The 57,671-nt window shown below is 36.4% G+C and carries 56 protein-coding genes, 2 pseudogenes and 1 riboswitch (2 of these 59 cut by a window edge); of the genes and pseudogenes, 43 read left to right on the plus strand and 15 right to left on the minus strand.

The window, feature by feature from the left end:
* The 5 genes from BkAM31D_RS10740 to BkAM31D_RS10760 form a co-directional block, all read left to right on the plus strand.
* On the plus strand, positions 1 to 718 hold the 3' portion of the coding sequence (locus tag BkAM31D_RS10740; RefSeq protein ID WP_066151298.1) for an ABC transporter ATP-binding protein. 59 nt of this gene lie to the left of the window's left edge; only the last 718 of its 777 coding nucleotides appear in the window; its start codon lies beyond the left edge, outside the window; it ends in the stop codon at positions 716 to 718.
* Positions 715 to 1,467: an ABC transporter permease gene (locus BkAM31D_RS10745; RefSeq protein WP_174521898.1), complete on the plus strand. Its 753-nt coding sequence runs from the start codon at positions 715 to 717 to the stop codon at positions 1,465 to 1,467. Before BkAM31D_RS10740 ends, BkAM31D_RS10745 begins: the two co-directional genes overlap by 4 nt.
* On the plus strand, positions 1,464 to 2,489 hold the full coding sequence (locus BkAM31D_RS10750; RefSeq protein ID WP_066151296.1) for an ABC transporter substrate-binding protein: 1,026 nt from the start codon (positions 1,464 to 1,466) through the stop codon (positions 2,487 to 2,489). The genes BkAM31D_RS10745 and BkAM31D_RS10750 overlap by 4 nt, the downstream gene beginning before the upstream one ends.
* A gap of 208 nt (positions 2,490 to 2,697) precedes the next feature.
* Positions 2,698 to 3,372, plus strand: coding sequence for a phosphatase PAP2 family protein (locus tag BkAM31D_RS10755; RefSeq protein ID WP_066151294.1), 675 nt, complete (start codon positions 2,698 to 2,700; stop codon positions 3,370 to 3,372).
* A gap of 2 nt (positions 3,373 to 3,374) precedes the next feature.
* Complete coding sequence (locus BkAM31D_RS10760) at positions 3,375 to 3,593, plus strand: YdbC family protein (protein ID WP_066151291.1); 219 nt, start codon at positions 3,375 to 3,377, stop codon at positions 3,591 to 3,593.
* A gap of 100 nt (positions 3,594 to 3,693) precedes the next feature.
* On the opposite strand, the gene BkAM31D_RS24280 is transcribed toward BkAM31D_RS10760, so the two are convergent.
* Both BkAM31D_RS24280 and BkAM31D_RS23540 read right to left on the minus strand, forming a co-directional pair.
* Positions 3,694 to 3,822 carry a hypothetical protein gene (locus BkAM31D_RS24280; protein ID WP_257391656.1) on the minus strand — a complete coding sequence of 43 codons (129 nt, stop codon included), beginning with the start codon at positions 3,820 to 3,822 and terminating at the stop codon, positions 3,694 to 3,696.
* Between the two features lie 202 nt (positions 3,823 to 4,024).
* Positions 4,025 to 4,114 carry a YjcZ family sporulation protein gene (locus BkAM31D_RS23540; RefSeq protein ID WP_066151289.1) on the minus strand — a complete coding sequence of 30 codons (90 nt, stop codon included), beginning with the start codon at positions 4,112 to 4,114 and terminating at the stop codon, positions 4,025 to 4,027.
* A 336-nt stretch (positions 4,115 to 4,450) separates the two neighbouring features.
* On the opposite strand from BkAM31D_RS23540, the gene BkAM31D_RS10770 reads away from it, so the two are divergent.
* From BkAM31D_RS10770 to BkAM31D_RS10805, 8 genes are all read left to right on the plus strand, one after another.
* Complete coding sequence (locus BkAM31D_RS10770) at positions 4,451 to 5,329, plus strand: LysR family transcriptional regulator (RefSeq protein ID WP_066151286.1); 879 nt, start codon at positions 4,451 to 4,453, stop codon at positions 5,327 to 5,329.
* A 189-nt stretch (positions 5,330 to 5,518) separates the two neighbouring features.
* Positions 5,519 to 7,225 (plus strand): sigma 54-interacting transcriptional regulator, encoded by a 1,707-nt coding sequence (locus BkAM31D_RS10775; protein ID WP_084372024.1) that lies wholly within the window; start codon positions 5,519 to 5,521, stop codon positions 7,223 to 7,225.
* A 319-nt stretch (positions 7,226 to 7,544) separates the two neighbouring features.
* The gene (locus BkAM31D_RS10780; protein ID WP_174521897.1) at positions 7,545 to 9,119 is read left to right on the plus strand and encodes an acyl CoA:acetate/3-ketoacid CoA transferase; all 1,575 of its coding nucleotides are present in this window, start codon (positions 7,545 to 7,547) and stop codon (positions 9,117 to 9,119) included.
* Positions 9,120 to 9,143: 24 nt separating this feature from the next.
* Complete coding sequence (locus BkAM31D_RS10785; protein ID WP_066151284.1) at positions 9,144 to 10,430, plus strand: GntP family permease; 1,287 nt, start codon at positions 9,144 to 9,146, stop codon at positions 10,428 to 10,430.
* Positions 10,431 to 10,450: 20 nt separating this feature from the next.
* The gene (gene fabG / locus BkAM31D_RS10790) at positions 10,451 to 11,191 is read left to right on the plus strand and encodes a 3-oxoacyl-[acyl-carrier-protein] reductase (protein WP_066151281.1); all 741 of its coding nucleotides are present in this window, start codon (positions 10,451 to 10,453) and stop codon (positions 11,189 to 11,191) included.
* A gap of 236 nt (positions 11,192 to 11,427) precedes the next feature.
* Positions 11,428 to 12,198: a 2,4-dienoyl-CoA reductase gene (gene fadH / locus BkAM31D_RS10795; protein WP_066151280.1), complete on the plus strand. Its 771-nt coding sequence runs from the start codon at positions 11,428 to 11,430 to the stop codon at positions 12,196 to 12,198.
* Between the two features lie 190 nt (positions 12,199 to 12,388).
* Positions 12,389 to 12,715: a bacillithiol system redox-active protein YtxJ gene (ytxJ, locus tag BkAM31D_RS10800; protein WP_066151278.1), complete on the plus strand. Its 327-nt coding sequence runs from the start codon at positions 12,389 to 12,391 to the stop codon at positions 12,713 to 12,715.
* A complete protein-coding gene (locus BkAM31D_RS10805) occupies positions 12,712 to 12,951 on the plus strand; it encodes a glutaredoxin family protein (RefSeq protein ID WP_066151276.1) in 240 nt (79 codons plus the stop codon). The genes ytxJ and BkAM31D_RS10805 overlap by 4 nt, the downstream gene beginning before the upstream one ends.
* A 129-nt stretch (positions 12,952 to 13,080) precedes the next feature.
* Here BkAM31D_RS10805 and BkAM31D_RS10810 read toward each other — a convergent pair whose 3' ends face one another.
* On the minus strand, positions 13,081 to 13,623 hold the full coding sequence (locus BkAM31D_RS10810; protein WP_066151274.1) for a helix-turn-helix domain-containing protein: 543 nt from the start codon (positions 13,621 to 13,623) through the stop codon (positions 13,081 to 13,083).
* A 166-nt stretch (positions 13,624 to 13,789) separates the two neighbouring features.
* Between BkAM31D_RS10810 and BkAM31D_RS10815 the strand changes: the two genes are divergently transcribed.
* The 3 genes from BkAM31D_RS10815 to BkAM31D_RS10825 all read left to right on the plus strand — a co-directional run bounded on the left by BkAM31D_RS10815 (position 13,790) and on the right by BkAM31D_RS10825 (position 16,160).
* Complete coding sequence (locus BkAM31D_RS10815; protein WP_066151272.1) at positions 13,790 to 14,530, plus strand: GTP cyclohydrolase II; 741 nt, start codon at positions 13,790 to 13,792, stop codon at positions 14,528 to 14,530.
* A gap of 20 nt (positions 14,531 to 14,550) precedes the next feature.
* Positions 14,551 to 15,651: an FAD-dependent monooxygenase gene (locus BkAM31D_RS10820; RefSeq protein WP_066151270.1), complete on the plus strand. Its 1,101-nt coding sequence runs from the start codon at positions 14,551 to 14,553 to the stop codon at positions 15,649 to 15,651.
* Positions 15,652 to 15,740: 89 nt separating this feature from the next.
* The gene (locus BkAM31D_RS10825) at positions 15,741 to 16,160 is read left to right on the plus strand and encodes a GNAT family N-acetyltransferase (RefSeq protein ID WP_066151268.1); all 420 of its coding nucleotides are present in this window, start codon (positions 15,741 to 15,743) and stop codon (positions 16,158 to 16,160) included.
* A gap of 61 nt (positions 16,161 to 16,221) precedes the next feature.
* Here BkAM31D_RS10825 and BkAM31D_RS10830 read toward each other — a convergent pair whose 3' ends face one another.
* The gene (locus BkAM31D_RS10830; protein WP_066151266.1) at positions 16,222 to 17,532 is read right to left on the minus strand and encodes a DUF2254 domain-containing protein; all 1,311 of its coding nucleotides are present in this window, start codon (positions 17,530 to 17,532) and stop codon (positions 16,222 to 16,224) included.
* A 138-nt stretch (positions 17,533 to 17,670) separates the two neighbouring features.
* Between BkAM31D_RS10830 and BkAM31D_RS10835 the strand changes: the two genes are divergently transcribed.
* The 5 genes from BkAM31D_RS10835 to pfkA all read left to right on the plus strand — a co-directional run bounded on the left by BkAM31D_RS10835 (position 17,671) and on the right by pfkA (position 24,317).
* A complete protein-coding gene (locus tag BkAM31D_RS10835) occupies positions 17,671 to 18,084 on the plus strand; it encodes a CoA-binding protein (protein ID WP_066151264.1) in 414 nt (137 codons plus the stop codon).
* Positions 18,085 to 18,278: 194 nt separating this feature from the next.
* Complete coding sequence (parE, locus tag BkAM31D_RS10840) at positions 18,279 to 20,249, plus strand: DNA topoisomerase IV subunit B (protein ID WP_066151259.1); 1,971 nt, start codon at positions 18,279 to 18,281, stop codon at positions 20,247 to 20,249.
* Positions 20,250 to 20,251: 2 nt separating this feature from the next.
* Positions 20,252 to 22,705, plus strand: a complete 2,454-nt coding sequence (parC, locus tag BkAM31D_RS10845; protein ID WP_066151257.1) for a DNA topoisomerase IV subunit A — start codon at positions 20,252 to 20,254, stop codon at positions 22,703 to 22,705.
* 77 nt (positions 22,706 to 22,782) lie between these two features.
* Positions 22,783 to 23,265: a metal-dependent hydrolase gene (locus BkAM31D_RS10850; RefSeq protein ID WP_066151255.1), complete on the plus strand. Its 483-nt coding sequence runs from the start codon at positions 22,783 to 22,785 to the stop codon at positions 23,263 to 23,265.
* Positions 23,266 to 23,357: 92 nt separating this feature from the next.
* Positions 23,358 to 24,317 carry a 6-phosphofructokinase gene (gene pfkA / locus BkAM31D_RS10855; protein WP_066151253.1) on the plus strand — a complete coding sequence of 320 codons (960 nt, stop codon included), beginning with the start codon at positions 23,358 to 23,360 and terminating at the stop codon, positions 24,315 to 24,317.
* 50 nt (positions 24,318 to 24,367) lie between these two features.
* Here the strand turns inward: pfkA and BkAM31D_RS10860 are convergent, their stop codons facing one another.
* Complete coding sequence (locus tag BkAM31D_RS10860; RefSeq protein ID WP_066151248.1) at positions 24,368 to 24,709, minus strand: GerW family sporulation protein; 342 nt, start codon at positions 24,707 to 24,709, stop codon at positions 24,368 to 24,370.
* Between the two features lie 173 nt (positions 24,710 to 24,882).
* On the opposite strand from BkAM31D_RS10860, the gene BkAM31D_RS10865 reads away from it, so the two are divergent.
* Positions 24,883 to 25,431, plus strand: a complete 549-nt coding sequence (locus tag BkAM31D_RS10865; RefSeq protein ID WP_066151244.1) for a hypothetical protein — start codon at positions 24,883 to 24,885, stop codon at positions 25,429 to 25,431.
* 32 nt (positions 25,432 to 25,463) lie between these two features.
* On the opposite strand, the gene BkAM31D_RS10870 is transcribed toward BkAM31D_RS10865, so the two are convergent.
* Together BkAM31D_RS10870 and BkAM31D_RS10875 are read right to left on the minus strand one after the other, a co-directional pair.
* Entirely contained in the window at positions 25,464 to 25,661 is a 198-nt protein-coding gene (locus tag BkAM31D_RS10870; RefSeq protein ID WP_066151242.1) for a hypothetical protein, read from the minus strand.
* Positions 25,662 to 25,684: 23 nt separating this feature from the next.
* The gene (locus BkAM31D_RS10875; protein WP_066151239.1) at positions 25,685 to 25,939 is read right to left on the minus strand and encodes a DUF1292 domain-containing protein; all 255 of its coding nucleotides are present in this window, start codon (positions 25,937 to 25,939) and stop codon (positions 25,685 to 25,687) included.
* A 96-nt stretch (positions 25,940 to 26,035) separates the two neighbouring features.
* Between BkAM31D_RS10875 and dacB the strand changes: the two genes are divergently transcribed.
* The 3 genes from dacB (at position 26,036) to BkAM31D_RS10890 (ending at position 28,939) form a co-directional block, all read left to right on the plus strand.
* Entirely contained in the window at positions 26,036 to 27,478 is a 1,443-nt protein-coding gene (gene dacB, locus BkAM31D_RS10880; RefSeq protein WP_066151236.1) for a D-alanyl-D-alanine carboxypeptidase/D-alanyl-D-alanine endopeptidase, read from the plus strand.
* 71 nt (positions 27,479 to 27,549) lie between these two features.
* Positions 27,550 to 27,804, plus strand: a complete 255-nt coding sequence (locus tag BkAM31D_RS10885) for a hypothetical protein (protein ID WP_066151233.1) — start codon at positions 27,550 to 27,552, stop codon at positions 27,802 to 27,804.
* A gap of 28 nt (positions 27,805 to 27,832) precedes the next feature.
* Positions 27,833 to 28,939 (plus strand): hypothetical protein, encoded by a 1,107-nt coding sequence (locus BkAM31D_RS10890; protein ID WP_066151230.1) that lies wholly within the window; start codon positions 27,833 to 27,835, stop codon positions 28,937 to 28,939.
* 229 nt (positions 28,940 to 29,168) lie between these two features.
* Here the strand turns inward: BkAM31D_RS10890 and BkAM31D_RS10895 are convergent, their stop codons facing one another.
* Complete coding sequence (locus BkAM31D_RS10895) at positions 29,169 to 30,086, minus strand: VanW family protein (protein WP_066151228.1); 918 nt, start codon at positions 30,084 to 30,086, stop codon at positions 29,169 to 29,171.
* Positions 30,087 to 30,259: 173 nt separating this feature from the next.
* Positions 30,260 to 30,742, minus strand: coding sequence for a YqeG family HAD IIIA-type phosphatase (locus BkAM31D_RS10900; protein WP_066151226.1), 483 nt, complete (start codon positions 30,740 to 30,742; stop codon positions 30,260 to 30,262).
* Positions 30,743 to 30,961: 219 nt separating this feature from the next.
* Between BkAM31D_RS10900 and BkAM31D_RS10905 the strand changes: the two genes are divergently transcribed.
* The gene (locus BkAM31D_RS10905) at positions 30,962 to 31,993 is read left to right on the plus strand and encodes an AbrB family transcriptional regulator (RefSeq protein WP_084372022.1); all 1,032 of its coding nucleotides are present in this window, start codon (positions 30,962 to 30,964) and stop codon (positions 31,991 to 31,993) included.
* Between the two features lie 97 nt (positions 31,994 to 32,090).
* On the opposite strand, the gene sinI is transcribed toward BkAM31D_RS10905, so the two are convergent.
* On the minus strand, positions 32,091 to 32,225 hold the full coding sequence (gene sinI, locus BkAM31D_RS24850) for a DNA-binding anti-repressor SinI (RefSeq protein ID WP_084372020.1): 135 nt from the start codon (positions 32,223 to 32,225) through the stop codon (positions 32,091 to 32,093).
* 17 nt (positions 32,226 to 32,242) lie between these two features.
* Positions 32,243 to 32,331: riboswitch (cyclic di-GMP riboswitch) on the minus strand.
* A 310-nt stretch (positions 32,332 to 32,641) separates the two neighbouring features.
* Between sinI and BkAM31D_RS10915 the strand changes: the two genes are divergently transcribed.
* The 3 genes from BkAM31D_RS10915 to BkAM31D_RS10925 all read left to right on the plus strand — a co-directional run bounded on the left by BkAM31D_RS10915 (position 32,642) and on the right by BkAM31D_RS10925 (position 39,124).
* The gene (locus BkAM31D_RS10915) at positions 32,642 to 33,175 is read left to right on the plus strand and encodes an NADPH-dependent FMN reductase (protein ID WP_066151224.1); all 534 of its coding nucleotides are present in this window, start codon (positions 32,642 to 32,644) and stop codon (positions 33,173 to 33,175) included.
* A gap of 149 nt (positions 33,176 to 33,324) precedes the next feature.
* Positions 33,325 to 33,768, plus strand: a complete 444-nt coding sequence (locus tag BkAM31D_RS10920; protein WP_276565208.1) for a MarR family winged helix-turn-helix transcriptional regulator — start codon at positions 33,325 to 33,327, stop codon at positions 33,766 to 33,768.
* Between the two features lie 541 nt (positions 33,769 to 34,309).
* Entirely contained in the window at positions 34,310 to 39,124 is a 4,815-nt protein-coding gene (locus BkAM31D_RS10925; protein WP_066151219.1) for a right-handed parallel beta-helix repeat-containing protein, read from the plus strand.
* A 56-nt stretch (positions 39,125 to 39,180) separates the two neighbouring features.
* On the opposite strand, the gene BkAM31D_RS23545 is transcribed toward BkAM31D_RS10925, so the two are convergent.
* Positions 39,181 to 39,342: a hypothetical protein gene (locus BkAM31D_RS23545; RefSeq protein WP_157076761.1), complete on the minus strand. Its 162-nt coding sequence runs from the start codon at positions 39,340 to 39,342 to the stop codon at positions 39,181 to 39,183.
* 168 nt (positions 39,343 to 39,510) lie between these two features.
* Between BkAM31D_RS23545 and BkAM31D_RS10930 the strand changes: the two genes are divergently transcribed.
* Positions 39,511 to 40,422, plus strand: a complete 912-nt coding sequence (locus BkAM31D_RS10930; RefSeq protein WP_066151216.1) for a CBASS cGAMP-activated phospholipase — start codon at positions 39,511 to 39,513, stop codon at positions 40,420 to 40,422.
* A gap of 12 nt (positions 40,423 to 40,434) precedes the next feature.
* A complete protein-coding gene (locus tag BkAM31D_RS10935; RefSeq protein ID WP_066151214.1) occupies positions 40,435 to 40,725 on the plus strand; it encodes a DUF3219 family protein in 291 nt (96 codons plus the stop codon).
* A gap of 62 nt (positions 40,726 to 40,787) precedes the next feature.
* Here the strand turns inward: BkAM31D_RS10935 and BkAM31D_RS10940 are convergent, their stop codons facing one another.
* On the minus strand, positions 40,788 to 41,117 hold the full coding sequence (locus tag BkAM31D_RS10940; RefSeq protein WP_085449791.1) for a hypothetical protein: 330 nt from the start codon (positions 41,115 to 41,117) through the stop codon (positions 40,788 to 40,790).
* A gap of 215 nt (positions 41,118 to 41,332) precedes the next feature.
* Positions 41,333 to 42,466 carry a zinc-dependent alcohol dehydrogenase gene (locus BkAM31D_RS10945; protein ID WP_066151775.1) on the minus strand — a complete coding sequence of 378 codons (1,134 nt, stop codon included), beginning with the start codon at positions 42,464 to 42,466 and terminating at the stop codon, positions 41,333 to 41,335.
* Positions 42,467 to 42,647: 181 nt separating this feature from the next.
* Here BkAM31D_RS10945 and speD point away from each other — a divergent pair, with 181 nt between their 5' ends.
* The 6 genes and pseudogenes from speD (at position 42,648) to BkAM31D_RS10970 (ending at position 47,243) form a co-directional block, all read left to right on the plus strand.
* On the plus strand, positions 42,648 to 43,451 hold the full coding sequence (speD, locus tag BkAM31D_RS10950) for an adenosylmethionine decarboxylase (protein ID WP_066151208.1): 804 nt from the start codon (positions 42,648 to 42,650) through the stop codon (positions 43,449 to 43,451).
* Positions 43,452 to 43,575: 124 nt separating this feature from the next.
* Positions 43,576 to 43,845, plus strand: a pseudogene (locus BkAM31D_RS10955) (alpha/beta-type small acid-soluble spore protein).
* Between the two features lie 12 nt (positions 43,846 to 43,857).
* A complete protein-coding gene (locus tag BkAM31D_RS23550) occupies positions 43,858 to 44,010 on the plus strand; it encodes a hypothetical protein (protein ID WP_157076760.1) in 153 nt (50 codons plus the stop codon).
* A 41-nt stretch (positions 44,011 to 44,051) separates the two neighbouring features.
* The gene (locus tag BkAM31D_RS10960; RefSeq protein ID WP_066151205.1) at positions 44,052 to 44,591 is read left to right on the plus strand and encodes a DUF3231 family protein; all 540 of its coding nucleotides are present in this window, start codon (positions 44,052 to 44,054) and stop codon (positions 44,589 to 44,591) included.
* A 414-nt stretch (positions 44,592 to 45,005) separates the two neighbouring features.
* Complete coding sequence (locus BkAM31D_RS10965) at positions 45,006 to 45,830, plus strand: DUF368 domain-containing protein (protein ID WP_371807200.1); 825 nt, start codon at positions 45,006 to 45,008, stop codon at positions 45,828 to 45,830.
* A 294-nt stretch (positions 45,831 to 46,124) separates the two neighbouring features.
* Positions 46,125 to 47,243 (plus strand): CPBP family glutamic-type intramembrane protease, encoded by a 1,119-nt coding sequence (locus BkAM31D_RS10970; RefSeq protein WP_066151201.1) that lies wholly within the window; start codon positions 46,125 to 46,127, stop codon positions 47,241 to 47,243.
* A gap of 85 nt (positions 47,244 to 47,328) precedes the next feature.
* Here the strand turns inward: BkAM31D_RS10970 and rraA are convergent, their stop codons facing one another.
* The gene (rraA, locus tag BkAM31D_RS10975; protein WP_371807201.1) at positions 47,329 to 47,802 is read right to left on the minus strand and encodes a ribonuclease E activity regulator RraA; all 474 of its coding nucleotides are present in this window, start codon (positions 47,800 to 47,802) and stop codon (positions 47,329 to 47,331) included.
* Positions 47,803 to 48,033: 231 nt separating this feature from the next.
* Between rraA and BkAM31D_RS10980 the strand changes: the two genes are divergently transcribed.
* From BkAM31D_RS10980 to BkAM31D_RS10990, 3 genes are all read left to right on the plus strand, one after another.
* Positions 48,034 to 48,978 carry a beta-ketoacyl-ACP synthase III gene (locus tag BkAM31D_RS10980; RefSeq protein WP_066151196.1) on the plus strand — a complete coding sequence of 315 codons (945 nt, stop codon included), beginning with the start codon at positions 48,034 to 48,036 and terminating at the stop codon, positions 48,976 to 48,978.
* A 29-nt stretch (positions 48,979 to 49,007) separates the two neighbouring features.
* A complete protein-coding gene (fabF, locus tag BkAM31D_RS10985; protein WP_066151193.1) occupies positions 49,008 to 50,243 on the plus strand; it encodes a beta-ketoacyl-ACP synthase II in 1,236 nt (411 codons plus the stop codon).
* A gap of 265 nt (positions 50,244 to 50,508) precedes the next feature.
* A complete protein-coding gene (locus BkAM31D_RS10990) occupies positions 50,509 to 51,057 on the plus strand; it encodes a peptide-methionine (S)-S-oxide reductase MsrA (RefSeq protein WP_218017022.1) in 549 nt (182 codons plus the stop codon).
* 63 nt (positions 51,058 to 51,120) lie between these two features.
* On the opposite strand, the gene BkAM31D_RS10995 is transcribed toward BkAM31D_RS10990, so the two are convergent.
* Positions 51,121 to 52,440, minus strand: a complete 1,320-nt coding sequence (locus BkAM31D_RS10995) for a NarK family nitrate/nitrite MFS transporter (protein WP_066151190.1) — start codon at positions 52,438 to 52,440, stop codon at positions 51,121 to 51,123.
* Positions 52,441 to 52,747: 307 nt separating this feature from the next.
* On the opposite strand from BkAM31D_RS10995, the pseudogene nirB reads away from it, so the two are divergent.
* The 3 genes and pseudogenes from nirB to pflB form a co-directional block, all read left to right on the plus strand.
* Positions 52,748 to 55,167, plus strand: a pseudogene (gene nirB, locus BkAM31D_RS11000) (nitrite reductase large subunit NirB).
* A gap of 17 nt (positions 55,168 to 55,184) precedes the next feature.
* On the plus strand, positions 55,185 to 55,505 hold the full coding sequence (nirD, locus tag BkAM31D_RS11005) for a nitrite reductase small subunit NirD (RefSeq protein WP_066151186.1): 321 nt from the start codon (positions 55,185 to 55,187) through the stop codon (positions 55,503 to 55,505).
* 208 nt (positions 55,506 to 55,713) lie between these two features.
* Positions 55,714 to 57,671 carry the 5' portion of a formate C-acetyltransferase gene (gene pflB / locus BkAM31D_RS11010; RefSeq protein WP_066151184.1) on the plus strand. The gene runs 271 nt beyond the window's last position, so the window shows 1,958 of its 2,229 coding nt (coding positions 1-1,958); its start codon is at positions 55,714 to 55,716; the stop codon falls past the right edge of the window.

The following is a 57,671-nucleotide window of genomic DNA, read 5'->3' on the forward strand; positions in this document are numbered from 1 at the left end:
TTCAGATTCGGATAAAATTCTTGATAAACTCAGTTTTGATGTGAACCAAGGAGAATTTATAAGTATTATTGGACCAAGTGGTTCAGGTAAAAGCACGCTGTTTAGATTAATTACAGGGTTAGAACAGCCACTCGATGGTGATATTCTGATTAATGATCAATCGTTCCCAAACCGCTTTGGAAAAGTAGGATACATGCCTCAAAAAGATTTATTAATGCCTTGGCGTACAATCCTAGCGAATGCAGCTTTACCGTTAGAGTTAAGAGGTGTAAATAAGGAAGAGGCCTATAAACAAGTTAAGAGTCTCCTAGATGATTTCGGTTTAAAAGGGGTTGAACAAAAGTATCCAGGAGATTTATCTGGTGGAATGAGACAGCGTGTCTCATTCTTAAGAAGTGTATTAAGTGGATCGAATGTTTTATTGCTTGATGAACCATTTAGTGCCCTTGATGCAATCACTCGACTGATAATGCAAGAGTGGCTAATAGAACAATGGAGTAGATGGGAGAAAACAATTCTATTTATTACACATGATGTAGATGAAGCTCTGTTTTTATCGGATCGGATTTTTGTCTTTACAGAAACACCTGTGTGCCAGTTAAATGAAGTGATTGTTCCATTAAAGAGACCTAGAGATATTCGAGACATTCATGTTCCGGAAGTGCTCTCAGTTAAAGAACAATTAATTAACCAACTTCGTAAACAGGTGAAGAGATGAATCTAGTGAAAAATTACTATACATCAATTCTCGTTGTGTTCGTTTTGTTTATTAGTTGGGAATTAATCGCTAGACTAATAGGAATGGCCTTTATTTTACCTTCACCTATTCAGGTAATGGTAAAGCTATGGGATATTAGAGAATTATTATTTTGGGTTCATCTGCCATCCACTTTAGCTATTATTATTATTGGGTTAGCACTATCTATCTTATTTGGAGTAGGATTGGCGGTTTGGATGAGCTTAAGCAAAGCAGTTGAAAAGGCATTTTATCCTATCATTATTTCATCGCAAACGATCCCTATCATCGCACTTGCACCAATTTTTGTTCTTTGGTTTGGTTACTCTATTTGGAGCAAAGTTGTAGTGACGGTACTTATTACGTTTTTTCCGATTACGGTTAATACGTTTGATGGTTTGAAGTCAGGTAGTAAGGAATTAAAAGAGCTATTACAAACAATGGGGGCAAATAAAAGAGATATTTTCTTTAAATTAAGTGTTCCATCAGCTCTACCACATTTTTTCTCTGGTTTAAAAGTTGCGGTTACATTTAGTGTAATTGGAGCGGCGATAGGAGAGTGGCTTGGTGCACAATCGGGACTAGGTTATTTTAGCAGACGAATGATGACTCAGTTTGACGGAGCAGGAGTATTTGCACCAATTGTTTTGTTATCATCAGTTGGGATTGTTTTATTTCTACTCGTTCTTATATTAGAAAAAGTGACATTAAAGTGGAGGAGAACAGAATGAAGAAATGGGTAAGGTTTGCAAGTGCAAGTGTCATTTTAGCAAGTTTGGTAGCTTGTGGAGACGGTGAACAACAAGAAGAAGCAGAAGGAATGGAACAACCTATAGTTGAGGAAGAATTGGCACAAGTTGATATCATGCTGGATTGGTATCCTAATGCTGTACATAGTTATTTATATGTAGCACAAGAAAAAGGTTATTTTGAAGAAGAAGGTGTTGAAGTAACGATTCAATTTCCAGCTAATCCAACTGACCCAATTAATTTAGCAGCAGCAGGGCAGGTTACGTTAGGGATTTCTTATCAGCCGGATGTTGTAATTGCCAGAGCAACACAAGATGTTCCTGTTAAATCAATTGGCGCCATTGTTCGTTCCCCATTAAACCATGTTGTTTTTATGGAAGATAGCGAAATACAAACTCCGAAAGATTTAGAAGGTAAGAAAGTTGGCTTTCCAGGTATCCCTTTAAATGAATCCATTTTAAAAACAATGGTTCAAAATGATAATGGCGATCCGGAAAATGTACAAATGATTGATGTTGGTTTTGAATTAGGTACTTCTGTCGTCAGTGAGCGCGTTGATGCTGTAATTGGAGCTTATATTAACCATGAAGTTCCCGTATTAAAGTATAATGGACATAATACGCGCTTTTTTAATCCAGTTGAATATGGTGTTCCAAGCTACTATGAACTTGTTGTCGTAACGAGTGATTCTACATGGGAATCAGAGGAAGAAAGTATTCGAGCTTTTTGGCGTGGAGCAACAAAAGGCTATCAGTTCATGAAAGAGAATCCTGAAGAAGCCTTAGCTATTCTGTTATCAAATCAGGATGAAGCGAATTTCCCATTAATTGAGGATGTAGAGCAAGAAAGTTTAGAAATTCTTCTCCCTAAGATGGAATCGGAGAATGGATTTGGAAATCAAGAAGACGTCTCTTGGCAAGAAACAATTGACTGGATGCTCGATTATGAATTAATTGAAGAAGCACCATTGTTAGAAGATATTTTTGTGAACATAGTTGAATAATAAGCAAAAATGATCAATAAATGGTGAAATCAAGTCTTTAAATCATAATGTATTAATTGTCTCTAGGTTCATTCATGGATTTTTTTACTCTATGAATGAACCTCCTTTATTGTAAAGGAAAGTGTACCTCGTTGTTTTATTTGTATATAAAGCCTGCATCGAGAAGAAACTAACTTCTAGGTTTTGATTACAATAGAGGTGCGTATTTATGAAGCATAGATTATGGTGGGTTTTTTTTGTATTTTGTATTCTACCGTTAGCAGGATTTATTGCTATTTCTTTTTTTGTTTCGAATGGTCAAGTTTCAACTATAGATCAATTTGTTATTGATTTTGTGAAGCGGATAGAGTCTCCTAGCTTGACGAATGCAATGGTCTTTGTTAGCCATTTAGGTTCAACAGGACCTGTTATTGTTCTATCTTGTATTGTATTGGCGATGATTTATCTTAATTACCGAAAAAAAGATGAAGTTATCTTGTTTATTATTGTCTCATTAGGATCTACAGGAATAAATCAAGCCCTTAAAATTTTATTTAAGAGAGATCGCCCATTAGAACAAATAATTATGGAAACAGGTTTTAGTTATCCCAGCGGGCATACAATGGCAGCAGTTTCCCTTTACGGAATTGTGACTTTCTTATTTTGGAGGCACATTCCGTCTAAAATAGGAAGAACGGTGCTAATTTGTGTTAGTAGTTTTATGATTTTAGTGATTGCTTTCAGTCGAGTGTATTTAAGAGTTCATTACGCTAGTGATATCATAGGAGCCGTTCTTTTAAGCGGAATCTGGCTTTACCTTTCTATTTGGGTGTACCAGTATAGTAAGGAGAAGCATCATGATAAAGAGGTATTAAAAAAAGAATCTAATCCAAAAAGGAGTTAAACATGGCAGAAATTAAATATGAAATTGTTCAAACAATAGGAGTCATATCTGAGAATGTGAAAGGTTGGAGGAAGGAATTAAACTTGATTAGTTGGAATGGGAGAGAGCCCAAGTATGACCTAAGAGATTGGGCACCCAATCATGAGAAAATGGGTAAGGGGATCACATTGTCAAAAGAAGAAGTGGATACGCTTAAAGAAATTTTAATAAGAGGAATCTAGAATCTTATTTTTATACAATTTTTCATAAACAATCGTATTTTTCTGGCAATCATTTTCTTGCATAAATATGAGCTCCTTTACTGAGGAGCTCATATTTATGTTATTCCTCTTTTTGTTTTTCATCGGCCTTTTTGAAATTAAAAATATTCTTAATGGGTGTTTGATTTACTTTCTCATTTTCTGCTTTTTTGTCTTTTTCCTTATGAGCATACCAAGAAATGATCTTCATCGTAAGCACCACCATTCTTAGATTCAAGTTTTGATACTTTGTCCAAATATATGTACGAGGTTACCTTATTATGCTAAATGATTCATAGAGCTTAAGAGATCGTTCTAATGATAAAAAGGGCAAGGATTTACGAAAGCCACTGAAGAAGGCATATATTTCACCTTGTCAGTGGCTCGATTTACCTATGCTCTTTTAAATTTCATTATTTAATATAAGCAGCTCCTACAATTACTAGTAGGATAAACAATACTACGATTAGCGCAAATCCACTACCTGCACCGTAAAAACCCATAATGGAATACCTCCTTTTTGAGTTATAATACATAGATATGTCATTTTGTCTGAGACGGGTGGGCAGGTGTGGAATGATTTTCAGATTAATTGAAATGCCTAAAACTAATAAGTTGAAGACAATTGAAGGCCCTAGCATTGAAGGATTACAAAACCATAAATGGGACAATAATGGCCTCGCAAGTAGCTGTTACAGAAGCAGTTTTAAATTAAAAGTTGTGTAGGTAATGTTTAGAAGAGATAACCTCTATAATAAGTTAAATGCATATAGTTAATCTAAATTATTTAAATTATTTATGATAAGATAAAGGTAGATTGTATAGTTAGGAGAAAACAGATGATTATTGACCCACTTAAGATTTTTGTAACAGTTGTGGAGCAAAGGCATTTTTCTAGAGCTGCCAAACTGTTGAATTTATCCCAACCGAATGTGAGTTTGCATATTCGTAACCTTGAAACAGAATTGGATACGACATTATTTATTCGTTCGCCAAAACAGGTTAAAGTAACAGAAGCAGGGGAAATGTTATACATCAGAGCGAAGAAAATTCTTTCCCTTTATGAAGAAGCTAAACAAGAAATTGCTGATCAAAAACATATTGTTCAAGGAACAATAAAAATAGGAGCGAGTTTTACAATAGGAGAATATATATTACCAAGAACATTAGCACAATACGCAAACGAACATCCATTAGTTCATGTAGAAGTAACAATAGGAAATACTGAAGAAGTGATTGAAAAAGTAAGAAGTAACCAGCTTGATATAGGTTTAATAGAGGGAGAACGGCATGACTATGATGCTGTACCTTTTATGGAAGATGAGATGATTATTATTGCACCTGCTGACCATCCGATAGCACAACTACGTATTGTGAAACCAGATATGCTTGAAGGTCAAACATGGATTTGGCGTGAGAAAGGATCGGGAACACGTGCTTATAGTGATCAATTAATTCAAAAATTAGATATTAATGTGAAACGCTCTTTTATCTTTAGTAGTAGTCAAGGAATTAAAGAAGCTGTTTCAGCAGGTTTAGGTATTGCGATGATTTCAAAATTGACGGTAAAAAAAGAATTGCAAACAGGTGAGATAAAACAAATACAAGTCAGTAACCGGACATTTACACGAAACTTCTCAATTATCCAAGGAAAACAAGATTTTGTAAATCGAGCACATGATCTTTTCATCGAGAAGATTATGACGATTGAAAAATAATAAGTGGAAATTGTTACTAATAAGAACTTCTTAGTGATGTTCTTATTTTTTATGTTTGAACTACAAGCTGGTATAGAAGGGATGAGTAATGTTTCATTTGTAAGGGACTATTCTCAAAACTATCGTTCTTGCTAGTTGTGATATAATTATATTAAATAATGATGACGTTTTCAGGATGGAGGCAGGCAAATGAATATAAAAGAAACCGTTAATCAGTTTGCTCGATCTTTTGATCAAGTTGAATCGATTGTTCAAGCGTTACCTTTTGCTGTTGTGCTAACAAATAAGAAAAGAGTCATTCAATATTACAATAGTATGTTTGAAAAAATTGTGAGAGAGAACCAAGCAGGTCTAGTACATCATTTTTTAGATGATGTCATAAAAAAAGATCTAGATCATATTCAAGCTGGAACAAACATTCATCTGAACTCACATGATCGTTCTTTTGTTATGAGAACAGAACTTGCTTATATTCATGGAGAAGAACATAACATCTACTTATTCTCCTCTATCAAGGAGTTAGAAGATCTATTGCACGTAAATCGAGAAAAAAGTGAACTGTTAGAAACCGTTATGGAACTAGCGTATGATGGTATTGTGATTGTTGATGAGAATGGATATATCACAATGCTTAGTAAGGAATATGGTGACTTTATTGGAGTTGATCCTAAAGAAGCTATTGGCAAACATGTGACAGACATAATTGAAAATACACGAATGCATGAAGTTGCTAAATCTGGAAAAGTAGAGATAGCTGATTTACAGAAAATTAACGGAGATTATATGATTGCTACAAGAGTCCCCATAATTCGAAATGGTGAAATTAAAGGAGCAGTTGGAAGAGTTCTATTTAAAAATGTTGGCGATTTCAACTCTCTGTATAAAAGAGTCAATGCCATTGAAAAAGAATTAAAAAAATACAAAGGAGAATTTAAAGAACAAAACAAAGCAGCATATACGTTTTTACATATCATTGGCAAAAGCAAAGCGATTAACCTGGCAAAAAGTGAGGCTGAGCGAGCGGCCTTGAGTGATTCAAGTATTTTACTATTAGGTGAAAGCGGTACGGGAAAAGAGTTGTTTGCTCATTCGATTCATCATGCTAGTAAACGTTCAAACGGTTCGTTTGTTAAAATTAATTGTGCAGCAATTCCCGCTGATCTACTTGAGTCTGAGTTGTTCGGATATGAAGAAGGCTCTTTTACGGGGGCGAAAAAAGGTGGGAAAAAAGGAAAATTTGAAGCTGCTGATGGAGGAACAATTTTTCTTGATGAAATAGGAGAGTTGCCTTTACACATGCAGGTGAAATTTCTTCGCGTTCTTCAAGAAAAAGAAGTAGAGAAAATAGGTTCAACCTCTACAAAGAAGATTGATGTGCGCATCATTGCCGCAACGAACCGTAATCTTGAAGAGATGATTGATAAAGGAGAATTTAGACTTGATTTGTATTATCGCTTAAACGTTGTTTCCATTCACATCCCTTCACTAAGAGAACGAGACAATGACTTGTCAATACTATCAAGATACTTCATAGATAAATTAAATAAACTTATGGATAAACGAGTACAAGGACTTACGAAAGAAGCGGAAAATAAACTATATCACTATCAGTGGCCGGGTAATATTAGAGAATTAGAAAATGTAATGGAACGTGCGATGAACTTAGTTCATTCAAACGATAAAATGATTGATATAAACCACTTATCTGAGAAATTATTGAGTAAAAACGAAACGAAAGAGATTATCCCTTTAAGTGACTTAATGGAGCAAACGGAAAAAGAGGCTCTACAATCTGCTTTACTCTTTACAAAAGGAAATCGTTCAAAAGCGGCTAAACTTCTTAAGGTGAGTCGAACAACTTTTTATGAAAAGCTTTCAAAATACGAACTAATGTAAAAAGACTTCTAATTTCAGAGGTCTTTTTTACTATTTTATAACCTTAGTAAAAGTTATAACGGACTATTTGGTAATGATCATTCTTTTGTGTAAGTGTTCTCGAACAGAAGGAGAAAAAGCTTTAAATATTGTCAGATTTTCCGTACACTTTTGCCTCGTCATGTAAGGAGATACGAACAGGAATAACAATAAATATACAAAAAAATGTAAGCGGATTCAAATCAAAGGTGCTGTCACTGTTGCAATGAATTGGCATATTTATTGCAACAATCGATGTTGTATAGATTTTGATATTACTTCTTAAAGGAGGAATAACAGGATGATCAATAAACAAAAAACAGCGCAAGAAGCCGTGAAACTCATTCCATGTGGAGCTACAGTAGCAACAGGTGGATTCGTAGGGAATGGCCATCCGGAAGAATTAACAGCAGCACTTGAACAAAGATATTTAAAAGAAAAACAGCCTGTAGGGTTAACGCTTGTCTATGCTGCTGGTCAAGGGGATGGCAAAGATAAAGGACTTAATCATCTTGGGTATGAAGGGCTTATCTCTCGTGTAATAGGGGGGCATTGGGGGCTTGCACCAAAACTTCAAAAATTAGCTATTGAAAATAAAATAAAAGCATACAATTTTCCACAAGGAGTAATCTCTCATTTGTTCCGTGATATTGCAGCAGGGAAACCAGGAACTTTAACACATGTAGGGTTAAAAACATTTGTTGATCCAAGAATGCAAGGTGGAAAATTAAATCATGTTACAACGGAAGATCTAGTTTCGTTAATGGAATTGAATAGTAGAGAATATTTATTTTATAAAACATTTCCAATTGATATTGCTTTAATTCGTGGAACTTTCGCTGACGAAGCAGGCAATGTTACGTTGCATAAGGAAGCGGGCTCACTCGAAATTCTCTCGATTGCTCAAGCTGCAAAAAACTCTGGAGGAAAGGTGATTGTACAAGTCGAGAAAATGGTGGAAAAAGGAAGTTTAGATCCAAAATTAGTTAAAATTCCTGGAATTTTAATAGATACCATAGTAGTATCTGACCCCGTTAATCACATGCAGACCTTTGCGGAACAATATAATCCTTCTTATTGTGGAGAAATAAGAGCGGTTAATCGAGGTTTAGAGCCATTAGTATTAGATGAAAGGAAAATAATTGCAAGACGTTCCGCGATGGAACTACAACCGAATGCGATAACAAATCTTGGTATTGGTATGCCTGAAGGTGTTTCGATGGTAGCGAATGAAGAAGGAGTAGATCATTTCATTCATTTAACAGTTGAATCAGGTCCTATCGGGGGAATCCCAGCAGGAGGAATGAGCTTTGGGGCTTCTATTAATCCTGAATGCATTATTGACCAACCGTACCAATTTGATTTTTATGATGGTGGTGGATTGGATGTTGCTTTTTTAGGTCTTGCTCAACTCGATCGTTTTGGCAATGTCAATGTAAGTAAATTTGGACCGAAAATAGCAGGAGCAGGAGGATTTATCAATATTACTCAAAATGCAAAAAAGGTTGTGTTTTGCGGAACATTTACAACAGACGGATTAGAGATTTCCATTGATCAAGGTAAGCTGAATATCATTAAGGAAGGAAAAACAAAAAAGTTTCTAAATGATGTTGAACAAATTACATTTAGTGGTGATTATGCCAATGAAACGGGTCAAACGATTCTCTACATTACTGAGAGAGCAGTATTTGAATTAACAAAAAAAGGTGTTTTATTACTAGAGGTGGCACCTGGTATTAATATTGAAAAAGATCTTCTAGCACATATGGACTTTACCCCAATAATTCCGAAGTACGTATCTACAATGGATGCTCGCATATTCCGGAACGATAAAATGGGACTCTCATTAGAAAGCGGCACAGCTGTTTTAAATTAAAAAGATTCTGGGAGGTCAGATCATATGTTTGGAATTGTATTAGGGTTAATTTTATTGATGTTTTTAGCATATAGAGGTTGGTCAATTATATGGGTTGCTCCAATTACAGCGGGTGTCGTAGCTATATTTGGCGGTCTTGATTTGCTTGATGCATATACCGATACGTATATGCAAGGATTTGTTAATTTCGCCAAGCAATGGTTTCCGGTATTTATGCTTGGTGCAATATTTGGTAAGCTTATGGAGGACACAGGAGCAGCTAGCTCTGTTGCTTTAGCGATTACAAAAGTAATAGGAAAGAAGCGAGCGATTTTAGGAGTGGTTGCAGCATGTGCTGTATTAACCTATGGTGGAGTTAGCTTGTTTGTTGTTGTTTTTGCTGTCTATCCATTAGCTATTGCCTTATTCCGTGAGGCAAAGATTACTAGAAGACTTTTGCCAGGTACCATCGCCTTAGGCGCTTTTACTTTTACAATGACAGCGATACCAGGAACGCCTCAAATACAAAATCTCATCCCTACCAGTTATTATGGTACAACTGCTACAGCAGCTCCTTTTATGGGTATTATTGCAGCACTTGTGATGGGTGTTGGTGGTTACATGTACTTAATTTGGCGTGAAAGGAAGACGAAAGAAGCAGGTGAGTTCTTTACCGAACCAAATGAACAAAAAGTAGAAGCAATTGAAGATCATAAATTGCCAAATGCTTTTTTATCATTCTTACCATTAGTCACCGTGATTCTCACTTTAAATCTATTAAAATGGGACATTATCGTTGCATTATTAGCAGGAATTCTCTTAATTGTTCTGTTAAACGTAGGGATTCTTAAAAAATTTACACAATCGGTAAATAAAGGGGCAGCTGGATCAGTAATTGCCATTGTTAACACAAGTGCTGCAGTAGGATTTGGATCTGTAGTAAGGGCTGTACCAGGTTTTGAAAAGTTAACCGATTTAGTAATGGGAATTCAAGGAAGTCCACTTATTTCTCAGGCAGTTGCAATTAATGTGTTAGCTGGCTCGACGGGATCAGCATCTGGTGGATTGGGAATTGCTTTAGAGGCACTCGGTGATAGATATATGGAATTGGCATTGCAAACAGGGATTAGTCCAGAAGCATTTCACCGTGTCGCTTCAATTGCTTCAGGTGGATTGGATACTTTGCCTCATAACGGTGCGGTATTAACATTGCTAACAATCACCGCAATGACTCATAAAGATTCGTATAAAGACATTTTTGTTGTAGGGTGTGCTATCCCCATTTTAAGCGTAGTTGTCGCTATATTGTGTGCATCTATTGGAATCGTTTAAATCATTTTAAGGAGGATAAAATGAGATTATTAGACAAAACAGCTATCATAACAGGAGCAGGAAGAGGGATTGGTGAAGCGACAGCAATTAAATTTGCTAAAGAAGGAGCAAAAGTAGTCATTGCTGATTTAAATAGTGAGGATATTGACCGAACAGTCTCGATCATAAATGAGGCAGGGGGAGAAGCGATCGGTGTAATCGTCAATGTTACGAAACGCAAGGAAGTAAAAGCGTTAATGAAAAAAACATTGGAACAATATGGACGTGTAGATGTTGTTGTAAATAATGCAGGCATTACTGCTGACGCACAATTGTTAAAAATGTCAGATGAACAATGGGACCAAGTTATTGATGTTAATTTAAAAGGTGTATTTACTGTTTCACAAGAAGCAGCTCAAATCATGAAAGAACAAAATGGGGGTGTTATTTTAAACGCTTCTTCTATTGTTGGGTCATATGGTAATTTTGGTCAGACAAACTATGCGGCTACAAAATGGGGAGTAAATGGGATGACAAAGACTTGGGCAAAGGAACTCGGGCGCTATAACATCCGCGTCAATGCCATCGCACCAGGCTTTATCTTAACATCAATGACAGAAAAAATGCCGGAAAAAATTCTGGCAACAATGAAAGATAAATCTGTTTTAAATGATCTAGGGACACCAGAAGATATAGCAAATGGATATATGTTTTTAGCATCTGATGAAGCAAGGTTTATAACAGGTACCATCTTAAGTATTGATGGAGGGATCGTTATCTAAATTTTATTACATTATCATTAATTGTTAAAGCGCTTTCAAAATAAGAAAAAAAGAGCGAAAGTGGATGTTAATCTATATTCGCTCTTTTTAAAAGATAATAAAAGGTTGGTAAATTATCTTCCCTGCATGAAAAAAATCATGTTAAAATGAATATACCTTTACAGCATGTAATGGTTTTTATTAGAAATTTTATGAATGATTATTCATTCATAAAATACTTTGAGGAGGAAAGTTGAATGAAGGGAAAAGTGGTAATTGTGACTGGCGGTAGTAGTGGGATGGGAAAAGCAATGGCGAAAAGGTTTGCGCAACTTGGAGCATATGTTACAATTTCTGGACGTAATTCAGATAAACTTACTCAAGCCAAACAAGAAATAGAAACATTTAAAGGTCAAGTTTTACCTTACTCTATGGATGTTCGTAATAATGAAGATGTTCAAGCGATGGTAACAAAAACAAAAGGACATTTTGGAAGTATTGATTATCTTGTAAATAATGCAGCGGGTAATTTTTTAGTTCGCGCTGAAGAACTGTCTATAAATGGTTGGAATTCGGTTATTGATATTGTCCTCAACGGAACTTGGCACTGCACACAAGCCGTTGCGAAAGAATGGATTAAAGAAAAGAAGGCTGGTAGTATAACAAATATCGTTGCAACGTATGCATGGACAGCGGGAGCTGGTGTCGTACATTCTGCTAGTGCAAAGGCTGGTGTTTTAGCAATGACGCGCTCATTGGCAGTTGAATGGGGAAGTCAGTATGGCATTAGAGTTAATGCTATTGCACCCGGTCCTATTGAAGATACGGGTGGAGCTAAAAAGCTAATAATGAATGAAGAAGCTTATAAAAAGGTCATTCGTAGTGTTCCAGTTAGAAGGTTCGGAAAAGTCGATGAAGTTGCTGGGCTCGCAGCATACCTTTTTTCAGAAGAAGCTCAATATATTAACGGTGAGTGTATTACGATTGACGGAGGTCAGTGGTTAAACAATTCAGCATTTCAATTTTAAATAATGATAGCGCTTTAAAAATCATCAGCTGAAGTTGATAAGTTCAACTTTCTTAATACAAAACTTGTTATTGTTTACCTTACTGCATCTCTAGAGATTTTTTTAAATATAGAGCAATTGTTTAGGCAGTATGTACCATTATATGATAAAGTAACCTCAAGTAAGCAAAAAAAATAATAGGGGTGTCAAAATGGGAATTAAACAATTGACAAGTATTGAAGACATGAAGCAATTTATCAAACAACCGGGAAAGCATATACTTTTTAAGCACAGTACAACGTGCCCAATTAGTGCTAAAGCACATGAAGAATTTCAAGCGTTTGTTGAAGAAAACAATACATCTGCTGCTCTTGTAAGAGTAATAGAAGAACGTCCTGTATCAAATCAAATTACTGAAGAGCTTGGAATCAAGCATGAATCTCCACAAATCTTCTTGCTTGAAGATGGTCAGGTTCGCTGGAATACATCTCATTGGAAGATTACAAAGGATGCAATTAAGGAGGCTATTACCCAATGAGTAAGCAAGTAATTGTCTATTCAACAGATGGCTGTGTAGAATGCAATTATGTTAAGCAAATGTTGAAAGAAGAAGGTGTAGATTTTGAAGTTAGAGATGTCATGGCTAGTGAAGAACACCAAAAAGAAGTAGAGAAATTTGGATTTATGGGTGTACCGGTGACAGTCGTGAATGAGCGAGCTGTGAAAGGCTTTACACCAGAACTACAAGAACTTATTAAAATTGCGAAATCATAAGAAAAAGATGACTGTAAATTCGGATGTTGAAGTCCGACTTTAGCAGTCATCTTTTTTTCATAGTATGTTAATTCAGGGGCAGGAAGGAATCGATCATCCTGTTTAGCACTGATTGTAAAGTTCATTTAATTATTCCTTCAAACCTGATTCAGAGTAGACGGCAATAAGAATTATTGCAGATTCCTCGCCTATGTTCTTAACCATATGAGGAACGCTCGCACTCCAGCTAAAGGAATCTCCCTTTTCCAATACAACGGATTCTTCACATTGCTCGGCCAAAATCTTACCTTTTACGACAACATGACATTCTTCTCCTTCATGAGAGTGAGGTTTCAACCCTGTTGATTCACCAGGTGCAAGTTCCACATTCATTAACCTTAACCCATCTTTTGAGCATAAATTTTCAACTTTCATCTTTCCACCTTGGTACGTTGTATAACTTCTCTCGTTGTGTCTCACCACTTTCATTCGATCTTCTTTCTTCAATAAAAGGTATGGGAGTGGAATGTTTAAAAAGTTTGCTACTGTTTCTAATGTATTAATAGAAGGCGATGTATTATTGTTTTCCATATTACTAATAAAACCTTTTGAAAGGCCTGTACCTTTGCTCATTTCAGCGATGGTAATTGCTTTTCTTTTTCTAATAGTACGAATCGTAGAACCGATATCCATGTTGCCACCTCGAAGAATTCTTTTATGAAACTTATATTCATATTAACAAATAAAATGTTGACGATCAATCACTACTTTGTTATTGTATAATTAACTTTTTTTCATATTTAAAAACTATAAAACTATTATATATATCATTCAAAGGATAGGAAAAGAGGAGAAGCAGATGAATCCAATTCACAACATCTTAGAACAAAAGATAGAAATTATTCACCAAAAAGGCAGTCATGACCTTGCTCTAGTAGGACCTATTCAACTTCCTGTTCAACTAGGAACAAATGAAGTGAGTTTTCAATGGTATACATGGTTATCCTTGCGTGATTTTCCATCAGATAAAGAACAATTGCTTAAAGCTCTACCTACAGCCAATCTGGCTGAATCACAGCAATCTTCTGTTTTTGTTTACGGTGATTTCTCAAGTGCAGATCAGTCTTTTATCCGATTCCATAGCATCTGCCATACAGGTGATATATTTGGAAGTAAACGTTGTGACTGCGGATATCAATTACAGCAATCATTAAAGATGATAGTTGAAAATGGAAGTGGTGCACTTTTCTATTTAGCCAATCATGAAGGTCGAGGAATTGGTTTGTTCTCGAAATCATTGGCGTATCTTTTACAACAAGAGGGATTTGATACGGTTGAAGCAAATGAATTATTAGGTTTTGAGGATGACCAGCGTTCATATGAAGAGGCGATTGAAGTCTTGAAAACATTTAGATCGAAACCGGTTAGTCTTATAACAAATAACCCTAATAAGGTAACATCCCTACGTGAAGCCGGTATGATTGTTGATCAATCTGTTCCATTATGGGGAGCTGTATCTGAGCATAATAAGAAATATTTACAAACAAAAATAGAAAAGTCAGGACATATGAAAGGTTTGGAGACTAGTTTTCTAAGTTAAGAATAAAAAAGGTGATTAATATGCATCTAGATACGGATGTTTGTATCGTAGGCGGGGGACCTGCTGGAGTCTTACTCGGATATCTTCTTGCTCAAAAAGGGATATCTACTATAGTTCTAGAGCGTTCTAATGGTGGAAAAAGAGAGTTCAGAGGCGAACATATTTCTGCTGAAACAGAAAAGTTATTGAAAGAACATCTATTATTTGAAAAGATCGAAGCTAAAGGAATCCTAAGAATGAACAAAGTAGAATACTTTGATCATGGTCAAATTGTAAGAACGATTGTGCCGAAATTGGGTGAGGAACATGTTGGAATTCACGTTCCACAGTCTCATTTATTGTCAGCCGTTGTTAAAGAATCAAAAGGTTTTGACAACTATCAATTGTTCTTGAATACAGCAGTTACAGATTTAATTCAAGATGAGAAGGGTACGTATAGAGGAGTCAAAGCTAAGAAAAATGGTGAAGAACTTACAATATACTGTTCAATTATTGTAGGTGCAGACGGTCGTTTTTCGACAGTTCGGAAGCTTGCAAACATATCGACAAATCACTTATCTCATGGATATGATGTCTTATGGGCAAAGATACCTACCCCGAGTAATTGGGAGGCAACTACAAGAATGCTACTTGTTGATGGCCATCAATTAGCCTTATTTACACAAACGGGGGGATTCATTCAGATTGGATGGAATATTAAAGAAGGCTCATTTCCAGAACTGAAAAAGCAGCCCCTTGAACCTTTGTTGGAACCGCTTGTTAATAATTTTCCAGAGTTAAATAAAGCAGTCTCACGGCACTTGCAATCGTGGAAAAACTTTGTTTGTTTAAAAGTAGAAAGCTCTCGTTCTGAAACATGGGTGAAAGATGGTTTAGTCATCATTGGTGATGCAGCCCATACGATGACACCAACTGGGGCAATAGGAATCAACTGTGCAATGAAGGATGCTCATGTTTTAGCACCGATTCTTCTAGATGCCATAGCAAAGAAAGAAACTTCTGCAAAATGGCTTAAAAGATTTGAACGAGTGAGAAGAGCGGAAATTGAAATTCAACAAAGTAAGCAAATTGAAAATGAACTTTCCTTTATTAAGCAATTTGCCCAAACTTCAGGTTTTTGATTATAGTAAAGATAAAATAGCGAGTAGGTATATTCCTACTCGTTTCTTTATTTACAGGCTTACATATTGTCAAGACAAAGGAGAGACCTATGGAAGTTACAATCGAAAAAATAGAAAAGGAAACGGCTTGGGAAATAAGGCATAAAGTTATGTGGCCTGAAAAGGACCTCACCTATATTAAGTTAACAGATGATGAACTAGGGATTCACTATGGCTTAATTAAAGAGAACAAAGTGATTTCGGTCATTTCACTCTTTATTAATAAAGAAGAAGCTCAATTCAGGAAGTTTGCCACCCTTCAGTCCGAACAAGCTAAAGGGTATGGAAGTTTACTATTAGAAAATACAATTGTAGAAGCAAAGAAATTTGGCGTGAAAAAAATTTGGTGTAATGCAAGAAAGAATAAGGTTGATTTCTATAAGAAATTTGGTTTAGTAGAAACTGAAATCAATTTTACGAAAGGTGGAAAATCCTATGTTATTATGGAAAAAGAATTCGGAAATAAATAAGCAACAATTTTCAAGAAGTATATTTAAACTGTAAGAGCGTAAGCCCATATTGAGTACGCCCTTACATTGGTATAAAATGACTTCCTTGATTAGTTTGTATTGCTAATTTCTGAAGTTTTTCATTCAAATACGTTCGGTCAAGATCAAGCATCTCTTCTTTTTTGATTCCTTCTTGAATGTATTTTGAGAACTCCCAAATCGTTTCCTTTACTTGTTGATCATTTTGAGCAGCAATTGTTTGAAGAGAATCGATAATCGCTGCGAGGACGGATACATCTTCCGTACCAGGTTGACGTATTTGGTAATAACATTTATACAAATAATCTTTGAACTGGCGCTGTTTGACGATGACTCGCAAGGATTGGTAAGAATCGTTGTAATAAGAACGGTGCAAATTCTTCCTAGCTAAAACGGTTAAAATTCTTGCCAATGCACGAATCCCACTAATGGCAGTATTTGGATCATTGATTCCAGGAGATAAAGCGCGCAAGGAGATTTCTACCAATTTCGTAAGACCAAAATCAATATCTTGTATAGTCGCTCGTTCTTCAGCGACATGTAGCTTTTTTACATAATCAGAAGGGTCAATCTTATCTCTTTCGCCCCAAATTGAAAGAATAATCGTCCCTACTTCTATATAATCGCCTACGCCAACTTCAATTTTAACAATGACATCATCATCTTTTGCTTGTTTAATTAACTCATCTAGTTCTACTACAAGCAAGTAACCTGAAACGTAAGAATGAATGTGGTATGGATCTACTAATTTAACGTCTTCACTCTCCCAGTCTTTCCAAGGCTCGTCTGCAGGTTGATCTTCGGCTTCTTCATAATTTTCATGAATTGATTCAATCGTACTCCGAGTAATATGATGAATCAAATTACTTACTTGAATCCATCTACCAACATGATGAACAAAAAAGACAAAATATCCGACGCATATGATAGCATACAGAACAGCTACCGTTGGAGAGATGAATAGTTGCTCATGATTTGAGTCCCGTAGAAGCAATAATAAAACAAGTGAATAAACAAAACCGCCAATAAATACACCAAGTATACGTTGTGTATAAACATCTGTTATAAAGTCTTGCATTGTTCGTGGAGAAAATTGTGATAAATAAGTGGTTAATACGACCATTATAGTTGAGAAAGAGATTGTAGTCATTGTTAAAAGTGAAGAAACAATTGTACTTAGTAAGGTCTGCGCAAGAGCAAGGTTAACAAGTAATGCATTTGGCAACCAGTTAAAATGAAAAGTGAAATCTAAATAAATAGAGAATATAGCAAACAAGATAGACATTAGCCCATAGACTCCTGGGATAAACCAAAATTGTGCTCGTAATATTAAAAATACGGGATGAGATTTCATGTAAATCCCCCCACTCAAAATATTTTATAATTAGTTTGAACGAATAAGAACAATTTAAACGTTTCTTTTGTAGCTTTTGCAGGAATATAGAGTAAGAAAGGAAAATAAGAACACGATAAAATAAAAAGGAGTGGTTGTATGAGTATGGAAAACCCTACAAATGAAGAAATTAAAACACTTTTACATCAAAGTAAACGTATAGCAGTGGTTGGATTGTCTGAGAATCCTGAACGAACATCACATATGGTATCTGAAGCGATGCAAAATGCAGGGTACGAGATTATTCCCGTAAATCCTACTGCGAAAGAAGTACTAGGAATGAAAGCAGTAAGCTCACTGAAAGAAATTGAAGGTGCTATTGATATTGTAAATGTTTTTAGACGTAGTGAATATTTACCAGAAGTCGCGAAGGAAGCCATTGAAGTAGGGGCAAAAGCCTTTTGGGCACAACTTGGTGTAGAAAACCAAGAAGCGTATGATTTACTAAAGGAGCACGATATTCAAACGGTTATGAACCGCTGTATTAAAGTTGAGCACGCTAAATGGAAGTAAACGTGTAGGAAGCGGGACTTAATCAAAAAGTCTCGTTTTTTCTTTCTAAAAAACTTTGAGAAAATAAAGGATAATAGAAAAGAGGTTGCGAATACAGAAATAACCTTTAAAATAGATAAAGCAGACTACGAATTAAAGAAACATTTGTTCGTTTGTGCTACAATGTTTGTAGCAAGTTGAAAGGAGTCACAACTTTGGCGAAGAAACAACATATGGATTATAACGATGATGCAATACAAGTATTAGAAGGATTAGAAGCGGTTAGAAAACGCCCAGGAATGTATATTGGAAGTACGGACTCGCGCGGGCTTCATCACCTTGTATATGAAATAGTAGATAATTCGGTTGACGAAGCGTTAGCCGGACATGGATCTTACATAAATGTAACAGTTCATAAAGATAATAGCATATCCGTTACGGATGAAGGGCGCGGGATGCCGACTGGAATGCATAAATCAGGAAAACCTACTCCAGAAGTCATTTTAACTGTTCTCCACGCTGGTGGTAAATTTGGTCAAGGTGGTTATGCAACAAGTGGAGGATTACATGGGGTTGGTGCTTCAGTTGTGAATGCATTATCTGAATGGTTAGTTGTTGAAATTAAACGAGACGGGCAAGTTTTTAAACAACGATTTGAAAATGGAGGAAAGCCTGTTACAACGTTAGAGAAGATTGGTAAAACACGAAAGACTGGGACAACCATTCATTTTAAGCCCGATCCTACAATTTTCTCTGCAACAGTATATAATATAGAAACATTGACTGAGAGACTCCGTGAAGCCGCTTTCTTATTAAAAGGCTTGAAAATTGAACTAGTTGATTTACGAGCGGACGGCTTAAAAGAAGAGTTTTATTTTGAAAATGGAATAGAAGCTTTTGTTGAATACTTAAATGAGGATAAAGAAACATTAAGTCCTGTTATCTTTTTTCAAGGAGAACAGAACAACATTGAAGTTGAATTTGCTTTTCAATTTAATGATGGTTACACCGAGAATGTACTGTCTTTTGTTAACAATGTGCGAACGAAAGATGGCGGAACGCATGAACTTGGTGCTAAAACAGCTATGACAAGGGCAGTAAATGAATATGCTAGAAAAGCAAAATTATTAAAGGAAAAAGATAAGAACTTAGATGGTTCAGATATACGAGAAGGCTTTACTTCCATTATTTCTGTTCGAGTACCTGAGGAGAAGTTGCAATTTGAAGGCCAAACAAAAGGGAAACTAGGTACGCCTGAAGCACGGTCCGCGGTTGATAGTATTGTCTCGGAGAAACTGTCTTTTTTCTTTGAAGAAAATCCAGAAGTAAGCTCTATGCTTATAAAGAAAGCAATTAAAGCAGCCCAAGCTAGAGAAGCAGCAAGAAGAGCACGAGAAGATGCTCGGAATGGTAAGAAAAGTAAGCGACGAGATGTTTTGTTAAGTGGAAAGCTTACACCAGCTCAATCGAAAAACCCACAACGTAATGAATTGTATTTAGTTGAAGGGGATTCAGCAGGTGGTTCAGCCAAGCAGGGACGTGATCGTAAATTTCAAGCGGTACTCCCTTTACGTGGAAAAGTAATTAATACGGAGAAAGCTAAGCTTGAAGATATTATGAAAAATGAAGAGATCCGTACAATTATACATACGATCGGTGCGGGAGTCGGTGCAGATTTTACTCTAGATGATGTTAACTACGATAAAATTGTTATCATGACAGATGCTGATACAGATGGAGCACATATTCAAGTCCTTTTGCTCACTTTCTTCTACCGGTATATGCGACCACTTTTTGATGTCGGCAAAATTTATATTGCTTTGCCACCGTTATATAAAATAAGTCGAGGAAGCGGTAAAAAAGAAGTAATTGAATATGCATGGGATGAGCGTGAATTAGATAAAGCTATTAAGAAGGTAGGAAGAGGATATACTCTTCAACGTTATAAAGGTCTTGGAGAAATGAATGCTACTCAATTATGGGAGACAACAATGGATCCTGAGACAAGAACATTGATTCGCGTCAAGCTTGATGATGCTGCTCGTGCAGAAAAACGAGTGACAACATTAATGGGTGACAAAGTAGAACCGAGAAGAAAATGGATTGAGTCGCATGTCGCATTCGGATTAGAAGAAGACTCGAACATCCTAGAAAATGAAAACTTAGCAGTTGTTGAGGAGGAGTAAGTTTGGCACAATCAGAGCGTTACTTAGACCTTCCCTTAGAAGAAGTAATTGGCGATCGTTTTGGGCGCTATAGTAAATATATAATTCAAGAGCGTGCTTTGCCAGATGCAAGGGATGGGTTAAAGCCAGTACAGCGTCGTATCTTATATGCGATGTATAGAGAGGGGAATACGGCCGAGAAACCATTTCGTAAATCAGCGAAAACGGTCGGTAATGTAATCGGTAACTATCACCCGCACGGGGATTCTTCTGTGTATGAAGCAATGGTGCGGATGAGTCAAGAGTGGAAGGTTCGAAATCTTTTAGTTGATATGCACGGCAATAATGGTTCGATTGATGGCGACCCACCAGCTGCTATGCGTTATACAGAAGCGAGATTATCAAAGATAGCTTCACAACTGTTGCAAGATCTCGACCGTGATACGGTTGACTTTATTCCCAACTTTGATGATTCTGAGGAAGAACCAGTTGTGTTGCCTTCTCTATACCCTAATTTACTTGTAAATGGGTCGACAGGTATCTCAGCTGGGTATGCAACAGACATACCTCCTCATCACTTAGGTGAAATTATTGATGGTGTCATCATGCAAATGGAAAAACCAAGTACAACGTTAGATGATTTACTTACTGTTATTAAAGGCCCAGACTTTCCGACTGGTGGGATTGTTCAAGGAATCGATGGTATTCGTCAAGCTTATAAGACAGGAAAAGGTAAAGTCGTTGTCCGTGCTAAAACGGAAATTGAAGAAATCCGTGGGGGACGAGAACAAATTGTTATTACAGAAATTCCTTATGAGGTCGTTAAAGCTAATCTAGTCAAAAAAATGGACGAACTTCGCTTCGATAAGAAAGTTGATGGTATTGCAGAAGTCAGAGATGATACCGACCGGACTGGATTACGAATTGTCGTTGAATTAAAAAAAGAAGCAGACGCTAAAGCGATCTTAAACTATCTTTTAAAAAATACTGATTTACAAGTTACATATAACTTTAATATGGTTGCAATTGCTAACAAGGCCCCGAAATTAATGGGCCTCCAAACATTAATTCAAGCATATGTTGATCACCAAAAAATCGTATTTACTAGAAGAGCTAAGTTTGATCTGAAGAAAGCATTAGATCGTCAGCATATCGTGCGGGGCTTGATTAAAGCAATTTCCATTTTAGACGAAGTCATTTCAACAATTCGCGCATCAAGAGATAAAAAAGATGCAAAAGAGAATTTAATTGCGAAATTTGAATTCACAGAAGCACAAGCAGAGGCGATTGTAACATTACAACTTTATCGCTTGACAAATACAGATATAACAACTCTTGAAGAAGAAGCAGCTGATCTTGAACGCCGTATTCATGAACTTGAAGCCATTCTCTCAAGCGAGAAAAAGTTAATCTCTGTCATTAAGAAAAGTCTTCAGTTAATTAAGAAGGAATTTGCTGATCCTAGACGTACTTTAATTAAGGAAGAAATTGAAGAAATTAAGATCAACATGGACGTCTTAATTGCTTCTGAGGATGTCATGGTGACTGTCACAAAAGAAGGCTACGTGAAACGGACTAGCGTACGTTCTTACGGGGCTTCAAATGGTGAAGATCCTGGAATGAAAGAGGGGGATTACCTTCTTGGTCACTTTGAATTGAATACAACTGAAACATTGTTGCTCTTTACGAAATTAGGAAACTACTTATATCTTCCTGTCCATCAGTTGCCAGATATTCGTTGGAAAGATAACGGTCAGCATGTGGCAAATTTAGTCAGTGGACTAGACCGAGAAGATGAAATTATAAAAGCTTTGCCGATTAAAGAGTTTAAAGAAGAAGAGTCACTTCTTTTTATAACGAAAAATGGCATGGCCAAACGCTCACAACTATCTCTTTACCAAGCTCAACGTTTCTCAAAACCATTGATGGCAATTAAGTTAAAAGAAGGCGATGAAGTTGTCACGATGATGCATACGAGTGGAAAAAATGATTTATTTATTGCGACCCATTTAGGGTATGGTCTTTGGTTAACAGAAGAAGAAATCAATTTAGTTGGTCAAAGGGCAGCTGGCGTTAAAGCGATTAATTTAAAAGAGGGCGATGCTGTCGTGGGTGCTGCAACATTTTCTCCTGAAGACAAGAAAGTAGAATTTATGGTTGTCACCCAGCGAGGGGCCGTAAAGAAAGTTCCCATTACAGAGTTTGATAAATCTTCTCGAGCAAAGCGTGGGTTAGTTATGCTTCGGGAATTGAAGTCTAACCCGCATCGCGTCATCGCGTGTAAAAAAGTAACGAATCAGGCATCAACATTTACTTTACGAACAAAAAATGATGTTATCGAAAGCTTTGCAGCTGGAAATTACCGCAATAGCGACCGCTACAGTAATGGATCATTTATTGTAGATGTGGCTACTAAAGGCGAAGTTGTTGAAGTTTGGGAAGTGATCGATACAACGATAAAGACCGATGAGCAATAATCTCATCGGTCTTTCCCTTTCAATGACGATTTTTGTTCATTATAATATTATTATGTAAACTAAAGAGGATGGAATGAATGAAAGGAACTACTCATATATTAGGCGGAATTGCTGCAGCTGCAATTGCGCAAAACCAATTTAACTTAGGAATGGAAAATACAATTATTTATTATTCAACAGCCGTTATCGGGGCAATTATTCCAGACATTTGTCACCCAAATTCAATGATTGGTAGGCGACTCCCAATCTTATCAAAAGTTTTCAGCTCAGTGTTTGGACATCGTTCATTTACTCATAGCTTATTATTCTTTCTCCTTGTTTTTATTTTAACGGAGCAATTCACATTTGAATATGCACAAACTGTTCAAGCAGGGATTCTAGTCGGAATAGGAAGTCATATTGTTTTGGACGCTTTAACAGCAAGAGGAGTGAAGTTACTTTACCCATTAAAAGTTAACATTAGAAGTCCATTATTCGTACGGACAGGTTCGTTAATTGGCGAATCACTTGTCGTTGTTGGATTACTTACTCTAATGGTAATGACTTTTTTTGTTTCATAGATTTTAAAGGCTTGGATGAATGGAAGTATAACTCCTATAAAAAAGACTAATACTTTGAAATATAGGTGAATTTAAATGTAGGAGTGGATACTTTGAAACGAATTGCGGTTATGACAAGCGGGGGAGATGCACCGGGAATGAACGCTGCTGTTCGTGCAGTCGTAAGGAAAGCCATTTATCATAATTGTGGAGTATTTGGGATCTACCGTGGGTATACAGGATTGATCGAAGGGGATATTAAAGAGCTGCAACTAGGATCTGTTGGAGACATCATTCATCGAGGCGGTACGATGTTACATAGTTCAAGAAGTGAAGAATTTAAGACGGTCGAAGGGCAACTAAAAGCAGTTGAACAATTAAAAAAACACGGCATTGAAGGAGTCATTGTGGTTGGCGGTGATGGTTCCTATCGGGGTGCTCAGAAATTATCTGAGCATGGAATTGCAACAGTTGGTGTGCCCGGAACGATTGATAACGATATACCGGGAACGGATTATACAATCGGCTTTGATACAGCGTTAAATACAATTATTGATTCAATTGATAAAATTCGAGATACAGCGAGTTCGCATGAGAGAACATATGTCATTGAAGTAATGGGAAGGCACGCCGGTGATTTAGCGCTTTTAAGCGGACTTGCCGGTGGAGCTGAAACAATTCTTATCCCAGAAGTTGAGCATAATATGGATGATATTATTGAGCGATTAGAGCGTGGAGCAAAGAGAGGAAAAAAACATAGTATTATTATTGTTGCAGAAGGAATTGGCAGCGGTGTTGACATTGCTAAAGACATTGAACGGAGAATTGATCTTGAAACACGCGTTACGGTTCTTGGTCATATTCAAAGAGGCGGCTCCCCAACTGGGTTTGACAGAGTGCTAGCTAGCCGTTTAGGAGCCTATGCCGTCGATTTACTTTTAGCAGATAAGTCAGGAGTAGCAGTTGGCATTGAAAAGCATAAGTTGGTCCATTATCCGTTTGATGAAGTATTTTCAAAACCACACCAAATAGATCAACAAATTTATGATCTTTCTGCTCAATTATCAATTTAATCAAATGAAAGACGTGCAGAACTAATGTCCTTGCACGTCTTTTTTCGGGCTTATTTTTCTTTATTTTTAATAAGAATTGAAGCTAGTAAGCAAGCACTGCCTGCCAAATACAACAAAGGTGTATAGTTCATTGTTGGTATGTAACGTGTTCTCTTGTTTGTAACCTCATACACCCCAACAGGTTTTAAACGAATAAATGTACCTCCACCATCCCCACCGGAATGATTTGTCTCCTCACTACCTTGGCCACCGCCTCCAACAACAAAATAAGTTGCTTTGGCTACGGGTACAATCTTCTGACATTCTCCTTCAATCGCTTCACCAAATACAGTTTCAGTTGTCGTAGGCTTTATGTGATCGATCAATTTACTAACAGGGGACATTCCACTCATATTATCACGCCTTTTTATATAATGAAAGCTTGTTTATATATATGATGATACGAGAACGGTTCAGAATTAAAAAGTTAAATAATTCAAGAAATCTCCTACTTTGACCAGTGAAACCTTTTGAAGTTATTTTCCGTTTTATAACAGTAATTTTCAAACGGAGGAGGATGAGCATATTGAAATTCAATAACATATTTATATCGATGATGTTTTTGTTCTTATTAACTGCATGTGCGGTTACCCCTATGCAAAATGAAGTGCTTAGTTCGAATGATAAAGAAGTTCATTTTTCCTATTTAGAGGAGCTATCGGAAGCAGAATTAAAGCAATATCAACAATTTACGTACAATAATAATGCAGAACATCTAAAAGGCTTATCACCTGAAAAAATTGTATTAATCTATATGCATTTAATCGTCACGAACAATATAGAATTGATCTATTGGCTAACAGCTAGTTCACAATTACAGCTTGATATTGATCAATTCCAACAAGACTATGACCAATATCTGCATCAATTAAACACAGATATGGCTATCCGACTAAGATATTATAACGACCTTGCGACAAAATCCGATTTGAAAAAGAAACACTCTGCACAAGTAGAAATGAGCGTAACAATAGAAAGTTATACGTATACGGTCTTACATGAATTAAAAAGCGAAGAGGATGTCTGGAAAATGGACCTAATACCAGTAATGGAATACTTAAAAAATGAAAAGTAATAAAAAAGGCACTGAAACAGTGCCTCAGAATCTTATTCGGGCTTTTGTTTGGTTTCTACTGATGTTGCGGTTGCTCCATCATATTCTCGGTCAATTTGTCCGGTCGTTTTTGGCTTTGAACTTAATGAATAGTCGGCAATTTCATCTGGACCAGTTAAACCAAAGAGTCCCATGGTTCCTTGTCCCATTCTTACATGATCAAAGACATCATTTTCTTTATACTCAGACATACATTCACCTCATTCATAGACATTTAATCCGCAGGGTTGGCATCAACAGCTATTTCATACGCATCCAAGATTGAATCTCTTTCTGCAGGATCTGTAATTCCAACTAAATATTGTCCATCCTCTTCATCTTCCACACGCATCAGAATTGTTTCTTCATTTGAAGTCAACAGAGCGTAAGAGTGCTGATCCATATCAAATAATGCTTCCACTGCATAATCCTTTGTATGCCCATGTTCATCTTCAATTGTTATATGATCGCGAATTTCATTTGTATCCATGTGTATCACTCCTTCAAAGGATCTAGAGTTATTTTGTCCGTTAATAAATTAATTATTTTTGCAACACCTTACCATAATAACCATGAGGAGGTTATTATGAAAATTTTTCAAACTTTAATGATTCTCTTACTATTAATGTCGTTTGTTGTCGGCGATGTAAACGCATTTGAACACGACCAGCTTCATCAAATTATTGAAAGCGACCCCGTTTTACAAGGTTCTTTCATCTCAATAAGTGTTCGGTCTGCTCAAACGGGTGAAGTATTATTTGAACACAACGCTAATACACGATTAAGGCCAGCCTCTAATATGAAGCTTTTAACAGCTGCAACAGCCTTGTCTGTTTTGGGGGAAGAACATAGGTTTACAACAGAGTTATACTCCGATGGTGTGTTGAATTGGAAAGTGTTGAATGGAGATCTGATCATTAAAGGAAGTGGTGACCCAACATTAATGGTAGAGGACCTCAGAAATCTCGTTCAAGTATTAAAGACACAAGGAGTTAAAGTCATAAGAGGAGATGTAATTGCTGACGACACGCATTTTGATGATGTTCGATATCCAATCGATGTGCCTTGGTCAGATGAAGAAACGTATTATGGTGCTCAAATATCAGCATTAACCGTTTCGCCTGACCAAGATTATCATACGGGTACGATTAGAATAATGATGAAACCTGGAAAACAAACCGGAGATAAAGCACTTATTTCAATTGTTCCACAAACAAATTATGTCACAATTGTTAATGAAGTAAGGACAACATCTAGAGATAATAAAGGAGCCATATCTGTTTCTAGAAAACATGGAGAGAATGTAATTTATCTTAAAGGCTCTATTCCGATGAATGGAACTACAAAAACAGAATATGTGGCCGTTTGGGAGCCGACAGAACATGTGCTTGAAGTAATAAAACAAGTGTTAACAAACCATGGCATTATATTGCTAGGTAGTACAAAGGTCGGTAAAACACCAGAAAGAGCGAAACAAGTTGCTGTCCATCAATCTATGCCTTTATCAGAAATTCTCGTCCCTTTTATGAAATATAGCAATAATGGACATGCCGAGATGATTGTGAAGGAGATGGGATATAAAGTGACAGGAGAAGGAAGTTTTGAATCAGGATTAAGTGTGTTAAAAAATGAATTACAACGTTTTGACCTTGAAGGAGAGAATTTGATCATCCGTGATGGTTCAGGCATTTCTCATGTTAATTCAATTACAGCAAATGACATTTCAAAGCTTTTGTTTAAAGTGCAAGAAGAACCATGGTTCAGTTCATTTTATCATTCACTGCCGCTTGTCGACGGAGACACTCGTATTGAAAGAGGGACACTTTATTCAAGAATGAAACAAACAGCAGCAACGAAAAGAGTACGAGCAAAAACTGGTACGCTTACATCTGTTAGCTCATTAGCAGGATATATTGAAAGGAACGATGAGAACGATCTTATTTTTTCGATCTTATTAAATAATGTGCTAGATGTTAAACAAGCTAAAAAATTAGAAGATCGAATTGTCCTTTCCCTCACCAATAAATAACCAAATCGCATACCCTTTTTACCGTAAGGATATGATAAAGATTATCTGAACGAAGAAAAGGAGGGATAACATTGAATAACGAGCATGAGCCATTAACCTATTTTGAGAAACTTGAGAATGTGTACATTCTTCTTGAAACGAAACAAATGCTTGAGGCGAAATTAAAGGAATCACAAGCAAGTATTCAGGAAAAATCAATTTTAGAAGACGATCTTCGTAAGATTCATGAAGAGATATTAGAATATACAAACGGCTATCAGATTGAACCAGAACAAATGTCTGTAAGTTCTTTATTTAACCCTGGAATAGATGCAGATAATGAATAGTTATATCTAACAAATAAGGAGTAAAGTGATGAAAAAGAAGGTGTTGTTACTGCTTCTGATGAGTATAATCTTGTCTGTCCATCCTCAAATAGGGCAAGCAAGAGGAGAGGGCGAACAGGCTTCTTTAATCGTAAAATCATCAAGTCGATCTCTCCATCAAACCGTTCTGAACATCAAATCACCCAAAGTAGTCCAAGCCTTATTACAGGCTTATCCTCAACGTGAGGTGCAGGAAATTCCAGGAACAACGAATTATATTTTGGTTGAAGATAACGGATTGCTTCGGATCTTAGCTGTTGATTTAACAGGAAACCTCTATGATGTTCAACAAAAGGTTTTGCTACACCTAGATTCAAACACAGAGAAAAAAATCATTTCTTATTTTGAAAGGTTGCATCTGTACCATTTTGGTCAGCCAGTGAATTGGGAGGAAGTAGACGATATTATTCCCCGTTATACAACATTTACTGTGATAGACCTTGAAACTGGATTGCGTTTTAAGGCACAGCGAAGAGCCGGTAATAAGCATGCAGATGTTCAACCATTAACAAAAACGGATACTGCGATTATGAAAGAGATTTATGGTGGAAAGTGGAGTTGGAAAAGAAGGGCGGTTGTTATACAGCATAAAGGGTATAAACTTGCGGGTTCAATGCACGGAATGCCTCACGGAGGAGGGGCCTTAGCTAATGGCTTTCCTGGTCATTTTTGTATCCATTTTAAAGACAGTGTAACTCATTCGACAAGGAGTCTAGATTTGTCTCATCAACTAATGGTACACAAAGCAGCAGGTGACTTATCTTCCTATGTAAACGAATTAGAAGCTCAAGAAGTAGTAGAAGCCTTATTTATCGCAATTAATCAGCATGATTTAGATTTACTAAATATCGTTGATCCAACCATTTCAAAACAAGCTAAATATTTAATTGATCACGTTGAATCCATCCGTTTTATTAAAAAGAACAATCCTCCAACAATTCAAGGAGACCTTGTTTTTGAACTTCCACTACGTTTTAAAATAAAGCAAAAGGGTAGAAAAGAAGTCGATTCACATTATACTTTTCTCTTAAGACGTGAGTCACCAACTGATCCATGGAGGTTTCATGAATTGGATGAAGAGAAAATGATTAAATAATAATTAAGTACAGATTTTAAAGTCATACGCTTCCTTTAAGGTAGACAGGTTAAATTGTAAGATAACTGTTTACTTCAAGGGGAGTATTTTTTTCTGTTAAAAAGGCTCAATCCTTAAAGGGTCAAATCACATCAAAAACGCCTAAACGGCCTCAGCTCTGTTCATAGAGCTGAAGCTGCTTAAGATCGATTTTACGATTTCTGATGCTTACGTTGAAACGGGGCATTCATTATAGGATTTCTGCGTTGTTTATGATGATTTCTTTAGGTAATTTCGATGGAGCACCTGGCACACGTCTTTGCTCATAAATAACTGAATCGGATGATAAAATATATACTAACATTTGACCGCCATATATTTTGGCTTGAATAAGAATAGGTTGGTTTAAATTGTTTTTAAACGTAAAATCAGGTCCATACCAACTAACTGTTGCATCACGCCCACGTGGAACATAAGGGACCCTCCTGCTATGAGAATAGCGCTGAATAACTTTTAAACCAGCATGGTCAATCGCATTGTATAACGTTGATGAAACTTGGCAAATACCACCTCCGATATCTTCCGATAATTCCCCTCGGACTATAACAGGAGCTGATAAATACCCACGTTCTCGAGTCCGTTTTCCGACAACCTGATTGAATGAAAAAGTTTCACCAGGAAACACAACATGATTGTTAATAGCTTCGGTCGCCAAATGAATATTATGCGAACGCTCTTTGTTACGATTGTTAAAATAGGTTACATATTGTCCTATACGTTGAACACGAATATTGGACAAAATTTCGCTATTTACTTTTGGATGTACAGGCCGTATCGGTACTTTTAACTCAGCTGATTCAATACCGTAATAATATTGGTAGAATCTTTCTTTAAATTGGCGCTTATCGAGCATATACCCAATCTGTTCCGGAATCAATTGACCATTTTTAGCGATTTTCGCATTAACAGGAGGCAGAAAAACTTTTTGTTCCACTTTAGTCAAAAAGAAATGATATTTATCATGATCAATCATTTCTTTACCAATTAAAGGCAGGTAGAAGTCTTCCCTGTTTACAGTGGCAATCGTTTCACCCTCATGTGTAACAGTTAAATCATCAGGAGTTAAAAAAGGGGATAAGAGCATAAGAATCGTTAAGAAATATGTCATTTTGTTAAGATACCTCCCTAATTTAGTATAACTAGAGAAGTGAAATTTCATGTGAAAAGTAGAAACGAAAAACATGACTTTTTTAAAGAATCGTATTACTGGGTTAAACAGATGTAAAGAGTACAAAAAAAGGATGACGCAACAAATCATTGCAACATCCAAGCTCATTTCTCTTACCAACGCTTTTTAATCCAATTTTCAATTTTTCGTTTAAAAACAATTTGAATAGGCTCATGTTCTTGGCCTATCGGGTTAACGAGCACGGTTCGAATACCTACATTTTTGCCACACCAAATATCAGTGAATAGCTGATCGCCCAGAAAAAGTGTAGTATCATCTTTAGCACCTAGTGTATTCATATGTTTTCTCACCTCTGAAGCGGAAGGCTTTTTGCATTTTCCGAAGCCGATGATGCCGTGCGGCTCACAAAAGCGATCGACACGCCCCTGACTATTATTAGAGGCAATTACCAATTGAACACCATTGTTTTTTAACATTTGAATCCAATCAATCAGCTCATCATCACCAGGCTGATCGTGAGTTGCCAGCGTACTATCTAAATCGGAGAAAATCGTTTGAACATTGTTTTTCTCCAACCACTCTTTTGTAATATCAGAAAAATGATGGAGCTCAAAATCAGGTTTGAAAAACTTCATAATATACTCACTGCCTTTTATGTATTTGCCATGTTCTCATTGAATAAGAGAGCTTCATAAATTATACACTATTCTTCTCTTACATTTCATCAAAGTTTATGAATTAACAATCCATCATTTATTTTTTATTAGAATTTCACTTTATCCAAAATTTTGAAATAAGTGTTATACTATTAGAGATGCGAAATAAATTCAATTATTTAAAGAAGGCGATTTCTTTTGAGTAAAAAACTAGTATATATTTTGAGTGCTGTAATGGTTGGAGGACTTTTCTCTCTTCTAAACATCCCGGCAGGTTGGTTACTCGGTTCCATATTAGCTGGAATGGTTTGTTCATTTTTTATTATGAAAATCTATTTACCTAATAAGCTATTTACTGTTGTATTAGCGATTATCGGTGCAAACATTGGCTTGATGCTTAGACCTGAACAATTTTTAAATTATCAAGCATTGCTCTTACCATTTTTTATCACGTTAACGATTACGATTATAAGTGGCATTTTGTTAGGAAAGTTTTTAAAGCGTTACTCAAATTTAAACCACAATACGGCATTTTTTTGCTGCTTACCTGGGGGAGCGTCTGAGGTAATTGCCCTAAGTCATCAGTATGGAGCGAATGAACAAGTGGTTGCAGCCTTCCATACAACGAGAATTACTTTGTTTGTGTTAGTGATCCCTTTAGTCGTAGGTTTAAATGAACCTATTGCCGGGAAGCAATCGAATTATTTTATCGATGTAAATGTGTCTCAAGTCTTTCTCTCCATAAGTATTTTAATATCGATCATGCTGGTAACTATTTTATTAAGCAAACGGGTGAATTTTCCTGGTTCTTCATTATTTTTTGCGATTGGTTTAGGCTTTCTATGTCATCTGCTATTTCCTACAATAGAGGTACCGGGATTTATAATGGGAATTGCACAGTCGATTATGGGAGCAATAATTGGGATTCGCTTTGATCGAAAAGCACTTTTACAACTAAAGGAAATAGGTGGTATTAGTGCAATAACCTTATTCATTTACTTTATGATGAGCCTAGGCCTTGCTACAATCTTCTTTGTGCTAACACCGATTGATTGGCTTTCAAGTTTATTAGGGATTGTTGCAGCAGGAGCAGCAGAGATGGCTTCAACTGCTGCTGCATTGAACATGGATGCAGCACTAGTAGCAACATTGCAGATGGCAAGAGTACTGGCATTGTTTTTAGCTTTGCCATTTCTGATAAAACTATTTGCTAACACAGAACAAGAGTAGATAAAATATACGGTAATCTAAAAAAAGGATGGAGGTTTTCCTTCATCCTACATTTTCTAAACGTATTCTACATTTCTTATTAAGGCTGATAGTCCGATTATTTGTTTTTATTGAGCATGATAAAATCCCTAACTTCTTTAGGGGTGAGACCTATTCTTTTTGCTTCCAATAATAGCTGAAGCCACTCCAAATCTAACGAACTTTTTCTTTCGTCCTCTGGCGAAAAAATCATCTTCCATCCTCCATTTGTTCGGTAACTCAGCCATCCTAGTAATAAAATTCACCTTAGATCTGAAGTTTTGCGTCCTTATCTTTCAATAAGTTTGCCTTTTCATTATTTAAATGTAATAAGAAACAAAGAACAACGAATTTTATAGAGTGAAAAAATAGGTAAAATCTTACATTTGAACCCTTTTTACGTTAATTATGTTGTTAATCTAATAAAATAGTAACATAATATCGATATCGTAATTAGTAAAAAAAATCCAAAAAAATCGACAGTTATATACAATCTTCATAAAAGGGATTATAGGACCATTTGGCTAAATAAGCTTTATGTTTTGTACTTTTTATTAATTTCTGTTTTAATAATAAAATAGGATATTTTAGGTAAAATAGAAAAGTACGATAAAGTTAGGAGCGATTAAAATGAAATTACTTGGGGTTTCTGGGTCTTTAATTGGAGAAAAAACGGCTATAGCTGTAAATGAGGTTCTAAAAAGAGCGAAAGAGTTAGAGCCTAAATTAGAAATTGAATTAATCGATATGAAAGAGTTAAATGTTGAATTCGTAACGGGGAAGCCGTTCGATCAATATAATCAGGACACGCAAATGGTCATTACGAAAATAAAAGAAGCTGATTTGTTTGTGATTGGTACGCCAATTTATCAAGCATCTATTACTGGTGCATTGAAAAACTTATTTGATCATCTGCCTACGAATGTTTTCGAATCAAAAGTGGTTGGAACTGTAACTACAGCTGGATCAGACAAACATTTCCTTGTTGCAGATAATCAATTAAAGCCAATCTTGTCTTTCTTTAAAGCTATTACACCTACGAATGTGTTTGTACACAGCAGCTGCTTTGATCAAAACAATGTGATTACAAATGAAGAGGTAAACGATCGTATTGATACATTAGCAAAAGAATTGGTAACCTTACATACGAAGTTAAAGCTGTAAGCAATTCCCAAAGGGGCGTCCAAAAGGTCAATAATTGGCTTTTTGAAACGTCCCTTTGTTTATGGTACACAAGTGGGATCATTGACAAAGAGGTATTTATAACGGTATAATTATCTCGAAACTGAGATAAAAAATAAAGGAATGAATGAATAATGAAAATAAATGATCAAGACCAATCGTTGAAATTATTCGTTGTATTGTCACGAGCAGTTCAAACTATTACGAAGCGAGTAGAGGAAGACATAAAAACGTATGGTTTAAACCCAACAGAGTTTGCGGTATTAGAACTTCTCTATAGCAAAGGTGATCAGCCTATCCAAAAGATTGGCGAAAAAGTATTGCTTGCGAGCAGCAGTATAACTTATGTAGTTGATAAGCTTGAGAAAAAGAACTTTCTGTTTAGAAAACCATGTCCGAAAGATCGTCGTGTTACATATGCCGCAATAACAGAAGAAGGAACGCAGCTTATGAACGATATTTTTCCTAAACATAGGGAAGCAATTCAAGATATATTTGGTGGTTTAGATGAAAATGAAAAAGAGAACATGATCGTTCAATTGAAAAAGTTAGGATTTTACGCGAAAGATCTATAATTTTTTCAAGTTAAACGAACGAATTACTACCTCTTTTAAATTGATTTAAGGTGTTAGAGCGTTACTTTTTTCCTGGTTGCAATCTTAAATGTTGCTTTCATGACAAAAGACATGCATAGACAAGTTTGACCAGTTTTTTAAAAATTCCCTCCTAATCTATAACAGATTAGGAGGTTTTTTTATACAGAAATTTGTAGAAAACTGCGCTTGCCTTGGAAATAACATAGTTTTTGCTTTTAGAACTAGAAGAATTTGATGTACTATTAGTAAATTAATTAAACGTTTGTTTAAATATAGCATGGGATGGTGTTTAAAAAGAGAGTCTAATTTTATAGCAACAAATCGTTGTGGGGACTTTTAAACCAAGCCTAAAAGACCGTTGACGAACGAATATGTAAGCGATTACAATAGTGTCGAAATAACAACGTTGTTAAAGGAACTGTTTGTTGTTCGAAATAACAACGTTGTTAAAATGCCTGACTTGAAAGGAGGAGTATGATTCGTTCGTTCTTTAATCTTGTAATTTAGAAAGGGGCAGGAAATGAATAGAGAATGCAGACGGTATATTGCAATGTTACTGACAATCATTTTAATTGTCTCACCAATGAATCTCGCTGTTTTTGCCAACGAGGCAGAGGGCGATGTTGACCGGGAGATGATCTCGGTTTCGAGTGAGTGGCAGGGGAGTGTTTTTGGTGATAATGGAGGGCAAGGTAACTACACATATGAACATTTCGAAATTACAGAGAACGAGGATCAAACCGTAACTCTTCGTAGCTCTGATGATAAAGGCAAGATTGCTAGTAACACAGAAGGAATGACGTATTATTATAAAAACGTACCTATTGATGGAAATTATGAACTTACAGCAACTGCACATGTTGATTCTTGGACTGCTAATAATCAAGTGGCTTTTGGTTTAATGGTCCGTGAAAATGTATTAGAAAATCAAAATAAAGATGATTTCACAGGAGATTATGTTGCAGTAGGAGCATTGGATCAACAAATGAAAGGCTTCTTTAAAAATGCAAATACAACTATTCAAAAGGAAGGATTAGCATTTGATCAAATCGCTCCTGCTGTTAATGAACAATATGAACTTCGTATTCAAAAATCAGGTGATTTGTTCGTGTTAACGGTAAATGATGAAATACATACGATTGAAGACTATGAGGGAGACATTCAATTTGCCGGCTTATTTACATCAAGAAACACAACGGTCACTTTTAGTGATATAACATTGAAAGTCGAAGGTGGCCAGGTTGAGTTAGGTGAATGGGACTTTCGAGCGTTTGGTTCAAATACAAGTTTAGAACGCAATCCTGAGCCAACACTCAATGAAGATGGCTCTGTTTCGATCGCTGCAATGGGTGGGAAAGTAGCAGCTGGGGATGAAGGAGTGTCATTTCATTACAAAGAAGTTCCCGCGGAAGCGAACTTTGAAATAAAGACTAAAGCTGTTGTAGATCAGTTTAATAGTGATAGCTCCATTAGCACACCAAATCAAAAGTCATTTGGCTTAATGCTTAGGGATGAAATAGGTGAACACCTCGATTCAGAGACACAAACGACAGAATATGTAGCTGTTGGTGCACTTGATACGGTGATGAAAGGATTTTATAAAGAAGCTAGTAAACAAGTGAAGTTTGATCCGTTCGCTAACTTAGCCCTACCATCTGCTAGAGAAGAGTATGATCTTTCCATCCGAAAGTCGGGCGATACATTTGTCATCACAGTAGATGGACAAACTGAAACGGTAACATTAGATTCACTTTTTGACGAAACGATTTATGTTGGAGTATACGTGGCACGTGATGCACAAATTACGTTTAGCGATTATGAAATTGCCGTCGATGATCGCAACGTAACTGGACTAGCAGTAGATTCTAGCGAGATGAAAACGGAATACTTAAAAGGTGAAAGTCTGGATTTAAAAGGATTAATAGTAACAGCAGAGTTTTCTGATGGCAGTACATCAACTCTAACAAGCCGTGATTATATCGTTACTGGATTTGATAGTAGTGAAGTAGGCAAAAATACTATTAATTTAAATTATAATGGGGTAACAGCGACTATTGACTTGATGATTAAAGCATTGAGTGTGACAAATCTTAATATAAAATACTTCCCAGTTAAAACAGAGTATTATATTGGTGACCTCTTTGACCGACAGGGGCTTGTTGTAGTCGCAGAATATGAAAATGGTTTTAAATTTGAAGAGTTAACGAGTGATCAATATACGTTAACGATTGACGGCAAACCTGCGGAAGATTTTGTTTTTGAATCAGCAGGAGAGGTTAAGGTTGTTGTCCAATCAAATGAAACAAAAGAAACGAATATTTCTTTTGATGTGGTGGTCAGTGATGCAGAACTAGAACAATTAGAGATCAGACAAACTCCGGCCAAAACGCTTTATTTTCTGGGCGATGAATTAGATTTAGCTGGATTGAGTCTTTATGCTAATTACAGTGATGGCACTGATGTGAGGTTGACGGCAGGAGATTATGATGTTTCTGCATTTGATTCTGCAACTACGGGTGAACGTGAGGTGATACTGACTCATAAAGGTAAATCTATAGGTTTTACTGTGACGGTGAAAGAAAAAGAATTAAAAGCATACACAGTAACTAATTATCCTAAAACAACGTTTGCAACAGAAGAGGACTTTGATGCGGAAGGGTTAGAAGTTTCGAAGGTGTATGATAATTTAGAAATGGAGATTGTACCACAGGAAAAATATACATTGGATAAATCAGCATATGATTCGAGTAAGGCTGGGGTCTATGATATTGTTATCCAACCTACTAATGAGGTTATTGAGGCCATTACCTATTCTGTGACGGTAAGAGAATTCACGGAGCCCGAATGGAATAAGATGAGATTTGGTCAATCCACTTCCGATCAACGCAATTATGTTGAAGAGTTAGAAAACGAGGCAGTACGAATCGTTGCTCTTGAAGGCGGTGGGAAAATAACTGGTGACCATGATGGGATTGCTTTTTATTACACAGAAGTTAATGCTGATGAAGATAACTTTGTATTATCTGCGAATATTAACGTGATAGAATATGCGAAAACGCCACATGATGGACAAGAGTCATTTGGAATTATGGCACGTGACGCTGTGAATTCTGTTGAGGATGCAAGTGTTTTTGCTTCTAACATAGCTGCTGTTGGTGGTTTTAGTGGAGGAACAAGAGAGGAAAACGGCACTCAAGCGTTTATTCGAACAGGAGTCTTAGCAGCTGATGGGGAAGGTAGTGAAGGGATTCAGAAACAGATGCTAAAAAAGGAAAGACCAACAAAAGACAATACGTACCCTGAAAAAAATTATAGATTAACTCTGGCCAAAACGAATAGTGGATATACTGGTCAATTAAATGATGGACAAGACGTATTATTTTTTGAACCAGAACTACTAAATGTTCAAGATTCAAAGATTTATGTTGGTTTTTATGCCGCTCGACTTGCTACAATTGAGGTGAGTGACATTGAATTTGAGATAACGGCAGCGAAAACAGATGCTCCAAAGGTCGAACCTCCACAAGAGGCTGTCACTCCAAAACTAGACGTTCTCTCTCTTGATAAAACAGCTAAATCAGAATATGACTTGTTATTGGAATCGAACGTAGATGGCTTTGTGACAATTAAACAAGGACAAACTGTTATTGCGAAAGATCAAAGAGTTGAAGCAAGTAAAATTGTGGAAATTAAGGCTGAGCTAGCGGTTAATAACAATACTAATTTTAGTATAGCGTTCGTACCAGATGATACTCAATATTTAACAACTTATGAACAAATCGTTCGTAATTTTACAGTTGATATGAGGTCTTATGCGGAAGGCAAAGATATATATGTATCCCCAAAAGGGACTAGTACAGGTGATGGAACCAAAGAAAATCCACTCGACCTTGATACAGCGATTCATTTTGTCCAGGAAGGTCAAAAAATCGTCGTTCTTGAAGGGCAATATATTCGATATACACCGCTTGAAATTAAGAAGTTTAATGATGGAACTGAAGAAGCTATGAAGTATTTAGTTGCTGATCCACATGCTACGGAGAGACCAGTTATTGACTTTGATCGACGTTCTGAAGGTGTTGTTCATAGTGGAAACTATTGGCATGTCGAAGGAATTGACTTTACTCGATCAGCTGGAAACACAAAAGGTTATACAATTGGTGGAAGTCATAATATTATCGAAAATGTTCGGGTATATGAAAATGGTGATACAGGTCTTCAAATAAGTAGAACAGACTCGTCTGCTCCTAGAGAAGAATGGCCTGCCTATAACCTTGTATTAAATAGTGTGGCGTTTGATAATCGAGATCCGTCTGAAAACAATGCTGATGGGTTTGCTGCTAAATTAACGGTTGGTGAAGGAAACACCTTTAGAGGTTGTATTTCCCATAATAACATTGATGACGGGTGGGATCTTTATACAAAAGTAGGCACAGGTGCTATTGGTGCTGTAACGATTGAAAATAGTATTGCATTTAATAATGGACGCCTAACAAACGGTTATGAAGGAAACGCAGGAAAGAACGGTTTTAAACTTGGAGGTGAAGGAGTTCACGTTCCTCACATGATCCGTAACAGTATTGCTTTTGGAAACGGATATTTCGGCTTTACGAGTAACAGTAATCCAGGTTTAATTGCTGAAAATAATATTGGTTTTAACAATGAAGGAGCTAATATCAGCTTTACTACTTATGCCCATATTCCGACAGACTTTACCATTAATGGGTTTGCTTCCATTAGGACGACAGGAACAGATCGTGATAGTTATCCAGCTGCATTAGATTCGGATCGAAATTTCATGTTTAATGGTGCAAATACTGTAAATAAATCAGGGGATGAACTTCCAGATTCAGTTCTTGAAAGTTTGGAAGCCATTTTTGAAAGAGACGATGAGGGAAGAATTGTATCGATTAAACGAGATTCTGACGGTGAAATCCAGTGGGGGGAAGTTTGGGAAACCTTTGATTCAGTCACAAATGACCAATCAAATAACGAAGAAGAGGAAGCCGTGATTTCCTTTACTCCTAGTGTCATTAACTTGAAGGGAGTTCAAAGGTCTAATGGGAAAAGCAATGCAATAATTCGTGCTCATATAGAATTAACAAATGATTCCTTTAGTACGAAAGAAATTGATGTTGGATCCATTCTTTTGAATGAAAAAGTACATGTAAATGGAGAAGCTGTAGTCAAAGAAAATCGATTAACAGTTACATTCCTACGAAAAGATTTGCTGCAACTAGTGGAAAAGGAAGATCAAGTACCGATTACAATTACTGGTCAGTCAAAATCAGGAGAAAAGTTTAAAGGAACTACATTCGTAAAAGTCTTAAAATAGAATAAGTTTGAGGCTACTGATTTGTTTAAACTCAGTAGCCTCTTTTGTGCAAACACTTATGTTGGATTATGCTGACTTTCTTCATAGGCAATAAGGACAACGTCTTTTTCGGTCTCATTACGGATTTCTGACTCTAATAACATGATTCTATTTAGTAAGTCAGGATTTAAATCGGCTGCTGTATAGCGATCGAATTCAAGTGGCTGTTTTTGATCCATTCCATGATCCTCCTCTTTTTATATATCGTTAATGTTTCTCCTTAAATAGCGTTCTATTCAAAATAAGTTGCTCGTTTCTTTGGAATAGCAGGAAAATGTAAACAATCCAACATACTCGACATCATACAAGGAAAAGCTATAGAAAATAAGGAAATTAAGGTGAATTGAATGAAAATTTTATGTATTGATGGTGGAGGAATTCGTGGGATATTTGCTGTGGCCATATTAAAAAAAATGGAAGAAGAGTATAAAAAACCAATTGGCGAATTATTTGATGTAGTTTCTGGGACAAGTACAGGAGCCATTATTGCGACATCTGTTATTTTAAACAAACCTATGAAAGAATTACTTAAAGGATATAAAAAGTTCGGGAAACAGATTTTTAATCCACAGGCTCAAATAGGAATATTTAAAAGTGTGTACAGCGACAGGTATTTAAGAAAATATTTTAAGAAGACTTTTGGTGAATTAAAACTGGCCGATATAAAAAAACCATTGCTTATTCCTGCTGTTGATGTTACGCATGGAAAGCCATACGTTTATCGCTCAAATTATGGTCATCCTGAGAGTGATGATTTATCAATAAAACTATGGGATGCTGTTCTATCTTCTTGTTCGGCTCCTGTCTATTTTCCTCCAAATAATATTAATAATAAATACTTATCGGTTGATGGGGGATTATGGGCTAATAACCCATCGATGGTTTGTGTAACAGAGGCAATGCAGTTTTTTAATAAGCGTTTAGATGAAATTCATATATGTTCTGTTGGTACAGGACTGCAGCAAATCGAATATAAAATTGAGAAAGACAAATACTGGGGAATAAAAAAGTGGCTGCCGTTTCAATTTCCCTTTATGAAAATTAGTCCTAAACTTTTAGATTTAGCCCTTGACCTTTCTTCGGAATCTATAACGTATCACTGTCAACATCTGTTAGGAGATAATTATTTTCGGTTAAATGAGGATTTAGGAACAGAAGTCCCATTTGATGATGTCTCTTGTATTGATGATTTAATAAAATTAGGTGAGGAAGTCTATCAGAATCAAAAAACAAAAGTGCAACATTTTTTGCAACTATAGAAGGAGAAGAAAATGAACACGGAAGTATGGTTAAATAAGGTTCCTATTAAGGTATTTAATTATAAAGAAATTTTAGATGTCGATGCGAAAACGCTAAAATCAGTTACATTTGACTTTGAAGTGCGAAGTGAAGAGTATCATACAATTACAACTCTACTTTATGACAGGACATTCGATGTGAATATTCCTAGCAGGCAACGGTCATTTCAGGGTGAAATATATAATTACTCTACATCAATTACGAATTTATATGAGAAAAATCAAGTTGGTATATTTCATTTAGAATTAAGAGAGATTAAATAGAAATAATGGGGGTGTCTTAAATTTTATGACACCCCAGTTACCTTTTTTACAATCTATTTCTTTTAATAAAAATAAGGGAAAAGTAAGCTAGCTAATAAAAAGTAAGGGAAATGCTGACGTCTAAACCGTCTAAATCTTCTTGGGTAGCCATATCCGTATCCGGGATAGCCTCCGTAAGGGCCATACCCGCCATATCTAAAATCAGTATGAGTTCCTTGATCTTCACCAGCTGGGACTAAAACACTGACTCCCTCACGGTCAATTCCATCAATGATTCCGTCTACCATTTGACCATCTGTCGTTTGAAATTGTACAAGGTGATGTAAATATTGTTGGCATAAGTCATACATTTGCTGTTGATGCATGGATGGATCTGCAGAATGTGAAGGCATTTGCTGTTGATGCCCCCCTGCGGCATCGTTTGCGGCATTCCTCCGTGAGGCATTTGATTCATTAAGTGGTTATGATTCATTTTCATTCCTCCTTTTTTACATGGTCAATATATGCAGATCTAGGCAAATGTGATACTCACACTGGTAAAGAATTGTAATTAACTAATTCAATAAAAAAACCTATTTCACTAAATGAGGTGAAATAGGAAGGGAAATTAAGGTTTAAGCACGACCTTTATACAATTGTCCTCATGATCGTTAAAAATCTTGTAAGCCTGCTTTGCTTCATCAAGAGATACTTTATGAGTGATTATTTCTTTAGGATCATATTCATTATTAACAATTTGTTCATATAATTTCGGCATGATTGGGATAACAGGTGCTTGCCCCATTTTAATTGTGACATTACGTGTGAAAAACGGACCTAACGGGAAATTGTTGTAGTTTGCCCCATAAACTCCAGTCAGTTGAACAACACCTGTTTTTCTTACTGCTTTTGTTGCGATTTGAATAGGGCCAATTGTTCCGCCTTGGAGCTTTAGCTTTTGTTCAATATATTCTAATGGTGATTTTTTTCCATCCATTCCGACACAATCTATGACTACATCTGCTCCACCCGATGTTATTTCCTTTAAGTGTTCACCCATATCCGGAAATTCAGTAAAATCAAATACTTCCACATGATTCATTTTTTTTGCATGGGCTAGTCGATAGTCAAGATAATCAATAGCAATAACACGTTTAGCTCCTTTTTGCCACGCATATTTTTGAGCCATTAAACCGACAGGACCGCAGCCTAGAACAATGACAGTATCTCCTTTTTTGACGCCTGCATGTTCTACACTCCAATAAGCTGTTGGAAGGACGTCAGATAAAAATAGTAACGACTCATCTTCTAATTCACAAGATTCAGGGATGACAAAAGGGGTGAAATTGCCAAAAGGGACTTTTAAATACTCTGCTTGTCCACCAGGATGGTTTCCAAATTTTTCGGTATAACCAAAATAACCGCCTGAGTCATAATGTGGGTTTGAATTATCACATTGACTTGTTTCGCCATGATTACAATACGTACAATGACCACAAGCTACATTAAAAGGAACAACAACGCGGTCTCCCTTTTTTACTTTCGTTACCTCGGGTCCAACTTCCTCTACGATACCCATTGGTTCATGTCCAATGCTATAACCTTTAGGTAAGGGCATATTCCCTTGATATAAGTGTAAGTCAGAACCACAAATGGCGGTTGATGTTATCCGAACAATTATATCATCTTTCTTTTCTATTTTTGCATCCTCAACTTCAGTTACTTCAACGTGATTAGGTCCTTGATACGTGACTGCACGCAATACTCTCACTCCATTCAATTTATTCTCCTTTTAAAGTATTTCAATCCATAATCAACATTAGTCAGTTAATAATTAACATAATCAATTTATTGTTTTAGATTGAATAAAATGGGTAACATACTAACTAAGATTATATGGGAAGAAGAGCAACTTAGACTACTGAAATAAGGGGACCTAAAACATGCTAACACCAGAGCAACGAATTACTTTACATGGCTTTAATAACCTTACGAAATCTTTAAGCTTTAACATGTATGATGTTTGTTACACGAAGACGAAAGAAGAAAGAGAAGCTTATATAGAATACATTGACGAACAGTACAATGCTGATCGCTTAACGAACATATTAGAACATGTGACTGAAATAATAGGTGCACATGTTTTGAGTGTTGCGAAGCAAGACTTTGAACCACAAGGAGCAAGTGTTACTTTATTGGTTTCAGAAGGTCCAGTCGTTGAAGTTCCAAATGAATCTTATGATGAATCTCCAGGTCCACTACCAGAATCTGTAGTAATGGGATTAGACAAAAGTCACATTACCGTTCATACGTATCCAGAGTTTCATCCGTATGAAGGAATCAGTACTTTTAGAGCGGACATCGATGTCTCGACTTGTGGTGAGATTTCACCATTAAAAGCTTTAAACTATTTAATTCACTCTTTTGAGACCGATATAATGACAATGGATTATCGAGTACGTGGCTTTACAAGAGACATAAAAGGTCATAAGTTATTTATCGATCATGACATAAATTCAATTCAAAATTATATACCAGATGAAGTAAAGAAGTTATATGACATTATTGATGTAAATATTTATCAGGAAAATATATTTCATACAAAGTGTAAACTTAAGGATTTCGATCTCGACAACTATTTGTTTGGCAAAACGAAGGTTGATCTACATCCTGGGGAAGCAGAAGAAATTACAAATAAACTCACGGTAGAAATGGATGAGATCTACTATGGAAAAAATATAAAATAGCTGCTAGGAACCATGTTATTCGTGGTTCTCTCTTTTTTTATTAGGCTGGGAAATAATGACAGTAATTCCTTGTGTGAAAAGGAAGAAACTATAATGAGGGTTTATTGAAGGGGGATGAATAAGGATGGCAAGGAGAAAAAGACTACTCGTTCCAGAAGCACGAAAAGCGATGAATCAATTTAAAAATCAAGTGATGGCAGAGCAAGGTTATTTTATAGATGAAAGAAATCCCGATCATGTCAAGTATTAAGTTGCAGAAGAGGTAAATGTCCCTTTAAAGAAAGGCTATAATGGAAAGCTAACTTCAAAACAAGCCGGACAGGTTGGTGGTCAAATTGGTGGAAGTATGGTAAAAGAATTAATCCGAATGGCTCAACAAAATTTAAAAAAATAAGGAGTGAATATAATGATAGCTAAAGATAAAGAGCAATGTGAACCTTTAGAGCATTGGTTAAACGAGGAAAAGGACCAAGAGTTTTCTGAGGAGCTTTCTGACGGAGGAGAACGCAATGAATTTGTAGAAGAACAAACAAAAAGTGGAAGAATTACTACAGGTTGATGTTATGAGTATACTGGAAAGAGTTATAGGGGTGAACGAGAGTGCCAAACATCATTGAGGCAATTAAAGCCGCATTTAATAGCATTGTTGACGACGAAGCTAAACCTCCGTTAAATATTATTGAAGCGTCTTATTCTTGGTTGTATTACAGCATCGTTAAGGAAGCAATTGCTTTTGAAGAAGCTGGTTTGAATACGACGAGTGATGATGAACTGAAAGGCATTCTTACCGATGCAATCAAGTTATGTAACGAGCATGCAACGCAGTTAGAAAAGTTAATGAGGGAGGAAGGAGTAACATTGCCTCCTGTCTCACAACAAAAACCTTATAGCAATAATAATGAGATTCCCCCGGGAGTCAAGCTAACAGATGAAGAATTGTCAAATGGATTAGCAATGAAGATTTTACTTATGAGTAATAAAGCAGCTTATGCGGCTGCGGAATGTGTTAGAACTGATGTAGGTGCTTTATATGTCCAATTTTTTAATGAAGCAGCAGTTTTTGGAGCTACATTAAAAACAAAAATGAGGAAAAGGGGCTGGGCTAAAATTCCACCCGCTTATAGCCCTCCTGGAATCTAACAAATAAACCGACTCACTTGTGAGTTGGTTTATTTGTGTATGTCAAATCTCACTATTACGACTTTCCTAATATTTCACATACCGTAATAGGTTATCAAATTTAATAGTAAAAAATTATTTGTGAGAAATTAAGTAAAAAAACAAAAATTAATTGTGTAGCAATGAAAAATCAACTAAGATATTATCATTCAATAATAAATGCCTGCTTAAGGGGAGTAGCTATCATAGAGTCGTAACCAGAAATACATCCTCGGCTTTATTTACAACTTGAATGTTGTTGGCGAGACTTTTACCAGAAGTAAGGGTCTTTTTTGTATGTGTATACATCTTTAGAGTTAGAAGGTCTAAGTAGAAAATAAATGATTTATAAAGGAGAAAAATAAGGTGTTTCAATGGCGTAATTTGTTTAAAGGGATGGCAATGGGGATTAGTGATTTAATTCCTGGAGTAAGTGGAGGAACCTTAGCATTAGTACTTGGGATTTATCAGCAATTGTTATCAGCAATTAATGGTTTATTTACAAAAGAGTGGAAAAGGCATAGTATATTTTTGATACCATTAGGATTAGGGATTGTATCAGTACTTCTAACTCTCAGCCACTTAATTGAATGGCTATTAGCAGATTATCCTCAACCTACATTTTTCTTCTTTCTTGGGTTAATTATAGGGATTATCCCACTCTTATTAAAAGAGATTCATTATAAACAAACGTTTACGTTTTCTCATTATATTTTAATCATTGTTGGAGCTGTAATTGTTGGTTCTACGATCTTTGTAAAAGATCAAGAATTAGCAGTTGTTATGTCGAACTTAACAGCAAGTGATTTTGTCTTATTGTTCTTCGCTGGATGGTTAGCGAGTTCAGCAATGATTCTCCCAGGCGTTAGCGGTTCGTTTATCTTTTTGCTGTTAGGCGTTTATCCTACCGTAATCAATGCCCTTTCAACGTTTAACTTACCTGTTATTATGACGGTAGGGTTTGGAATTGCTATCGGGTTAGTCATTACGAGTAAATTACTCTCTTATTTACTCTCTCACTATAAAACAGCTGTATATGCGCTTATGGTTGGATTTATCAGTGGTTCCGTTATAGTTATATATCCAGGAATCTTACAAGACTCATTTTTACTGTTCGTCAGTGTGATTGCTTTTATTGCTGGATTGTTTACAGCTTACATGTTAAGTTACGCAGAGAGGCGTAAAACGGCTTCAACACTCTATGTTCAAAAGGATTGTTAATATGAATTGGAACTGTAAAAAGGGTTAATTTACACATCTTAAAACGTTCTTAAGTACAAATGTAAGGGAAAATGGGACAAGGTAGATAAAAATTCTGATCAACAGAAAAGATTTCCGTAAATAGTAAGAAAGGGCTTATCGATATAAATTCGGTAAGCTTTTCTTTAGCAAAAATGTTAGTTAGGCTAATACATTACTAAAAATTACCTCAGTTCCTTTCCTATATAACTTATTTAAACTCCAGTATAATGAAAGATAATGTAAAAACACATCATGACTAGGAGACATCAGACAATGGTTAGTACAAATGTAATTACTGATATTAGACAAAATCAGTTATCAAGTGAGCTAAGTCTTGATGAAATGATCTTGATTGAATCACTTTCTGAGGAGATTTCCGTGGAGAAGGGGCAAATAGTTATTGATGAAACACATCTTTCACAAACCTTTTATTTAGTTAAATCTGGAAGTCTTAATGTACTTTTAGGAGACAAAGGTATTACGGTACGTGAAGCTGGTCATTTTGTTGGTATGCTTGATTTAGATGAAATACCGATCCATTCTGTTGTCGCACGTGAACCATCTACTTTAATTAAAGTAAACGTGGACAAAATCTTCTCTTCGAGTCGCTATCACTCTCTACAAATCAAATTGCTATCAAAAGTAGTAAAGCAGTTATCTCAAGATGTGCGACTACACGAACAGGAAACAAAGAAGTATTATGCTCTTGGAACTCTGAGTGTTTATTTATTATGTATTTTATCTTTATATACGTTAAGTTTAGGCGTTCTAAGTGGTTTTGTGGCAAATTTTGGAGCGTCCACTTTTGTCGATATAAGTTTGATAATTGGTTTCGCTTTTGTTATGTACATATTTATGAAGGGTAGCCCTTATTCCTATAAAGACTTTGGGGTAACGACTGTAAATTGGCGAGATGATATCAAAGAAGCTGCGATTATTACTTTGCCCATTCTACTTTTTTTTCTAATTTTAAAATGGTTTTTAATTACGTTTATCCCTGCATTTTCAGAGATTTCTTTGTTTAATCCAGCTGCAGCATTAACTGATATTGGGTTTAGCTATCCAATGTTTGTATTTATGATCCTCGTTTATATCGTTTTTTCTGTCATACAAGAATTCATCGCAAGAACTGGTTTACAATCAGCTCTTTATCTCTTTTTGCCGAATTCAAAGTATAAGCTAATTATCTCGATTGTTCTGTCCAATTTGCTTTTTGCAATGGCGCATTCACATATTGGAACATTGTTTGCCTTAGTAGCATTTCTTCCAGGTCTTTTCTGGGGGTGGTTGTTTGCTCGTCAGCAGTCAATTGTGGGAGTTAGCTTTTCTCATATGATCATTGGGATTTGGGTTCTATTTATTCTTGGGTATACAGAGTTCGTCCAATTTTAAATTATGGTAGAAGGCTACGTTAGAGTGTAGATAGATGATGTTAAGAGAGAGGATGAGTAGTGAAAAACTACTCATCCGAAAATGATTAGATTAACTTATTCTTTGCTACTAAGATCCCATCTGCATCTGCGTAGATATAAGAACCTGGTTCGAAATTTATGCCAGCAAATTGTACGGCAATGTTTTCTTGGCCTTTACCTTGTTTGAAACTTTTTAATGGCGTTGTTCCAAGAGCAAATATGCTGACATCCATCTCATTGATTAGAGCACTATCTCGAATTGATCCATAAATTATAACACCTGATAGATTACGGTCTACTGCGATTTGTGCTAGATTGTCTCCCATAAGAGCTACTTTTTTCGAACCTCCCCCATCAACAACGAGTACACTTTCTTTCGGAATTGTTTCCAAAGCTTTTTTTACTAGTACATTGTCTTCAAATACTTTAACAGTATGAATCACACCAGAGAAAGAGTGTTTCTTGCCAAACTTGGTAAAGATCGATTCAGCTACTTCAACCTGTTCGCGGTAGTCATCACAAATATCTGCCGTATGAATATTCATTTAAGGCCCTCCAATTATTTAAATTATGAGTGTAGAACAAGATGAAAACTATTACATAATTTAACAGTAGTAGATTACCTTGTATTATTCAAGATTTTTATTAATGGCTAATAAATTTTAGTAGAATTGAATTTGTGAATATCCTTCATTTTCGCAGTGTTTTCCTGTAATATAATTAATATGAGATATTATGACCTGATCTTAAAAATACGTTAGGGTGATGAAATGAAATCTGTTGGAATTATTGGAGTAGGTGCCTATGTACCAGAAAATGTTGTAAGCAACTTAGATCTTGAGACTAGCGTAGCAACAAGTGATCAGTGGATACGCTCTCGTACTGGAATAGAAGAACGTAGGATAGCAAGTGAAGAAGAGGACACCTCGCACATGGCTGTAATTGCTGCTAGAAGAGCCCTTGACGATGCCTCGTTACATCCTGAAGACATCGATTTAATTCTAGTGGCAACTGCAACTCCAGACTATGTATTTCCAACAGTTGCTTGCATGGTGCAGGAAGCCTTAGGAATACGTCATATACCGGCAATGGACCTTAGTGCTGCATGTTCTGGATTTGTTTATGCATTAGTAACAGGAAAACAGTTTATTGAAACGAATACATATAAGAATGTATTAGTTGTTGGCAGCGAGAAGTTCTCAAAAATAGTCGATTGGTCTGATCGAAATACTTGCGTCTTGTTTGGTGATGGGGCTGGGGCTGTTGTTTTAAGCGAAGTTTCAGATGGGAAGGGAATACTCTCATTTGAATTAGGTGCTGATGGTACTGGTGGCAAGCATTTATTTGTTGATAACCAAACGAATTATGTTGCCATGAATGGAAGTGAAGTATTTAAGTTTGCTGTGAGACAAATGCCTGATTCTTGTTTACAAGTAATTAAAAAGGCAGGTTTGTCGAAAGAGGATGTTGATTTTCTAGTTCCTCATCAAGCCAATATTCGCATTATTGATGCAGCTAGACAGAGATTAGGTTTAGATAAAGAAAAAGTTTCAACAACGGTAACGAAGCATGGGAATACATCCGCTGCTTCCATCCCGTTAGCTTTATTTAGTGAAATAGAAAAAGGTTCTATTAACGATGGAGATATTGTTGTAATTGTCGGCTTCGGTGGTGGTTTAACATGGGGTTCTGTTTGTTTAAAATGGGGGAAATAGATCTGATTTAGTTGAAGGGGAGAGTTTTCATGAAAAAACGAGTCGTAGTAACAGGAATTGGAGCCGTTACTCCTTTAGGGAATGATGTTAACACAACTTGGGCAAATCTAACAGCAGGTGTTTCTGGAATCGGACCACTATCTAGAGTAGATGCTGACCAATTTAATGTGAAAGTAGCTGGGGAAGTAAAAGAATTTACCCCTGGTGATTATATGGACAGTAAGGAAGCAAGAAGAATGGCACGTTTTACCCATTTTGCTATTGCTGCAAGTAAAATGGCTGTTGAAAATGCTGAACTTAAAATTGGTGAAAACATACAATCAGAACGTGTTGGGGTATGGATAGGTTCTGGGATTGGTGGTTTAGATGCATTTGAGGAGCAGCACAAAAAATTCTTAAACAAAGGACCAAAAAGAGTAAGCCCATTTATCATTCCAATGTTAATTCCTGATATGGCATCAGGTCGTGTTTCGATAGAGCTTGGGGCCAAGGGGATAAACAATTGTTCGGTCACAGCGTGTGCCTCTGGAGCAAATTCAATTGGCGATGCATTCCGAGTAATACAAAATGGCGAAATGGATGCAATGATTACAGGAGGAGCGGAAGCGGCGATTACTGATATGACCATTGCTGGTTTTGCTAATATGACAGCACTATCTACGAATCCAGATCCGAAAACGGCTAGTCGTCCTTTTGACCAAAATCGTGATGGATTCGTGATTGCAGAGGGATCAGGGGTATTAATTCTAGAAGAATTAGAACATGCTCTTACACGCGGGGCCCGTATTTATGGTGAAATTGTAGGATATGGTGCTACTGGTGATGCTCATCATATTACAACACCAGCACCAGACGGTGAAGGTGGGCAGCGTGCGATGAAATCAGCTTTAAAAGATGCAAATCTAGCACCTGAACAAATTGACTATATAAATGCTCATGGAACTAGTACTCATTACAATGATTTATATGAAACTTCAGCAATCAAAGAAGTATTTGGAGAGCATGCTTATCAATTAGTTGTCAGCTCGACGAAATCGATGACAGGCCACCTGCTCGGTGCTGCAGGAGCAATTGAGGCTATTTTTTCTCTTTTGGCTATTCGAGATAGTGTCGTACCACCGACGATCAATTACGAAACTCCGGATCCAAGTCTCGATTTAGATTATGTTACAAACGGGGCGAAAGAAATGCAAGTTGATGCTGTATTATCGAATTCATTAGGATTTGGTGGCCATAATGTATCATTAATCTTTAAAAAATACTAAAATGGATGAGAGAAAAGGTGACTACCTTTTCTCTTTTTTGTTAATTTGGCTTATCTTTAATACAATAATCATAGCAACAAATTGTAAGGAAACACCCTTTTTTACATCGAAAAAGAAAGTGTTAAAAAGTAAAATAAAGGAGAGAGTTCCTATGTATATCGATTATAAAATGTTAACGAAACAAAGTAATCACCTTGAAACCATTTCATTAGGGTTAGGTTGATTTTGGGGACCAGATGCCCGGTTCGGACATCTCAAAGGAGTCATTCGTACACGTGTTGGGTATGCAGGAGGTACATTGCAAAATCCTATATACAGACAAATGGGCGATCATACCGAAACAATTGAGATAGATTTTGATTCTTCGGTGCTTAAGTTAGAAGAACTATTTGATATTTTTTGGCAGAGTCATAATGCATTGAAAGTGAATCATTATCGTGGGAAACAATATCAATCAATGATTTTATTTAGAAACGATGAACAAGCACAAGTCGCCCTTGCAAGTAAAAGAAAGTGGGAAGATAAATTGAACGGAACGATCCAAACAGAGATTGCTCCTCTAATTACTTTTTACCTAGCAGAGGAAAGGCATCAAAAATATTATCTTAAACGTTTTCCCAAAGCATATTTTGAATTAATGAGTTATTTTCCCACATTTTGCGAATTTGTAGACTCTACATTAGTTGCAAGGTTAAATGGATTTGTAAGAGAGTATGGCTCATTGCAGTCTATTAAAATGGAATTAGCAGAATGGCCTTTAAGACAAAAAGAAAAAGGCGCTATAGAAAGTATGATTCAGTCTTTAAAGTGGTAATTAAAGAGAGAAAGGGCTTCTCACAAGGTCAATACGAGAACTTGTGAGGAGCCCCTATTGTAATTAAGATGCTTTTTGTTTTGATTCAATCATAGTGTCACACGCAACTTCTGCATTTTTCCGCTGATAGTAGTACCAATTTAAAACAATAGATAGTACGTAGAACCCAATAAAGAGATACAAAGCTGTTACTGGTGTTCCGGTAGCAGAAGATGACCAACCGAAAAGTTGTGGAATAAAAAATGACCCATACGCGGCAAAAGCAGCAGTAAATCCAAGTACAGGTGCAGCTTCTTTAACAGGAAAGATAAGTGGGATCATCTGGAATGTTGAACCTGATCCCATTCCGGCTGCAATAAATAGAATTAAAAATGAAATGAGAAAGCCTGCAAAATGTTGTTGACCACTAAAATAGATAACTGCTAGAGCGCCAAGACTCATCGTTATAAGGACCAAAGTAGTAACTTTAGCGCCACCAAATTTATCAGAAACCCACCCACCAACAGGACGGAAAGCCGCGGCTAGAAAAGCTCCTAAAAAGGCTAACGCAACATACTCAGGAAATTGTGATCTTAATAGTAATGGGAAGGCTGCCCCATATCCAATGAATGAGCCAAAAGTAGCAACATAGAGAATGGTCATGATCCATGTATGCTTTCGTTTCACAATAATAAATTGGTCTTTTACAGATTGTTTTGCAGTTGGGAGATTATCCATTCCGAAATAAGCAACGATTGTCATGATAATAATTGGGACAACCCAGATAAATGCAGCGTTTTGTAACCAAATCTCTTGACCATTGGCTAAGACTTGACCTTCACCACCGATAAAGGCAAACGTTCCAACTGTGATAATTAACGGAGTAACAAATTGAACAACTGAAACCCCCATATTTCCTAATCCGCCATTAATTCCTAGAGCTGTTCCTTTCTCTTTTTTAGGGAAGAAGAAACTAATATTTGCAAGAGCGGAAGAGAAATTACCTCCACCAAGTCCGCATAATGCCGCAAGAGTTAACATAAGCCAATATGGTGTTTCTGGATTTTGAACCGCAAACCCAATTCCAATTGTTGGCAGTAATAATATACCTGTTGAAAAGACGACCCAGTTTCGACCACCAAATTTGCCAACAGCAAAAGTGTAAATAAATCGTAATGAGGCACCAACTAAACCAGGTACTGCTGCTAAAGTGAACAGCTGTTCATCTGTAAATTGAAAACCGATATCATTTAAGCGGACAGCAACTACGGACCATATTTGCCATACAACAAAAGCAAGTAATAATGTTGGAACTGAGATCCATAAATTTCTTCGAGCGTGTCTTTTTCCTTCCCTTTCCCAAAACTCTTGATTTTCTGGCTGCCATTCTGTTATTCGTGCCATGATAATTCCTCCAATAATAACTTTATCAAATTCTTTTTTAAAATTGCTTCTTATCTAAACATGATTACAAAACAAATCATACAAACAAAAAGAACTGTTGAAAGTGATATGTATCACATAAAAAGATAAGAATGTACCGGAATATCTCGAAAACCAAAACAATATATAAAGGAAGCTAATTCTTTCAATAAAAAAGAAATATAAAAAATTGAAAATGTGATTGTTATCACATTAATTTCTAAGTAAAAGTCATATTATGAGTGTAACAAATACATTGTGAATTATTGAACAAAATGGAGGGATAAACATGAAGAAAGAAAAATTAGTAATGGTCGGAAATGGAATGGCTGGTGTTCGTGTTATAGAAGAAATATTAAAAGTGAATCCTGATTTATATGACATTACAATATTTGGGGCAGAACCACATCCAAACTACAACCGAATTAAGCTATCAAATATATTGCAAGGTGAAGCGAGTTTTAAAGAAACAATTATAAACGATTGGCAATGGTACGAATCGAATGACATTACTCTCTATACTGGGGAATCGGTTGTTGATATAGATACGAACGCGCAACATGTAATATCAGAGCATGGAACAAAAGTAGATTACGATAAATTAATTCTAGCAACAGGGTCAGTACCTTTTATCTTACCTGTGAAGGGAGCTGACAAAAAAGGTGTAATAGGGTTTCGTGATATAGCTGATTGTGAACAAATGATCAAAGTGGCAAAACAGTTTAAGAAAGCTGTTGTAATTGGTGGGGGTTGCTTGGGTTAGAAGCAGCAAAGGGGCTTATTCATTTAGGTATGAAAGTGGATGTAGTTCATTTGCCGGAGCATTTAATGGAAAGACAGTTAGATACGATTGCCGCGACAATGCTAAGAAATGAATTAGAAAAACAAGGTATGAATTTCCTGATGGAAAAAGTTACAGTCGAGTTATTAGGATCAGAACGTGTGACAGCTGTTCGCTTTAAAGATGGAACAGAAATTGAAGCTGATTTAGTTGTCATGGCAGCTGGTATTAAACCAAACGTAGCAATTGCTGAAAGAAATGGTCTTTTTGTAAACCGTGGAATAGTCGTCAATGATTTTATGGAAACATCCGTTCCTAATGTCTATGCGATTGGAGAATGCGCAGAACATCGAGAAATTGTCTATGGGTTAGTAGCGCCATTGTATGAACAAGGCAAAGTATTAGCTGAACTGTTAACTGGCAACAAAGGAAAAGGATATGAAGGGTCTATTACAGGGACTCAATTAAAAGTTTCAGGAATTGATCTATTTTCTGCGGGAGAATTTATTGATGATCCAACCTCAAAGTCGATCGTTGTTCATAATGAATTTGAAGGAATTTATAAAAAAGTTCAAATACGTGATAATCGCATAGTTGGAATCGTTCTATATGGCGACACAAAAGATAGCAATCGGTTATTCAGAATGTTGATGAATAAAGATGATGTGAAAGATCTCATTTCGGTTTCTTTCTTACAAAAAACAGGTCAGGACGAAGCGAATGACATTGCTTCAATGACAGATGATGAGATTGTTTGTGGTTGTAATGGAATCGTTAAACAAACAATCGTCGAAGCCGTTAAAAAAGAAGGTTTGACAACTGTTGAACAAGTAGGAAGATGTACAAATGCGGGGCGTTCTTGTGGACGTTGTAAGCCTGTCATTCAAGACATTCTCGAATATACGCTTGGTGCTGACTTTGATCAAACGGCTATAAAACAAACCGTTTGTGGATGTACTACATTAAGTAGAGACGAAGTCGTTGCAGAAATTCGTGAAAAAGGACTTACAACAATTAGAGAAGTAATGAACGTCCTTGAATGGCAGAACGAAGAAGGCTGCTCAAAATGTCGTCCGGCATTAAATTACTTCCTTGGAATGGTGCACCCTGATTATATTGACGATAGGAATTCACGCTTAGTAAATGAAAAAATGCATGCCAATATCCAAAAAGATGGGACATATTCGGTCATTCCAAGAATGTATGGAGGAATAACTTCTGCCAAGGACTTAAGAAAGATCGCAGACGTGGCAGATAAATACAATGTAGGTCTTGTGAAATTAACAGGCGGACAACGAATTGGATTATATGGATTGAAAAAAGAAGATCTACCAGCTGTTTGGGAAGAATTGGGGATGCCTTCAGGCTATGCATACGGGAAAACATTACGAACTGTAAAAACTTGTGTTGGTGCAACATTCTGCCGGTTTGGAACTCAAGATTCAATGAGTCTGGGAATTGAACTAGAGAAAAGATTCGAACGACTTGATACCCCGCATAAAGTGAAAATGGGTGTTTCAGCTTGTCCAAGAAATTGTGCAGAGGGTGGGATTAAGGATGTTGGTGTTGTTGGTTTAGACGGTGGTTGGGAAATATATGTTGGAGGTAATGGAGGTACTGATCTCCGAGCTGGCGATCTTTTATGTAAAGTGAAGACTGAAGATGAAGTATTTGAATTAACAGGTGCCTATTTACAATATTATCGTGAAACAGCATTGTATTTAGAACGCACTTCACAATGGATTGAACGTGTCGGCTTAGAACATGTAAAAGAAGTTCTTGAAGACCAAGGAAAACGAAAAGAATTAAATGAGAGACTTAATAAAACGCTTGATCGTTACGAAGAGCCTTGGCAAAAAGCAATTGAGGATGAAAATATTCGTGATACGTATTACACAAAGCGTCAAGCATTTACTGTTTCTAAATAAGAAAGGAGAAAGGAAAAATGTCAACTTTAACAAAGCAAATAGAAATAAAAAATATCGATCAATTTCCAGTGGGTATAGGACAAGTTATTCTGTATAAAGGCGAAGAATTAGCTGTATTTCGATTAGCTAGTGGAGAGGTCTATGCCATTGAAAATAAAAGTCCTCATCCAAAAGGAGGAAAACTTGCGGATGGATTAGTAAGTGATCATTATCTATTTTGTCCAATTCATGATTGGAAGATTTCCTTAATAGATGGTCAAGTACAAGCTCCTGACCAAGGTCATGTAAGAACTTTTCCGGTACGTGAAGTGGGAGATGACATTATTATCGATCTTTAGGAGACGATGTCATTATATTGACAAAATTATTAATAGTGATTGTGATTATTATCACATTCTAAATAATCCTTTTTCTATAAGCTTATAAGTAAGAGGAATTCCTTTCAAGTTAGCTTTCTTACCGATATGACAGATGTAAAATCTTCTCAATCTGTGATATCGGTTACTATCACAAATGTCCGCAACCTTATGAAAGAAGGGATACAGTATGACAGATTATTGGAGAACATTTAAAAAAGGCAAGTGGCAGCATCTTGTAGATGTTAGAGATTTTATCCAACAAAACTATACACTATATACGGGAGATGAAAGTTTTTTAGTAGGGCCTACGGAAAGTTCAAGCGAACTGTGGGGACAAATTATGGACCTTACTAAGAAGGAAAGAGAAAATGGTGGTGTTCTTGATATGGACACAGAGATTGTATCTAGTATCATCTCCCATGAACCAGGATACTTAAATAAGGAATTAGAGACTGTTGTTGGGTTACAAACGGATGAACCATTTAAGCGTTCTCTTCAACCATATGGTGGAATTCGTATGGCAATTGATTCATGTAAATCTTACGGATATGAAGTTGATCCTGAAGTAATTGAGACGTTTACAAATTATCGTAAGACACATAATCAAGGAGTATTTGATGCTTATACATCTGAGATGCGTTTAGCGCGTAAAGCAGGAATCGTTACAGGGTTACCTGATGCATATGGACGCGGAAGAATCATTGGAGATTATCGTAGGGTGGCTCTTTATGGAGTGAACTACTTAATTGAAGAAAAAAAGAAAGACTTAGAGTCAACTAGTAGAGTTATGTCAGAAGAAGTGATTCGGGACCGTGAAGAGATCTCTGAACAGATTAGAGCGTTGCAAGAACTTAAAGCAATGGCCTCATCTTATGGATTTGATATTTCATTGCCGGCTCAAACGGCCAAAGAAGCATTTCAATGGTTATATTTCGCTTATTTAGCAGCCATTAAAGAACAAAATGGAGCTGCAATGAGTCTAGGTCGTACCTCGACGTTTTTAGATATTTACATTGAACGTGATTTACAGGATGGTACGTTGACTGAAGTTGAAGCACAAGAATTAGTAGATCATTTTGTTATGAAACTAAGGCTAGTAAAGTTTGCAAGAACACCAGATTACAATGAATTGTTTAGTGGTGATCCGACATGGGTAACAGAATCGATTGGTGGGGTTGGTATAGATGGTAGACCACTAGTAACGAAAAGTTCATTCCGTTTCTTGCACACTCTCGAAAACTTGGGACCTGCTCCAGAGCCCAACCTAACCGTTTTATGGTCCGATCAATTACCAAGAAACTTCAAAAACTTCTGTGCAGATATGTCAATCAAAACAAGTTCGATCCAATATGAGAACGATGATATTATGAGAGCGCATTTCGGAGATGATTACGGAATTGCTTGTTGTGTAAGTGCGATGAGAATTGGTAAGCAAATGCAGTTCTTTGGAGCGAGAGCTAATTTAGCAAAAGCGCTGTTATATGCTGTTAATGGTGGCGTAGATGAAAAACTTAAAGTACAAGTGGGACCAGCATTTGCACCTATTACAAAAGAATACTTAGAATACGATGACGTTCTTGAAAAGTTTGACGCGATGATGGATTGGTTAGCTGAGCTTTATATGAATACACTAAATGTTATTCATTATATGCACGATAAATACAGCTATGAGCGTATTGAAATGGCATTACATGATAAAGAAATCTTTAGAACAATGGCCTGCGGAATTGCCGGATTATCTGTAACTGCTGATAGCTTAAGTGCAATTAAGCATGGGAAAGTCAAGGTTATACGTGATGAAAATGGTATAGCGGTAGACTATGAAATTGAAGGGGATTACCCGAAATACGGGAACAATGATGAGCGGGTCGATGAAATCGCTGTTTGGCTTGTCGAAACATTTATGGACAAATTGAAGAAACATAGAACATACCGTAATGCTGTTCCAACGATGTCTGTATTAACAATTACAAGTAACGTTGTTTACGGAAAGAAAACAGGTAATACACCAGATGGACGGAAAGCTGGAGAACCATTCGCTCCAGGAGCTAATCCACTTCATGGACGTGATAAGAAAGGGGCACTTGCTTCTTTAACTTCTGTAGCGAAAATTCCTTATGAATCTTCATTAGACGGCGTGTCAAA

Source organism: Halalkalibacter krulwichiae, from assembly GCF_002109385.1.
Classification (GTDB): Bacteria; Bacillota; Bacilli; order Bacillales; family Bacillaceae_D; genus Halalkalibacter; species Halalkalibacter krulwichiae.

Coding starts and splice junctions, on each gene's coding strand:
- BkAM31D_RS10755 (WP_066151294.1), top strand. CDS start 2,698: ATGAAGCATAGATTATGGTGGGTTTTTTTTGTATTTTGTATTCTACCG.
- BkAM31D_RS10820 (WP_066151270.1), top strand. CDS start 14,551: ATGCATCTAGATACGGATGTTTGTATCGTAGGCGGGGGACCTGCTGGA.
- nirD (WP_066151186.1), top strand. CDS start 55,185: ATGTCAACTTTAACAAAGCAAATAGAAATAAAAAATATCGATCAATTT.
- BkAM31D_RS10830 (WP_066151266.1), bottom strand. CDS start 17,532: ATGAAATCTCATCCCGTATTTTTAATATTACGAGCACAATTTTGGTTT.
- BkAM31D_RS10870 (WP_066151242.1), bottom strand. CDS start 25,661: ATGTCTGAGTATAAAGAAAATGATGTCTTTGATCATGTAAGAATGGGA.
- BkAM31D_RS23540 (WP_066151289.1), bottom strand. CDS start 4,114: ATGGGTTTTTACGGTGCAGGTAGTGGATTTGCGCTAATCGTAGTATTG.
- BkAM31D_RS10805 (WP_066151276.1), top strand. CDS start 12,712: ATGAGTAAGCAAGTAATTGTCTATTCAACAGATGGCTGTGTAGAATGC.
- BkAM31D_RS23550 (WP_157076760.1), top strand. CDS start 43,858: ATGATAGCTAAAGATAAAGAGCAATGTGAACCTTTAGAGCATTGGTTA.
- speD (WP_066151208.1), top strand. CDS start 42,648: ATGCTAACACCAGAGCAACGAATTACTTTACATGGCTTTAATAACCTT.
- BkAM31D_RS10745 (WP_174521898.1), top strand. CDS start 715: ATGAATCTAGTGAAAAATTACTATACATCAATTCTCGTTGTGTTCGTT.
- BkAM31D_RS10835 (WP_066151264.1), top strand. CDS start 17,671: ATGAGTATGGAAAACCCTACAAATGAAGAAATTAAAACACTTTTACAT.
- BkAM31D_RS10850 (WP_066151255.1), top strand. CDS start 22,783: ATGAAAGGAACTACTCATATATTAGGCGGAATTGCTGCAGCTGCAATT.
- BkAM31D_RS10815 (WP_066151272.1), top strand. CDS start 13,790: ATGAATCCAATTCACAACATCTTAGAACAAAAGATAGAAATTATTCAC.
- BkAM31D_RS10940 (WP_085449791.1), bottom strand. CDS start 41,117: ATGCCTTCACATTCTGCAGATCCATCCATGCATCAACAGCAAATGTAT.
- BkAM31D_RS10750 (WP_066151296.1), top strand. CDS start 1,464: ATGAAGAAATGGGTAAGGTTTGCAAGTGCAAGTGTCATTTTAGCAAGT.
- BkAM31D_RS10895 (WP_066151228.1), bottom strand. CDS start 30,086: ATGACATATTTCTTAACGATTCTTATGCTCTTATCCCCTTTTTTAACT.
- BkAM31D_RS10860 (WP_066151248.1), bottom strand. CDS start 24,709: ATGAGTGGAATGTCCCCTGTTAGTAAATTGATCGATCACATAAAGCCT.
- fabG (WP_066151281.1), top strand. CDS start 10,451: ATGAGATTATTAGACAAAACAGCTATCATAACAGGAGCAGGAAGAGGG.
- BkAM31D_RS24280 (WP_257391656.1), bottom strand. CDS start 3,822: ATGAAGATCATTTCTTGGTATGCTCATAAGGAAAAAGACAAAAAAGCA.
- BkAM31D_RS10925 (WP_066151219.1), top strand. CDS start 34,310: ATGAATAGAGAATGCAGACGGTATATTGCAATGTTACTGACAATCATT.
- BkAM31D_RS10785 (WP_066151284.1), top strand. CDS start 9,144: ATGTTTGGAATTGTATTAGGGTTAATTTTATTGATGTTTTTAGCATAT.
- sinI (WP_084372020.1), bottom strand. CDS start 32,225: ATGATTTTTTCGCCAGAGGACGAAAGAAAAAGTTCGTTAGATTTGGAG.
- BkAM31D_RS10775 (WP_084372024.1), top strand. CDS start 5,519: ATGAATATAAAAGAAACCGTTAATCAGTTTGCTCGATCTTTTGATCAA.
- BkAM31D_RS10825 (WP_066151268.1), top strand. CDS start 15,741: ATGGAAGTTACAATCGAAAAAATAGAAAAGGAAACGGCTTGGGAAATA.
- BkAM31D_RS23545 (WP_157076761.1), bottom strand. CDS start 39,342: ATGGATCAAAAACAGCCACTTGAATTCGATCGCTATACAGCAGCCGAT.
- dacB (WP_066151236.1), top strand. CDS start 26,036: ATGAAAATTTTTCAAACTTTAATGATTCTCTTACTATTAATGTCGTTT.
- BkAM31D_RS10875 (WP_066151239.1), bottom strand. CDS start 25,939: ATGGATACAAATGAAATTCGCGATCATATAACAATTGAAGATGAACAT.
- BkAM31D_RS10935 (WP_066151214.1), top strand. CDS start 40,435: ATGAACACGGAAGTATGGTTAAATAAGGTTCCTATTAAGGTATTTAAT.
- BkAM31D_RS10980 (WP_066151196.1), top strand. CDS start 48,034: ATGAAATCTGTTGGAATTATTGGAGTAGGTGCCTATGTACCAGAAAAT.
- BkAM31D_RS10900 (WP_066151226.1), bottom strand. CDS start 30,742: ATGAAGTTTTTCAAACCTGATTTTGAGCTCCATCATTTTTCTGATATT.
- BkAM31D_RS10760 (WP_066151291.1), top strand. CDS start 3,375: ATGGCAGAAATTAAATATGAAATTGTTCAAACAATAGGAGTCATATCT.
- BkAM31D_RS10995 (WP_066151190.1), bottom strand. CDS start 52,440: ATGGCACGAATAACAGAATGGCAGCCAGAAAATCAAGAGTTTTGGGAA.
- BkAM31D_RS10970 (WP_066151201.1), top strand. CDS start 46,125: ATGGTTAGTACAAATGTAATTACTGATATTAGACAAAATCAGTTATCA.
- BkAM31D_RS10810 (WP_066151274.1), bottom strand. CDS start 13,623: ATGGATATCGGTTCTACGATTCGTACTATTAGAAAAAGAAAAGCAATT.
- BkAM31D_RS10930 (WP_066151216.1), top strand. CDS start 39,511: ATGAAAATTTTATGTATTGATGGTGGAGGAATTCGTGGGATATTTGCT.
- BkAM31D_RS10915 (WP_066151224.1), top strand. CDS start 32,642: ATGAAATTACTTGGGGTTTCTGGGTCTTTAATTGGAGAAAAAACGGCT.
- fadH (WP_066151280.1), top strand. CDS start 11,428: ATGAAGGGAAAAGTGGTAATTGTGACTGGCGGTAGTAGTGGGATGGGA.
- BkAM31D_RS10890 (WP_066151230.1), top strand. CDS start 27,833: ATGAAAAAGAAGGTGTTGTTACTGCTTCTGATGAGTATAATCTTGTCT.
- BkAM31D_RS10770 (WP_066151286.1), top strand. CDS start 4,451: ATGATTATTGACCCACTTAAGATTTTTGTAACAGTTGTGGAGCAAAGG.
- fabF (WP_066151193.1), top strand. CDS start 49,008: ATGAAAAAACGAGTCGTAGTAACAGGAATTGGAGCCGTTACTCCTTTA.
- ytxJ (WP_066151278.1), top strand. CDS start 12,389: ATGGGAATTAAACAATTGACAAGTATTGAAGACATGAAGCAATTTATC.
- BkAM31D_RS10780 (WP_174521897.1), top strand. CDS start 7,545: ATGATCAATAAACAAAAAACAGCGCAAGAAGCCGTGAAACTCATTCCA.
- BkAM31D_RS10965 (WP_371807200.1), top strand. CDS start 45,006: ATGGCAATGGGGATTAGTGATTTAATTCCTGGAGTAAGTGGAGGAACC.